Annotated in this window: 46 protein-coding genes and 2 pseudogenes; 25 read left to right on the forward strand and 23 right to left on the reverse strand. The window is 46.2% G+C overall.

What is annotated here, in order from left to right; all coding sequences use genetic code 11:
- The first annotated feature begins 287 nt into the window (after window positions 1-287).
- Window positions 288-1,394, forward strand: a complete 1,107-nt coding sequence (cobT, locus tag QUB39_RS22920) for a nicotinate mononucleotide-dependent phosphoribosyltransferase CobT (RefSeq protein ID WP_333057989.1) — start codon at window positions 288-290, stop codon at window positions 1,392-1,394.
- A gap of 311 nt (window positions 1,395-1,705) precedes the next feature.
- Here cobT and QUB39_RS22925 read toward each other — a convergent pair whose 3' ends face one another.
- Together QUB39_RS22925 and QUB39_RS22930 are read right to left on the reverse strand one after the other, a co-directional pair.
- Complete coding sequence (locus tag QUB39_RS22925; protein ID WP_242715966.1) at window positions 1,706-2,104, reverse strand: hypothetical protein; 399 nt, start codon at window positions 2,102-2,104, stop codon at window positions 1,706-1,708.
- Window positions 2,105-2,572: 468 nt separating this feature from the next.
- Window positions 2,573-2,731: a hypothetical protein gene (locus tag QUB39_RS22930; RefSeq protein ID WP_333057988.1), complete on the reverse strand. Its 159-nt coding sequence runs from the start codon at window positions 2,729-2,731 to the stop codon at window positions 2,573-2,575.
- Window positions 2,732-2,800: 69 nt separating this feature from the next.
- On the opposite strand from QUB39_RS22930, the gene QUB39_RS30675 reads away from it, so the two are divergent.
- The gene (locus QUB39_RS30675) at window positions 2,801-3,010 is read left to right on the forward strand and encodes a phycobiliprotein lyase (RefSeq protein WP_445243076.1); all 210 of its coding nucleotides are present in this window, start codon (window positions 2,801-2,803) and stop codon (window positions 3,008-3,010) included.
- Window positions 3,007-4,116 carry an extracellular solute-binding protein gene (locus QUB39_RS22940; protein WP_333212090.1) on the forward strand — a complete coding sequence of 370 codons (1,110 nt, stop codon included), beginning with the start codon at window positions 3,007-3,009 and terminating at the stop codon, window positions 4,114-4,116. Before QUB39_RS30675 ends, QUB39_RS22940 begins: the two co-directional genes overlap by 4 nt.
- Window positions 4,117-4,326: 210 nt before the next feature.
- On the opposite strand, the gene QUB39_RS22945 is transcribed toward QUB39_RS22940, so the two are convergent.
- From QUB39_RS22945 to QUB39_RS22960, 4 genes are all read right to left on the reverse strand, one after another.
- Window positions 4,327-4,833 carry a hypothetical protein gene (locus QUB39_RS22945; protein WP_333374417.1) on the reverse strand — a complete coding sequence of 169 codons (507 nt, stop codon included), beginning with the start codon at window positions 4,831-4,833 and terminating at the stop codon, window positions 4,327-4,329.
- Between the two features lie 45 nt (window positions 4,834-4,878).
- On the reverse strand, window positions 4,879-8,103 hold the full coding sequence (locus QUB39_RS22950) for a PAS domain-containing protein (RefSeq protein WP_333212094.1): 3,225 nt from the start codon (window positions 8,101-8,103) through the stop codon (window positions 4,879-4,881).
- Between the two features lie 666 nt (window positions 8,104-8,769).
- Complete coding sequence (locus QUB39_RS22955; protein ID WP_333212096.1) at window positions 8,770-9,900, reverse strand: aldo/keto reductase; 1,131 nt, start codon at window positions 9,898-9,900, stop codon at window positions 8,770-8,772.
- A 5-nt stretch (window positions 9,901-9,905) separates the two neighbouring features.
- Window positions 9,906-10,412 carry a bifunctional nuclease family protein gene (locus QUB39_RS22960; protein WP_333026715.1) on the reverse strand — a complete coding sequence of 169 codons (507 nt, stop codon included), beginning with the start codon at window positions 10,410-10,412 and terminating at the stop codon, window positions 9,906-9,908.
- 639 nt (window positions 10,413-11,051) lie between these two features.
- On the opposite strand from QUB39_RS22960, the gene ribE reads away from it, so the two are divergent.
- From ribE to QUB39_RS23000, 8 genes are all read left to right on the forward strand, one after another.
- Window positions 11,052-11,768: a riboflavin synthase gene (gene ribE / locus QUB39_RS22965; RefSeq protein WP_333057983.1), complete on the forward strand. Its 717-nt coding sequence runs from the start codon at window positions 11,052-11,054 to the stop codon at window positions 11,766-11,768.
- 291 nt (window positions 11,769-12,059) lie between these two features.
- Entirely contained in the window at window positions 12,060-13,205 is a 1,146-nt protein-coding gene (locus QUB39_RS22970) for a glycosyltransferase family 2 protein (protein WP_333057982.1), read from the forward strand.
- Between the two features lie 43 nt (window positions 13,206-13,248).
- Window positions 13,249-15,045 (forward strand): ABC transporter ATP-binding protein, encoded by a 1,797-nt coding sequence (locus tag QUB39_RS22975; protein WP_333212099.1) that lies wholly within the window; start codon window positions 13,249-13,251, stop codon window positions 15,043-15,045.
- 33 nt (window positions 15,046-15,078) lie between these two features.
- Window positions 15,079-16,302 carry a glycosyltransferase gene (locus tag QUB39_RS22980; protein ID WP_333212101.1) on the forward strand — a complete coding sequence of 408 codons (1,224 nt, stop codon included), beginning with the start codon at window positions 15,079-15,081 and terminating at the stop codon, window positions 16,300-16,302.
- Between the two features lie 60 nt (window positions 16,303-16,362).
- Window positions 16,363-17,346, forward strand: coding sequence for a glycosyltransferase (locus QUB39_RS22985; RefSeq protein ID WP_333057979.1), 984 nt, complete (start codon window positions 16,363-16,365; stop codon window positions 17,344-17,346).
- A 35-nt stretch (window positions 17,347-17,381) separates the two neighbouring features.
- Window positions 17,382-18,665: a glycosyltransferase gene (locus tag QUB39_RS22990; protein ID WP_333212103.1), complete on the forward strand. Its 1,284-nt coding sequence runs from the start codon at window positions 17,382-17,384 to the stop codon at window positions 18,663-18,665.
- Window positions 18,666-18,687: 22 nt separating this feature from the next.
- A complete protein-coding gene (locus QUB39_RS22995) occupies window positions 18,688-19,458 on the forward strand; it encodes a class I SAM-dependent methyltransferase (protein ID WP_333212105.1) in 771 nt (256 codons plus the stop codon).
- A gap of 5 nt (window positions 19,459-19,463) precedes the next feature.
- Window positions 19,464-20,795: a glycosyltransferase family 4 protein gene (locus QUB39_RS23000; protein ID WP_333212107.1), complete on the forward strand. Its 1,332-nt coding sequence runs from the start codon at window positions 19,464-19,466 to the stop codon at window positions 20,793-20,795.
- 491 nt (window positions 20,796-21,286) lie between these two features.
- On the opposite strand, the gene QUB39_RS23005 is transcribed toward QUB39_RS23000, so the two are convergent.
- From QUB39_RS23005 to QUB39_RS23020, 4 genes are all read right to left on the reverse strand, one after another.
- A complete protein-coding gene (locus QUB39_RS23005) occupies window positions 21,287-21,502 on the reverse strand; it encodes a hypothetical protein (protein ID WP_333057975.1) in 216 nt (71 codons plus the stop codon).
- Between the two features lie 66 nt (window positions 21,503-21,568).
- Window positions 21,569-23,848, reverse strand: a complete 2,280-nt coding sequence (locus QUB39_RS23010) for a hypothetical protein (RefSeq protein WP_333212109.1) — start codon at window positions 23,846-23,848, stop codon at window positions 21,569-21,571.
- Window positions 23,849-24,024: 176 nt separating this feature from the next.
- The gene (locus tag QUB39_RS23015) at window positions 24,025-25,839 is read right to left on the reverse strand and encodes a peptidoglycan DD-metalloendopeptidase family protein (protein WP_333212111.1); all 1,815 of its coding nucleotides are present in this window, start codon (window positions 25,837-25,839) and stop codon (window positions 24,025-24,027) included.
- Window positions 25,840-26,104: 265 nt separating this feature from the next.
- Window positions 26,105-27,292: an RNA-guided endonuclease TnpB family protein gene (locus tag QUB39_RS23020; protein WP_333057972.1), complete on the reverse strand. Its 1,188-nt coding sequence runs from the start codon at window positions 27,290-27,292 to the stop codon at window positions 26,105-26,107.
- 160 nt (window positions 27,293-27,452) lie between these two features.
- Here QUB39_RS23020 and pgeF point away from each other — a divergent pair, with 160 nt between their 5' ends.
- Together pgeF and QUB39_RS23030 are read left to right on the forward strand one after the other, a co-directional pair.
- Window positions 27,453-28,331, forward strand: a complete 879-nt coding sequence (pgeF, locus tag QUB39_RS23025) for a peptidoglycan editing factor PgeF (RefSeq protein WP_333212114.1) — start codon at window positions 27,453-27,455, stop codon at window positions 28,329-28,331.
- A gap of 243 nt (window positions 28,332-28,574) precedes the next feature.
- Window positions 28,575-29,186 (forward strand): CPP1-like family protein, encoded by a 612-nt coding sequence (locus tag QUB39_RS23030; RefSeq protein WP_333057970.1) that lies wholly within the window; start codon window positions 28,575-28,577, stop codon window positions 29,184-29,186.
- A gap of 139 nt (window positions 29,187-29,325) precedes the next feature.
- Here QUB39_RS23030 and QUB39_RS23035 read toward each other — a convergent pair whose 3' ends face one another.
- The gene (locus tag QUB39_RS23035) at window positions 29,326-30,012 is read right to left on the reverse strand and encodes an HAD family hydrolase (protein WP_333057969.1); all 687 of its coding nucleotides are present in this window, start codon (window positions 30,010-30,012) and stop codon (window positions 29,326-29,328) included.
- A gap of 537 nt (window positions 30,013-30,549) precedes the next feature.
- Here QUB39_RS23035 and QUB39_RS23040 point away from each other — a divergent pair.
- Together QUB39_RS23040 and QUB39_RS23045 are read left to right on the forward strand one after the other, a co-directional pair.
- Window positions 30,550-32,640, forward strand: coding sequence for a diguanylate cyclase domain-containing protein (locus QUB39_RS23040; RefSeq protein WP_333233305.1), 2,091 nt, complete (start codon window positions 30,550-30,552; stop codon window positions 32,638-32,640).
- Entirely contained in the window at window positions 32,621-33,154 is a 534-nt protein-coding gene (locus QUB39_RS23045) for a GNAT family N-acetyltransferase (protein ID WP_333212118.1), read from the forward strand. The genes QUB39_RS23040 and QUB39_RS23045 overlap by 20 nt, the downstream gene beginning before the upstream one ends.
- Window positions 33,155-33,174: 20 nt before the next feature.
- Here the strand turns inward: QUB39_RS23045 and hppD are convergent, their stop codons facing one another.
- The 4 genes from hppD to QUB39_RS23065 all read right to left on the reverse strand — a co-directional run bounded on the left by hppD (window position 33,175) and on the right by QUB39_RS23065 (window position 38,720).
- Window positions 33,175-34,236, reverse strand: a complete 1,062-nt coding sequence (hppD, locus tag QUB39_RS23050; protein WP_333212120.1) for a 4-hydroxyphenylpyruvate dioxygenase — start codon at window positions 34,234-34,236, stop codon at window positions 33,175-33,177.
- A gap of 868 nt (window positions 34,237-35,104) precedes the next feature.
- Window positions 35,105-35,812, reverse strand: coding sequence for an SDR family oxidoreductase (locus tag QUB39_RS23055; protein WP_333055228.1), 708 nt, complete (start codon window positions 35,810-35,812; stop codon window positions 35,105-35,107).
- A gap of 184 nt (window positions 35,813-35,996) precedes the next feature.
- Window positions 35,997-37,406, reverse strand: coding sequence for an NYN domain-containing protein (locus QUB39_RS23060; protein WP_333055226.1), 1,410 nt, complete (start codon window positions 37,404-37,406; stop codon window positions 35,997-35,999).
- Window positions 37,407-37,448: 42 nt separating this feature from the next.
- Entirely contained in the window at window positions 37,449-38,720 is a 1,272-nt protein-coding gene (locus tag QUB39_RS23065; protein ID WP_333212312.1) for an APC family permease, read from the reverse strand.
- Window positions 38,721-39,053: 333 nt separating this feature from the next.
- Between QUB39_RS23065 and QUB39_RS23070 the strand changes: the two genes are divergently transcribed.
- From QUB39_RS23070 to pstB (QUB39_RS23085), 4 genes are all read left to right on the forward strand, one after another.
- Window positions 39,054-40,079 carry a PstS family phosphate ABC transporter substrate-binding protein gene (locus QUB39_RS23070; protein WP_333212310.1) on the forward strand — a complete coding sequence of 342 codons (1,026 nt, stop codon included), beginning with the start codon at window positions 39,054-39,056 and terminating at the stop codon, window positions 40,077-40,079.
- Window positions 40,080-40,249: 170 nt separating this feature from the next.
- On the forward strand, window positions 40,250-41,179 hold the full coding sequence (pstC, locus tag QUB39_RS23075; RefSeq protein WP_333055221.1) for a phosphate ABC transporter permease subunit PstC: 930 nt from the start codon (window positions 40,250-40,252) through the stop codon (window positions 41,177-41,179).
- A gap of 223 nt (window positions 41,180-41,402) precedes the next feature.
- Entirely contained in the window at window positions 41,403-42,398 is a 996-nt protein-coding gene (gene pstA, locus QUB39_RS23080) for a phosphate ABC transporter permease PstA (protein ID WP_333055220.1), read from the forward strand.
- Window positions 42,392-43,195 carry a phosphate ABC transporter ATP-binding protein PstB gene (gene pstB, locus QUB39_RS23085; RefSeq protein WP_333055219.1) on the forward strand — a complete coding sequence of 268 codons (804 nt, stop codon included), beginning with the start codon at window positions 42,392-42,394 and terminating at the stop codon, window positions 43,193-43,195. The genes pstA (QUB39_RS23080) and pstB (QUB39_RS23085) overlap by 7 nt, the downstream gene beginning before the upstream one ends.
- Before the next feature lie 52 nt (window positions 43,196-43,247).
- Here pstB (QUB39_RS23085) and pstB (QUB39_RS23090) read toward each other — a convergent pair whose 3' ends face one another.
- The 3 genes from pstB (QUB39_RS23090) to QUB39_RS23100 form a co-directional block, all read right to left on the reverse strand.
- Window positions 43,248-44,063, reverse strand: a complete 816-nt coding sequence (gene pstB / locus QUB39_RS23090; RefSeq protein WP_333055218.1) for a phosphate ABC transporter ATP-binding protein PstB — start codon at window positions 44,061-44,063, stop codon at window positions 43,248-43,250.
- Window positions 44,064-44,225: 162 nt separating this feature from the next.
- Entirely contained in the window at window positions 44,226-46,148 is a 1,923-nt protein-coding gene (pstA, locus tag QUB39_RS23095) for a phosphate ABC transporter permease PstA (RefSeq protein ID WP_333055217.1), read from the reverse strand.
- A gap of 482 nt (window positions 46,149-46,630) precedes the next feature.
- Complete coding sequence (locus QUB39_RS23100; RefSeq protein WP_333212307.1) at window positions 46,631-48,064, reverse strand: IS1/IS1595 family N-terminal zinc-binding domain-containing protein; 1,434 nt, start codon at window positions 48,062-48,064, stop codon at window positions 46,631-46,633.
- A 184-nt stretch (window positions 48,065-48,248) separates the two neighbouring features.
- Here QUB39_RS23100 and QUB39_RS23105 point away from each other — a divergent pair, with 184 nt between their 5' ends.
- The 3 genes from QUB39_RS23105 (at window position 48,249) to QUB39_RS23110 (ending at window position 50,709) form a co-directional block, all read left to right on the forward strand.
- The gene (locus QUB39_RS23105) at window positions 48,249-49,757 is read left to right on the forward strand and encodes a UbiD family decarboxylase (RefSeq protein ID WP_333055214.1); all 1,509 of its coding nucleotides are present in this window, start codon (window positions 48,249-48,251) and stop codon (window positions 49,755-49,757) included.
- Window positions 49,758-50,051: 294 nt separating this feature from the next.
- Window positions 50,052-50,210 carry a DUF6888 family protein gene (locus tag QUB39_RS30680; RefSeq protein ID WP_445251910.1) on the forward strand — a complete coding sequence of 53 codons (159 nt, stop codon included), beginning with the start codon at window positions 50,052-50,054 and terminating at the stop codon, window positions 50,208-50,210.
- 16 nt (window positions 50,211-50,226) lie between these two features.
- Window positions 50,227-50,709, forward strand: a complete 483-nt coding sequence (locus QUB39_RS23110) for a DUF6887 family protein (protein WP_333055213.1) — start codon at window positions 50,227-50,229, stop codon at window positions 50,707-50,709.
- Window positions 50,710-50,978: 269 nt separating this feature from the next.
- Here the strand turns inward: QUB39_RS23110 and QUB39_RS23115 are convergent.
- Window positions 50,979-51,191, reverse strand: a pseudogene (locus tag QUB39_RS23115) (helix-turn-helix domain-containing protein).
- Between the two features lie 20 nt (window positions 51,192-51,211).
- Window positions 51,212-51,424: a helix-turn-helix domain-containing protein gene (locus tag QUB39_RS23120; protein ID WP_172192515.1), complete on the reverse strand. Its 213-nt coding sequence runs from the start codon at window positions 51,422-51,424 to the stop codon at window positions 51,212-51,214.
- 129 nt (window positions 51,425-51,553) lie between these two features.
- On the opposite strand from QUB39_RS23120, the gene QUB39_RS23125 reads away from it, so the two are divergent.
- Together QUB39_RS23125 and QUB39_RS23130 are read left to right on the forward strand one after the other, a co-directional pair.
- Window positions 51,554-51,796 carry a hypothetical protein gene (locus QUB39_RS23125; protein ID WP_333055211.1) on the forward strand — a complete coding sequence of 81 codons (243 nt, stop codon included), beginning with the start codon at window positions 51,554-51,556 and terminating at the stop codon, window positions 51,794-51,796.
- A 158-nt stretch (window positions 51,797-51,954) separates the two neighbouring features.
- Window positions 51,955-52,740: a DUF4058 family protein gene (locus tag QUB39_RS23130; protein WP_333485168.1), complete on the forward strand. Its 786-nt coding sequence runs from the start codon at window positions 51,955-51,957 to the stop codon at window positions 52,738-52,740.
- Between the two features lie 129 nt (window positions 52,741-52,869).
- Here QUB39_RS23130 and QUB39_RS23135 read toward each other — a convergent pair whose 3' ends face one another.
- From QUB39_RS23135 to QUB39_RS23145, 3 genes are all read right to left on the reverse strand, one after another.
- Window positions 52,870-53,568, reverse strand: coding sequence for an energy-coupling factor ABC transporter ATP-binding protein (locus QUB39_RS23135; protein WP_445251574.1), 699 nt, complete (start codon window positions 53,566-53,568; stop codon window positions 52,870-52,872).
- Entirely contained in the window at window positions 53,565-53,834 is a 270-nt protein-coding gene (locus QUB39_RS23140; protein ID WP_190663726.1) for a hypothetical protein, read from the reverse strand. The genes QUB39_RS23135 and QUB39_RS23140 overlap by 4 nt, the downstream gene beginning before the upstream one ends.
- 146 nt (window positions 53,835-53,980) lie before the next feature.
- Window positions 53,981-54,160 (reverse strand): hypothetical protein, encoded by a 180-nt coding sequence (locus tag QUB39_RS23145; protein ID WP_333055207.1) that lies wholly within the window; start codon window positions 54,158-54,160, stop codon window positions 53,981-53,983.
- Between the two features lie 89 nt (window positions 54,161-54,249).
- On the opposite strand from QUB39_RS23145, the pseudogene QUB39_RS23150 reads away from it, so the two are divergent.
- A pseudogene (locus QUB39_RS23150) lies at window positions 54,250-54,734 on the forward strand (photosystem II D2 protein (photosystem q(a) protein)); the annotation flags it as partial.

Genomic DNA, 54,734 nt, shown 5'->3' on the forward strand with positions numbered 1-54,734 from the left:
ATGTTGAAGTAATTCTGCATCGGCAAGTTGATTCTGCGAATCAAGAATCCCCTCGGCTTTAGCCAGGGGAGTGTCAAGAAGAGTAGTTATTGGGCCTGGGGCATGCGGCATGGGGCATCGGGCATTGCTAATTGCTAATGGCTACTAAATAACTAATGACTAATAACTAATAGACCTCTCCTGCAAAGCAAGTCTTGAACAGGCAAGATGCCTGTTCCACAATAATTATTGCAGAGGTCTAATGACTGCTGACTAATGACTACTGACTACTGACTAATGACTAATTTATGATTGGTATTTATACAGAAATTGAACAGGGGCAGCGATGGCTCGATCGCTATCGAGGACGAAAACCGATATTTGCCTGCGTGTTAGGATTTACCGCGACAGGCTTAATTCCGGGGATTTCAGCAGCAGGAGCAACCCCGCACGATCGACAATTTACTTGTTTAGCCGATGCAGAATTTTTGTATAACGGCCCCCAACCGTCGCCCCAATATCCTTTGCCGCCCCTAGAAGCGGGTGCCTCGCCGGTACTGATATCTCGCGCTGTAGTCGAAGCTTTGGAACTGCCGCTTTACCTATTTAATGCTGGTTTGCCCCTCCCACCTACCGTACCTGCAATTGATTTGGGCGGCACTCCGGCAAAGTGTCTGATTTCTGGCAATGCTTTAGAACTCGAAACAGTCAAACATTTGCTCGAACAAGGATTAATTTGGGGAGCTAAATTGGCTGCTCAAACTAATGGCAGCTATTTAATTTTAGGGGAGTGCGTAGTTGGGGGAACGACTACTGCTTTGGGCGTGTTAATGGGTTTGGGTATTGCAGCGGCAGGCAAAGTGAATAGTTCTCATCCTCGCTGCAATCACGCTCAAAAATTGGCTGCGGTGACAGCGGGACTCAATAATGCTGAGTGGGAAATTAACGGACAAAACAGCACTCCCCTAGAATTGGTAGCGGCGGTGGGCGATCCGATGCAAATAGCGGTGGCGGGAATGGCGATCGCCGCGAGTCGGACTTGCGGGGTGCTTCTGGCCGGGGGTACGCAAATGCTGGCAGTATACGCTTTGATGCAAGCCTTAGCCCGTGAATATGCTCTGCTATGGTGTCCCGAACAAGTTGCGGTGGGGACTACGCGCTGGGTAGCCGAAGACCCTACAGGAGACACTGTAGGACTGGCTAATGATATCGGCGGTGTGCCTCTGTTCGCCGCGCAGCTAAGTTTTGCGGGTTCTCGCTACGGGCAACTGCAAGCTTACGATCGCGGCTATGTTAAAGAAGGGGTCGGTGCGGGATCGTGTGCGATCGCCAGTGGCTTGACTGCAAATTGGACTCCAACTCAACTCCTCCACGCTGTTGAAGCTTTAGCCTCGCGGTGTGAAGTTAAAAATTAAGTACGTAGTTATAGCAATCGATCCCGGATTTGCGAACTTCTCTCTTTCTGCTCTTTGTGCTCTTTGTGCTCTTTGTGCTCTTTCTGCTCTCTCTCTGCGCCCTCTGTGCCCTCTGCGGTTCATCAAAAAAAATCTTGTTCACCAAACAAAGAGGATTGCTATTTCTATACCAAATCTCGCCTTAATATGCTATTTCCATCCTACTTGTGCGAGACCAAAAACTCCCTACAATCACTCTATAAGTAGACGAGCATAAATCGACGCAAATTGTATTTTTTCTGAAATTAATACCCGATACCCGGTAGCAATATTTAATTAGGCCCGCCTAGATGTTGCGAGTGCATTCTTTTGGAGAGCAACTGTTCTTCCAAGGCTGCAATTCGATTGTAAGCTGCTGTTAGCTGAGCTGTTAAGCGCTGGATTTGAATCTCAGCGCTCAGCTCTTTTTCCAGGCTTTGAGAATTTTTGTCGAAGTAGCTGTCATCTAACAGTATGTCTTTGTGTTCGAGGAGGCCGTCGAGACTGCTGTAGCTTTGATAGGGGGAGGTTTGATCATTTCCTAGCGTTCCAGAGCGATCGTTTCTCTGTTGCTGAGTCAGCTTCGTCTCCTTGGCCGACTCCAAGAGCTTTTCATTGAGGTTTTCTATGAGTTTGTAGAGGGCCTCGACTTGTTGGCTCAATACTGTAACTTGCTGGCGGAGCGCTTCCATACAATTATCCTTTGGCTCGTAACTTAATATCTTTACATTTTAGGTAAATCTTTACATAACTTGGATTTATCACTAAATTATTTAATTTTTGACGTAATTGTTGTGTTTCTAATTCTGACGGTAGATTTAGGGAGCCAGCCTGAAGATAATCGCTCGCCATTCGTGAGTCGATTGTAGATTTTAGATTTTAGGTTTTACATAGTCTTGGACACAGGAACCGGGTTGGTTAACCTCCATACTTCGTTCAAACCTTGAATCAGAGATAAAACGTCGGGTTTCTGAGAGTCGGATGGCAGAGCGTCCTATTAGATTGACTTCGCTCTCGCTAGTGCTTTCAGGATTTAGATAAATTGGTTTTTAGTTTTTTTAGTTATTAATCTGTCGCCGATATAAAAATAGTTTTTCACTTCGGTTGTGTAAAAAGCGTCATCTAACGGCAGATGGCAGCGCTCTCGTTGTTTCGTTATATTAAAAAATGTAACACAGATGCAGTCGATCGACCGGGCTGACGAGCAAAACTGGCTCAAAGTAACTTGCAGCACAGAAATTAGGCGTTAAGTTGACGGAGTTTTCGGCATCGGAAAGCTCGATCGACAATGTAGAAGGTAAAATCAGGGCAAGAGCCAATCGATTGCGCGATTTTAGATTTTAGATTTTAGATTTTAGATTTTAGATTTTAGATTTTAGATTTTAGAATTGATCCCATGGATAAATTCGGGGGATTGTATCCTGGATGCTTTCGGTCAAACAGACTCTCTTGGCAGCAGAACCGAGTACAATGGCTCTGTGTTTGAAAAAGAAATAAGACAAATCGGCGCCCACTACCGGACTCGACAAACAATTATTTCCCCGGCTGTAGAACACAAAACGATGGGTCAATATTTAGAAAAGCGGATTGACAGGTGAAACGAAGGTCTTTGCTATTGGGGGCCGCCACCCTAACTTTAAGTCAATTGGCGGCAGGGTGCGACTCGAAGCCGATTCTCAAAATTCGATCGCTCAAAAACGGTATTCCGGCCCAACTGGTAAGCAAATTTAGGCGCGATGTACAACCGTCTCCGCTTTTACAGGTAACGCAAGAAGCACAATTAAAAGAATTATTCGCCCTGTTGCAGGAGTGGAAACGGGTTCCCGAATCAAAAAATCAAGCTAACTTGGTGATGTTGGGAGATTACTGGCTGACTTTGGCAATTCGGCAAAAATTGATTAAGCCGATCGATCCTGGTAAGTTTGCTAATTGGTCACAATTGCCCGAAAGATGGCAAAAACTCGTCAGGCGCAACGATGAGGGTAAATTAGATCCTCAAGGTAAAGTGTGGGCTGCACCTTACCGCTGGGGAAGTACGGTAATTGCCTATCGAACCGACAAATTTAAGGCTTTGGGGTGGACTCCGACAGATTGGAAAGACTTGTGGCGAGTCGAATTACGCGATCGAATTTCTCTGCCAGACAGTGCCAGAGAAGTTATCGGTTTAACATTAAAAAAACTCGGAAAATCTTACAATACGCAGCAATTAGATCAAGTCCCAAATCTCAAAAAAGAACTCGCAAATCTGCACCAACAAGTTAAACTTTATAGTTCGGACGCTTACCTGCAACCATTAATTTTAGGCGATACTTGGTTGGCAGTAGGTTCCTCTGGGGACTTGCTGCCGCTGCTGCAAACTCAAAAGGATATTGCTTTAGTAATTCCAGTTTCGGGAACTGCACTGTGGACAGATTTGTGGGTACAACCAGCATCAGGGAATCCAGTTTCTTTAGTGGAGAAATGGATTGATTTTTGCTTGCAGCCTCGGGTTGCTCCTCAATTATCTTTGCTGGCTAAGGCTAGTTCGCCGATAATTGTCGGCATGAAACCCGAAGATTTACCGGAAGCTGTTCGCACTAATTCTGTGTTGTTGCCGGATGCTAAGATTCTTGCTGCTAGCGACTTTCTGCTGCCGTTTGGGGATGCGGGCATTTCGCTGTATCGATCGCTCTGGCAAGAAATTCGGCAAGTAGTGAGAAGTTAAATTACAGTCATCCCGCGAGCCCGCCAGGGGTTGAAACCCCTGTCTAATAGCTAAAGTCCTCTCAAAGAGGACTGAAGAACTCATTAGTCGTCTTCAGACGACTTTAGCTTTGAGGCAGGGGTTTCAACCCTTGCCGGACTATGGGTTTGACCTTAAGTTGACACTCCCAAAGGCACGGCGCCGTGTCCTAACTCTTGTAAGGACACTAATCTAAAAGCCTTTCACCCCTCCTCGAAGACCTGGATTTGAGAGAGATTCTAACTCAATCCGACAGTTAAGCCGATCGCCCTTGCACGAATAAACTGCCAAAGCAGTGCCTTGACGGTTGCAAACTCGCACATTGTAACCATAATCGTTGGCGACAGTGCCAAAGCGGTTAACAAACTGATAGCGTTCCATATAATCGAGCAAACTCCAAAGTTGGCGATTGACTATGATAATTACCCAAGTATTGCCGGGATCGACAAACCAGCGATCGAGCAATTTTCCGCCAAAGAGTTTTTGAGCTAACCACAGACTCGGCACGCTTTTTTCGGTTTGCGAAAGCGGGGGCGACGGGAAATTAGCAGCGCTGCCAGTCGGGCAGACAGGCTCCTGGGAAAAAGCCGCAGATTGCTCGCAGAGCAAGGCTCCGAGGCACGCATAACAGGCGATCGCGAACAAAAATAAACTTTTTGTCAAAATGCCATGCCTGCGGGTATCAACATCGTATTTCATAATTAGTATTTTCTTTTTTATATATTTCCCGTAGATACTGTCATGTTAAAATTCCGATCGCCTAAACAATGAAGCAGGCAGACAAGCAGTAAAAGTAGAACCGCAATCTAACTCGCTAGTAACTTCAATATCGCCGCCCATCATCTGACAAAAACGCTGACTGATAGTCAGTCCCAAACCAGTACCCCCGTACTTGCGAGTAGTTGAATTGTCCGCTTGAGTAAAAGGTTGGAACAGTCGCTCTTGCTGTTCTGGTGTCATGCCGATGCCCGTGTCCGTCACTCGGAAAATTAAAAAATCTGCATCCAAAATTAACATTTGAGCAACTTTCGGTTGATATTTATTTTTTAATTCTTCACTGGTAATTCTTTCGACAGTAAGTACGATCGCCCCATTAGCAGAAAATTTAGCAGCATTGCTGAGCAAATTCAGCATTACCTGTCGCACTTTCATCAAATCGCCGTGCATGGCGCCGATATTGTCAGAACTCAATACTTCCAAAGTATTGCCGTTTTTATCCATTAGCGGTTTGATAGTTGTTACCACCTCCTCGATTAAGCCTCCAACATCGAAGCTTTCGAGGTAAATCTCCATCTTGTCAGCTTCAATTTTGGAAATGTCTAGAATGTCGTCAATTAGGCGCAGCAAGTGTTTGCCAGCAGTGCGAATTTTGTCTAAATCCGAGACTACCTGTAAGTTGCCTAACTCTTCGGCATCTTCCGCTAGCATATCGCTGTAGCCGATAATCGCGTTGAGGGGAGTGCGTAACTCGTGGCTCATGTTTGCCAGAAAAGCACTCTTGGCGCGGTTGGCGAGTTCTGCGGCTTCTTTAGCCAACTGCCATGCTTCCTCAGCGTCTTTGCGTTCGGTGATATCCCGCAGTGTCGCCACCACCGCTTCGACGCTGCCGTCTGTCGCCGATACCGGGCTGAGAATGTACTCGTAGTCGCGGGTTCCCCAGTTTGCCGTGGGGACAATTACTTCGCCTTTGACGGGTTCGGCTGTGGCAAATATGCCCTGGCATTCTTGGTGAACCCGCTGCATAATTGTTGGTGGCCAGCCTAATTCCTGCCAGGTTTTGCCAATCATTTCTCTGGGGTTCATGCCGGCAGCTTGAGCCGCGGTGCGGCTGACATAGGTGTATTTCCCCGATCGATCTACTAGAAAAATTAGGTCAAGAGAAGCACCGAGAATGCCGTCAACTGTTCTGGCGTGTCGGGCTACTTGAGCCGTCATTTGTCTGACTGTGATGGCGCCGCGGACTCTGGCGGCGAGTTCAAACCGCAAGAGTTCGTTGGCTTGTTTGAGGAATAGGGTGCGCTGTTCGACTTCTATTTCTAGTTCTGCTTTGGCTTTTTCTAGGGTGCGTTCGGCAAGTTTGCGATCGCTCACATCTGTAGAAATTGTACCGACTGCATAAGCTTTACCTTCGGAGTTGCAGAGGGGAAATTTCAGAGAAATATAAGTGTGCGGGCCGTCGTCTTGAGGAATGATTTCTTCGAGGGTTAGGGGCGAGGAGGATTCGAGAACTTTCAGGTCATTTTCTCGCAGGGCTGCTGCTTTGTCTTGGGGAAAAATATCGCCGTCGGTTTTCCCTGTTATTTGCTCTTTTGCGATGTCGAACAAATTGTCAAAATGGCGGTTGGTGAGCAGGTATTTTCCGTCAAGGTCTTTGATGTAAATTACTGCTGTTGAGTTGTCTAAAATAGCTTGCAGTAGTGCTTCGCTCTTTCGCAGGGCTTTTTGAGTGTTTTGGCGATCGAGTATTTCTGGCTGCAATTCCCAGTTGAGGCGATTTAAGTCTTGCCAAGCTTCCTGGACTTGATTTAAGGCGATCGCGCTTTTTTCTAATTCTGTATTTTCTGTATTTACCTGCCGCGACTGGTTTGAGACGGAGTTTTCGGGCAATTCTAGGGGTTGGAAAGCGAGCGGTATGTGGGGATTTGCGATTTGGCGATCGTCAGCCAATTTTTTATATCGAAAATCGACCGCTAATTTACCATCTAAACTCGATTTTTTGGGAAATAAATCTGGAAATTCGCCGAAATTTAAATTGTCATAAATGAGATCAAACTTCCGGGATCGCTGCGGTTCGGCGCTGGAGTTAAATGCCCAATTCCCCTCTGCTGTTGATAAATCTGAGTTAGCGGGTTTGGCAATTCGGCGGGTGACGGCAACTCCCAAGGCGAACGGGATAACGGCAGCCGCAGACATTGCCAGCAGCCAGTTATTGCCCCCCCAAGTTTCTATTGATGTTTTGGGGATGAATCGCACTAAAATTGCGGCTGGTTTTCCGGCTAAATTGCCAAGGGATTTGGCAGCTACAGCATAAGTTTGACTGCCTGTTTGTACGTTTCCGGCGACTGGTTTGCCGCCTGCTGCGAGTGCAGATGTCAGCAGCGATTTCTCTGCCAGCAAGTCTGGTAACTGTTGGTTTTTGGTAACTGCTTGCGAACTTGCCAAAACAAATTTGCCGTCAGCCAGCGGTGCGTAGATAGCCTGATATCCCCCGCCCTGTAAATTGAGGGTTTCGGTGCTAGCAACTGCCGAAGTTGGGCTGATAATTTCTCCTAAAACTAAGGCAGCAATCACGGTCTGATTTTTGGGATCTTTTATGGGAATTGCTGCGTAGTGGAGGAGAACAGGGCGAGATCCCTTTCCGGGCGGCAAAGATCCCAATTGTTCCTGAACTTCCGATTTAGCAATGATTTCGGTGGCGGTAATTGGCTCTTTTGTAGCGAATACTCGATCGACTATTTTTTGCAGGTTAAAACTTTTTCCCTTCTGGTTAGAGTTGACGCTAACCACTATCTGCCTGTTTTTTCCAACTAATGCCGCGCTGTCTATTTCCCCTGTTGTGACTTGATTTTCTATAATTTGCTTGACAGATTTTTGCAAATCTGATACTTTTTTACCGCTGTTGTAAGCTAAGGCTATTTGGGCGATCGTTTTGCTGTCAGAGGAGTTTTGCAAACGGTCGGCGGCGCGATCGAGTTTGAGATTGTAGTTAATTTCACTAAGGCTCAGTTCTGATTTAGCTTGATTTTGCAGTTGATTGCTTCCAACTGCCGATGTTAGCCAAAGTGCTGCAGCCGTTAGTCCGACGGGCAAGATTGTTTGTAAAGTCAGCAGTCCGATTAGCTGTTTTCTGGTAACAGATAAGTTGTAGGTACACGGCTTGAAAGCTGCTTTCAATCTTCTTTCGGAAGTCGCAACTTTAGTTTGCTGCAGACAATTTTGCTGGCTGTCGTTTAACTGAGTATGAGCCATAGTAGTAGATGCGGGATCGGTTATAGATGACAGGCGATCAATTTTAGATTTTAGATTTTAGATTTTAGATTTTAGATTTTAGACTTCGGCGTGAGTGCTCAGTTGAACGATTTTAGATTTTATATCGAGTTCGGTTAATCACTCATCATAAAATTGTTGCCTCTCGCCGCCAACCCAGCAAGAAAATGACTGGGGTATTCTCAAATAAATCGGTTTCTAGCTGTTGAATCAGATGGTGTTATTTAGTTGTTTTTACATATAATAGTCGGCTCCTATTTAAAGTGTGTTGGGAGCATCCAAATGAGTGCTTTCACAGGAGTGTTCGCGGTTAGATGTAGGCTTTGCTGTGCAAGATACTCGCTCCTCAAAAACGCTTTTTGCAAAATCGGGATGCTCCTCCATACAGTCGTAAAACGAAGTAGTTGATCGATCGACTGTATCGTAAATTTAGTTAAACAGAGATGTTGCACCATTTTCAATAAGGTTTTTATGGGCGGGCTCTCCTGCCCAACCCCTACTCCCCACAAGAAATTAATTCTTTGTGGAACAGGGATCTTGCCTGTTCTGGAGAATGGTGCAAGATGTCAGTTTAAACCAAAGTTTAGCGTAATTATTGCAACACTTAGATACGCTCGATCGACCTTTTCCCTGCTTCACACCTTTTTTTCAATCCCACAACCGCCTGCCTGCTTTGCCACCGAGTCGCTGGTGAGTATCTTTGAGCAAGGTTGGGATGTCTAACTCTTCGGGACACCGGGGCAAACATTCGCCGCAATCGGTGCAGCGGTTGCCTTTGCTGCCGGGAAACCAGTGTCCGGCATTTTCAAACATGGCATAGCGGTATTTGCCAAAGTCAGTCATGTCGCACCCGACGGCGAGATTGCGGAGTCGCAATACTTCGGGAATGTTGATGTTTTCCGGGCAAGGCAAACAGGCATAGCACTGGCTGCATTTGTCGGTTTTCAAAGTGGCTGCAATAACCGATTCTAGCCGATCGAACGCAGCGATTTCGGCGTTGGTGAGGGGAAAGTCGCGATCGCAATATTTCAGGGGTTGCTCTAATTCTGTGGCATTTGCAGGGCCCACACTCAAAGTCCCAATCCTAGTATCGCTAAGTAAAAATCGATAGTTCAACTCTAAAGGCGAGAAAGGCGAGCACAATTGTGCGAGAGTTTCCGGGGGCGTGTAGAGTTGCCCTCCTTTATCGGCTGGGGAAATGATGAAAACGCCCATATCTTTGTCTTTGGCGAGTTCAATTGCCGGGGCGTTGCGCTGAAAAAAATAGTAATAATGCAGGTTGACAAATTCAAACAAATCTGTATTGATTGCAGCCAAAATCACATCCAGAGGCCCGTGAGTCGAAAAGCCGACGTGCCGAATGCGACCATCGGCGAGGGCTTTGCGTACCGCTTGCATACAGCCTGTGGCCGATCGCACAATCGCCAAATGTTCCCAAGTATTCAAACCGTGAATTGCCAGACAATCGATATAGTCTAAATTCAGGCGTTTGAGGGATGCGTCGATGCAGCGTTCCATTGCTGCTGCATCCTCGGTTGGGGAAATTTTTGTAGTGACGTGGAGGCGCGATCGATCGACAGACAAACCAGCCGAAAGGGCCGCGCCAAGATATTCCTCGCTGCAACCGTAACCCGCTGCCGTTTCCAGGTGATTGATTCCCTGAGACACAGCCTGTTGTACAGTCTGACAGGCAGTTTCCTCAGAAGCCAAATAGCGCATGGTTCCCAAGGAAAATACAGACAGGTGCAACTCCGTTTTGCCAAACCGTCGATAGCGCATAAAGTTTAGGAAGTTTCGCCTGGGCTGAAGCCGCTTCTCTTAATCAAATCCTCTGGACGGAGGTTTGAGATAAATTCCCGGAAGGCCCGGCGTTCGGCCTCATCAGCATCTCGATCGACAGGTATCGAAGCATCGGCGACGACTTCTTCCATCACCCAGATGGGGCTATTCGTTCGCAAGGCTAGGGCGATCGCGTCGCTAGGTCGGGCATCGATCTCTTTTTTAACTTCTCCCTGACGGACGATCAGCACGGCATAGAACGTGTTATCTTGCAGCGAGTGAATAACTATGCGCTCCAAGGTAAGACTCCATGCCTCTAAAAAATTGACCATCAGATCGTGAGTTAAGGGCCGAGGAGGTTTGTGGCCTTCGATCGCGCTAATAATAGCCTTTGCTTGCTCCTGACCGATATAAATAGGCAAAGCCCGTCGCTCAGTAGCGTCTCTCAATAGGACAATAGGACTGCGCGTGGCTGCATCTAAGGCAATTCCAGCGACTTTCATTTCAATCATAAAAATACTCGGTAAGTGGGAAACTCAGAGACTTTAGTCCTGAGAGGGAAACAACATGGGCGGTTTCAACACATTCGACTACGCGAGAGTGACCACCACCTTGAATCCCCTTTCCCCTTTCGGGGGTAGAGGGGTATGGTTGCCCCTCTTTGGAGATATGGTTGTCTCCGGCTCCCTTTCGGGGTAATGTTCGCTTGTCGGTCAATGTTATGAGAGCTTGTTAGACTTGCAACACTGTCTCTGTTACCTTAAGACTGTTTAATTGCAAATGACAGAGCGGAAAACTAGCGTCGCATTCAAGGAGTGTCGTGACTCAAATAACGTAGCCAGTTAAGGCTGAGGCCCGTCAGCACAGCTTGCTTCGATTGCTCTTACAAGCTCAGTCCCTGGTTTTAGGGCTGGGTTACTGACAGAATTAAGAAACTGCAAGGCGGTAGAAAACTCGGACATAAAGATGACCTAAATCCAGTATGACTCGATCTTCGCCTGAATCTGCAACTGATCTGGGACTATCGATTTTAGATTTTAGATTTTAGATTTTCGATTGACTCCGGGGGACAGGGGGACGGCAAAACCTCCTGCGTCTGGTTTGTGACTGTGGTTTGATGTAAATAGGCGATCGACTAAGGAAAAATACTTATGTTTACAGGACTGATTCAATCTCTCGGAAAGCTGAAGTCGTTAGGCAACGATTATTTCCAAATTTCCTGTACCTCAAACAACTCCTACCTAATTTTACAAGATTTGGCCATTGGGGACAGCGTAGCCGTGGATGGAGTCTGTTTGACGGTAGTGGAAGTTCTGCCTGCGACGGGTTTTGTCGCCGTCGCTTCCCCAGAAACCCTCCGGCGCACAACTCTGGGATCATTCCCCGATGCTTTGGTGAACCTAGAAACCTCCCTGCGCGCCGGTAGCAAATTGGGGGGACATTTTGTGACGGGGCACGTAGATGCGATCGGCACTTTAGCGACATCCACCCAAACCGCCAACGCTTGGGATATGCGCTTTACTGCCCCACCTGTAGCAAATTCGGGATGGCAACGTCAAATCGCACCTTACATCGTTTCCAAGGGCAGCATCGCCGTCAACGGCATCAGCTTAACCGTGGCAGATTGCGATGCTGACGGTAATTGGTTTGAAGTTGCTGTCATTCCCCACAGTTTTGGTGAGACAAACCTCAGCTATTTGCAACCAGGAAGTTTAGTAAACTTAGAAGCAGATATTCTGGGCAAATATGTCGCCAAATTTCTCCGCAGCGGCTCAAAATCCCATCCCGAACCTTGGGAAGAAGATTCCGCAATCAACAGTTTAGGAACAATTACACCCGAATTCTTAGCAGAACACGGATTTATGTAATCAATGAAACAATAAAAATCATTGCTGAACGAAGTAGCTGTGGGCAGACTAGCATCTTTTTATCATTTAGAATATAACTTTTAGTTGTAGTATATCACCATTCTCTTGCTTTGCACAACTCATTGATACGTGCTATATACCATTGACGTTGAACAGAGAAGGCGGTACAATTTTTATTAGGGGTTTCTCGGCTATCTCTTCCAGCGACTGTGTAAGTCCTGACTGCGACGAGTGTAAGGTAGATATGCCAATCTACAAAGAAAAAAAAATGAAAAATCTTGTTAAAAAGCAATGCAGCCAGATTCTCAAAAATCTCCCACTTTACCTCTCGTCTCAGTCATTATCCCTGCATACAACGCTGAGCCATTTATTGAAGAAACTCTGAAATCAGTTTTAGCTCAAACTTATCCAGCAATTGAAGTTTTAGTAGTCGATGACGGTTCCCAAGATCGAACTCCTGAAATTGTCGAAAAATTTGGCCAAAAAGATTCTCGCGTCCAGCTTCTGAAACAGCCAAATTCTGGAGTCGCTGTTGCTCGAAACTTAGGAATTCAGAAATCCAGAGGAGAATATATTGCCCCCATTGATGCCGATGATATTTGGTATCCTGAAAACATAGAAAAACAAGTTGAATCTATGTTGGAGGGAGGGGAAGAAGTAGGGGTAGTCTATTCGTGGACAGTGGACTTAGATGAAAAAGGATTGCTAACAGGAGGATTCCGGTCTTTTAGAATTGAAGGTGACGTGTACGCCACCCTAATCTGCCACAACTTTATAGGAAACGCGAGTGCTTCTATGATCCGTCGCAGTTGTTTGGAAAAGGTGGGGGTTTATGACAAGACATTGAAGGAAAGGAATGCTCAAGGCTGTGAAGACTGGGACTTATACCTGCGGATAGCAGAGCTTTATCAATTTCGAGCCGTGCCGGAATTTTCCATTGGCTATCGCAGAATGTATAACACTATGTCTACCAACTATACGGCAATGGCGAATTCTCAATCTTTGATGCTGCAAGCGGCCAAGCAACGGCATCCCGAAATTCCCGATTTCCTGCACCGATTATCTACCAGTAATTTTTTGCTGTACTTAGCGAACCAAAGCAGCCGCAACGGCCGCGATCGCACCGCGCTCTTTTGGTTATTCCAAGCTTTAAAAACTGAGTGCATCTCACCCTTATTACGTTCTGGCTTTTACATAGTATTGGGAAAGAGCCTTCTAAACCTATTATCCCAGTCTGGGAAACATCAGGATGCTCTAGATGCACCTGTGAGAGTAGAAGATACGCCATACTCTGAGAACCCACCGATGGGCCGGGAGGTGTTGGTAGAGCTCCGGCGCAAAAAGATCGAATTCATGGTAACGATAGGGAACATTTTTCACCAGTCAATTTCCCTCCTTGTCCAGCGAAATCAACCAAATATTGACACGCTCCCTTAAGTAAAAATTAGCGCCACGCCACCGACAAAGGCAGAGTTGTCTTATGAAAAAAGAAATTCAGGCTATTAGAACTCTGCTACCCCTCCTCAAGCTTTATCCTTGGGCTATCCCGGCAATGATTTCCTTGGGTATGCTTGCTTCCCTTTCCGACGGCTTTGGCATTAGCTTATTCATTCCCTTTTTGCAAACTTTACAGCAAGAACAAGCTCAGGCTATAACTGGCAATTCTTTCATTGATTCTCTGAACCAGATATTCGCTGGTGTCCCTGCTGGCTACCGCGCCTTAATCATTCCATCTTGTATTTTAGTCAGCATCCTCATCAAAAACCTGATTGTCTATAGTAATTCTCTGCTTTTTGCTTGGTTAAATTCGCGAATTAGCAACCGATTGCGCTGCCAAATTTTTAACCAAACTTTAACCGTTAGCTACTCTTTCTTAGAGCGCAGCGAATCGGGAAAGATTATGAATATTTTGGCAACAGAGAGTTGGCAGACTAGCAAAGCTTTGAGTTTGTTTGTTAACTTGATTACGTCTGCTTGTACGATTACTGTCCTAGCGACGCTGTTACTGCTCATCTCTTGGCAACTCACCTTAATTATCAGTATAGCGCTCTTCCTCATCTCACAGTTCATCCAGTTTGTGACGCGGCGAGTCAAACATCTGGCACAGCAAGCAGTAGACGCCAATTCTCAGCTCGCTGTCCGAATGTGGGAGGGATTAGGGGGGATGAAAACCATCCGCTCCTTTGGACGGGAATCTTACGAGCAAGAACGCTTCGATCGCGCTTCCCTGCAGGTGCGAAACACCTTTTTGCAACTCGATATGCTGGGAGGGCTCATCAATCCGCTCTATGAAGTTTTTTCCGCACTCCTCCTGCTAGCAATTTTGGCGATCGCCCTCCTGCAAAACCAGTCAGCTATGCCAACGCTGCTGACTTTTTTATTCATCCTCTACCGCTTGCAACCGCAGGTGCAACAACTAGATATCGCGAGGTTAGGTTTAGTCTCTACCGCCTGTTCTGCTGAAGTGGTAATGTCTTTTTTAGACACTTCGGATAAACCTTACATCCGCTCTGGTACAGTTCCCTTTGACAAGCTGAAGCAGGCGATCTATTTTGAGTCAGTTTCCTTAACTTACAATCCTGAAGATCGGCCGGCAATAGAGGCTGTCTCCGTCGAGTTTAAACGCGGCGAAACGACTGCTTTAGTGGGGCCATCGGGTGCGGGAAAATCTACGATCATCAGCCTCCTCTGCCGCTTTTACGAGCCAACATCAGGAGGAATTTATGTTGACGACTGCTCATTAAAAGAACTTAATTTAATGGACTGGCGGAAACGAATTGCGATTGTCAGCCAAGATGTCCATATCTTTAGCGGGACGGTGAGGGATAATATCGCCTATGGGCGTTTAGAAGCAACCGAGGCAGAAATTTTTGAGGCGGCAAAACTTGCCAATGCTCACGATTTTATCAGCCAACTGCCGGAAGGGTATGACACGAAAGTGGGCGATCGCGGCGTTCGCCTTTCTGGCGGGCAAAGGCAGCGCATTGCCCTCGCTCGGGCGATTGTCCGCAACCCAGATATTCTAATTCTGGATGAAGCAACGAATGCTCTGGATAGTATTGCCGAAAACTTGATTCAGGATGCCCTCAATACGCTCAGCCAGGATCGTACCGTCATTGTCATTGCTCACCGCTTATCGACGATAGAAAATGCGGATAAAATTATTGTGATGGAAAATGGCAGGGCGATCGAACAAGGCAACCTCCAGTATTTGCTGAAACTCGACGGCCTCTTCGCCAAGCTTTATCACTTGCAACACCGTAACGTACAAAACTAAGTAAAAAACTAAGAGTAAGTTGGTGAATTATTTATGCCTTATCCCATCCTTGACATTGAAGTGACACAGCCCCTCCCAAATCTGATAATTTCTGAGGAGGATACAGGAATTGCCTTAGTTGTGCGGCGCAAAGATAAAGCTGTTGGTTTGATCATGCAGCCTCTTCCTCCCAAGACCGTCCTTTCTCCTGAAGATTTAGCTAAAATCATTGAACGGGAGGTTGGCATTAAGTTACTTCAGGAATCGATTAGAGAAGAGCTAACTCCTGCCGAAAATGGCGATCCCTTTCCGCCGCTGACAGTAGCAATTTGTACGAAAGATCGGCCGGACAACTTGGCGCGGTGCCTGCAACATTTACTCAAGTTGCAAACACCTATTTTGGGTGAAAAGCTTTACTTTGAAGTGTTAGTAATTGATAATGCACCTTCAGATGAAAGAACGAAGGAATTGGTAGACTCTCTACCAGGAGTTCGCTATGGCCGGGAACCAAAACCCGGTTTAGACTTCGCTCGCAATCGCGCCTTGCAGGAAGCAACGGGCGAACTATTAGCCTTTCTTGACGATGATGTCACGCCCGATCGCCAATGGCTCAAAGGCTTGAGGGAAGCTTGGGCAGAAAATCCTGATGCTGGCGGTTTTACAGGGTTAGTGCTGCCTTATGAGTTAGTGACTGAAGCCCAAATTTTATTTGAAAGCAGAGGAGGCTTTCGACGCGGTTTTGAAAAAATTCGTTATGGTCAAATCTTGCCCTATAATCCCTTATACCCCTGTGGGGCTGGCATATTTGGAGCTGGTTGCAATATGGCATTTCGCCGAGATGTTCTACTGAAATTAGGGGGATTTGATGATGCACTCGATACAGGTGCGCCTCTCCCCGGCGGTGGCGATTTAGATATGTTTTATCGAGTTGTTCGCGCTGGCTATCCCCTCGTCTATGAGCCTCGCTATCTGGTGTTTCACCAACACCGTCGGGAATATGAAAAATTGCGCCGCCAGTATTGGACGTGGGGTTTAGGTTTTATGGCTTTTGTCGTAAAATCTTATCAGACCGATCCGAGCCAACGCTCGAAATTGCGCTGGCTTGTAGCCTGGTGGTTTGCCAATCAGTTAAATCAGTTGCAACAAAGTGTCAGAGGATGCCATGTATTGCCTCCGCCCATGATTCTAGCCGAGTTGTGGGGCGGTGTTGTAGGTCTGTTTGGGGAATATCCCCGCTCTTTAAAACTAATTGAAAAAATTAGGCAGCAATTTGCCTAAAATTAGGAGAGTTTTTTCAGAGATATGTTTCATATTGAATGCAGGGAAGAATAGTTAAATATGAGTAAGCTTCCGCCGATTGATATCGTAATTTGTACTTATAACAATGCTCCCCTTTTAGACAAAGCTCTCTCAGCTATTTCCCAACAAATAGTTTCACCCAACCTAGAGTGGAGGGTTTTAGTAGTTGACAATAATTGCACCGATAATACGCAGAAAATTGTCGAAAAATATCGAGTGATGGGGCAAATTCCCCAGCTTTCTACAGTATCAGAAACACAGCAAGGATTAACCTATGCCCGCCACTGTGGCGTTAAAAATACAACTGCTGATTGGATTGCTTTTGTAGATGACGATTGCTTCCTGGCAGAAAATTGGGTGGAACAAGCTGTTAGATTTGCAGCAGCTCATCCCGACTGCGGCGCTTTTGGCGGTCGAGTAATTTTAGATTGGGAAACTCTACCAGCCAAATATGTATTGAATTATGGGTACTCCTTCGCACAACAAGAACACGGTACAGAACCCCAAAAAAAATCTTGTTTAGTGGGAGCAGGATTAGTTCTGAATAGAGCAGCCCTCGCTCATACTGGCTGGATAGATAAACCGTTACTTCAAGATCGCATCGGAACTAAGCTCATATCAGGGGGAGATGTGGAAATCGCTTTGCGGATTTACGGAGCAGGATACGACCTGTGGTACACTCCCGACTGTCAGTTAAGACACTTTATTCCGGCTAGGCGTACTTCTCAAAAATACTTGATCGACATTAACTATGGTCTAGGAACCTCTCAAGTTTTGGGGGATTCTCTTCTCTGGTCTGGTTCTTATCGAGATTGGCTGTTGAAATTTATTATCGATGCGGTGAAAGCTTCCCAAAATGTCCTGATTCAATCTTTAAGAGCAGCTTTGGGGCGGATGAATCCAGCGGAAGTGGAGATAAATGGGAGTTTTGTCCGTGGTAAGTGGGCCGGAATTAGCCGTGTGGTTCGCATGAGCCCAGAAGAACGCAGCTTGATATTGGGGCGTGCAAAATTAGCTGGCTAAACAGCTCATAAATAATATTTCTTGAGGTAATTTCTGTGAGCAAGCCTTGGAAAGTTCTCAATGTCGAATTGAGCGAAAATATTCCTGAATTGCCCTTGATTTCCAACTACGCCGGAATATATGTAGTGTTTTGGTGGCATAATATCCCCCTTGGCGAACGGGAGATTTTAGAGGATCAGTTGCCAATCTCGGCTTCACAACTAGCGAATCTAGCGGCGCTGGCGATCGCGCCTGCAGTCGGTAGCCACCTGCTAGAGCAAGGTTTTAAAGCGCCTTTGCCTGAAGTTTACAAAAAAAATCGGGCGTGGCACCAGCCCCCTGAGTTTCATGCCCTGACTGCCTTAGAGCAACCCCTGGCCAAGCTGCAGGAACGCTTGAACCAGACTAGCAGCGCATCTGTTTCTGTCGTAATCGGCACTCGAAATCGGCCAGAACAGTTGGCGCGATGTTTGCAATCCCTGCAAAATTTATCCCAACCTGCTCATGAGCTTATCGTGATTGATAATGCTCCGAGTTCAGACGCCACCCGCCAACTGGTGGCTGAGATCCCTGGAGTCAAATATGTATTAGAACCTCGCCCTGGTTTAAGCATCGCCCGCAATACTGGCATCCGCCACTGTACAGGCGACATTATTGCGTTTACCGATGACGATGTGATCGTTCACCCTGACTGGGTGGCCAGGATTGCACAAAGCTTCCGCGAATCCAAGATCATCGCTGTAACCGGCCTCGTCCTGCCTGCTGAACTCGAAACAGAAGCCCAATTAATATTCCAAAAAGGTGATACGGGCTTTGGTTGGGGATACCGATCTCTGACTTTTGACGCTGAATTTTTTAAGGATACGAAACACCTAGGCGCTCCCGTTTGGCGCATTGGTGCAGGAGCAAATATGGCTTTTCGGCGTGAAGCTTTTGAGTTACTAGGAGACTTTGACGAACGCTTGGGTGCAGGGGCATCTGGGTGCAGTGAAGATTCAGAGCTATGGTATAGAGTGCTGGCGGAAGGGTGGATTTGCTACTACGATCCGACCCCTGTTGTTTATCACTATCACCGGGGCGATCTCGATAGCTTGAAACATCAGATGTACCAATATATGCGGGGTCACATCGCGGCCCTTTTGATTCAGTTTGGGCGCTACAAGCACTGGGGGAACTTGCTTCGCTTATTCATCATTTTACCTCTCTATTATGTGAAACGATTTTTAATCGGTCTTTTGACCGGATTTAAAGGGATTAATAGAACGCTATTGGCAGAGGTATTAGGTTGCTTTGCGGGAGTCAGCTTTTACCTCAAAAATCGTGTAAAGAAGGATCAATAGTTTTTCCAATTAGAGGAAGATTATGGCAACAGTTGTTGAGACCAAAAAATTTGAGACGCATAAAGAAAAGCTGGGCAATTTCTTAGCCCGCAACCCTTTCGGTCAGCCCTTGACCCTGGGATTCTTTTACCGAGAAAAGATGCGGGCAATTCACCGCATTTCCCCAGATATGCCCTTTAAAGAAATTTTAGAAGTAGGAGGAGGTCAAGGAGGCTTAACGTCTTTACTTTATCCGCAAGCGCAAATTACTAACATTGACCTCGATCCTAAATATGCAAATGTTCCTTGCAACCTGCAGGAAAAAGTACGCTTCATCTGTGGCGACGCGACCAATTTACCGTTTGAAAATGAGTCCTTTGATGCAGTGACGATGTTCGACGTTCTCGAACACATTCCCGACCACCAAAAAGCTGTATCTGAAGCGCTGCGAGTGCTTAAACCCAAGGGTTTTTTATTAGTGAGCAGTCCCAATGAGAACTGGCGCTTTCCCTACTACGGCGTGATGAAACCGCTCTGTCCGCCTGAAGCAGAGGTGATGGCAGAATGGGGTCACGTTCGGCGCGGCTATAGGATCGATGAACTGACAGGACTAATCGGTTTGCCTTACCAGAGTTCTGCTACTTTTATCAATCCCCTGACAGTAGTCTGCCATGATTTTGCTTTCTCTCGCTTGCCTCCCCTCATACGCCTATTATTCTGTACTGCTCTGAGTCCTGTAACCTGGGTAAGCTATTGGCTGCATAAACCTGAATCATTGGGGACGGAAACTGCATACGCTTGGCAAAAGCCATAAAATTTATGAATTTCCAACCAGAACCAACGATCGCCCTCCTGCACTGGGGCGATTTAATCGAAGATTTTTTAGATACCATCGGGGTTTCCTTTGAAGCTTTCTGCAACGAAATGACGGGGGGCTGGATGTTTGGCTACATTGAGGCGCTGCGGCGGGCAGGGGTGCGGACAGTGTTATTCTGCATCTCTGGTAGCGTGGCTGAACCCGTGCGCTACACCCACAAAGACACAGGTGCAACAATCTGCACCCTGCCGGCACCTCAACTCTACCAAGCTGTCCGCCGCCAGATGGTTAACCCTCAAGGGTGGACGGTTCAGGATATGTTTGGAGAGGTTCGAGGCCTGGGCCGTCTGATGTTGGCAGGGGTGAAAAGCGTTACTCCTTATCTGGCTACACCGCTGGGGTTGCTGGCGGCAGAACTGCGACGGGAAAACTGCCAAGCGATTCTCTGCCAAGAATACGAGTACCCGCGCTTCGACGCTTGCACTTGGTTGGGGTGGCGGATGGGGCTGCCTGTTTTTGCGACGTTTCAGGGGGGCGATTTTCAGGTTAGTCCTTGGGAAGGTTTGTCGCGCCCGATCGCCCTCAAAGCGAGCGCGGGTTTAATTATTGCTTCGCAAACCGAGGTACAGCGCGTGCAAAGTCGCTATGGCGTGCCGACAGCCAAGATTGCCCGCATTTTTAACCCGCTGGATTTGGAACTGTGGCAACCAATGGATCGCGCTGAAGCTAGGCAACTGCTGGGTTTTCCCGGTGACGCTGAAATTGTCGCCTGTCACGGGCGGATTGAGATTCGCCGCAAGGGGTTAGATATATTGCTGGAAGCTTGGGAACGGATCTGCCGCGATCGCCCAGGCCGAGATTTGCGGCTGTTGCTGGTGGGGACTGGTAGCGACGCGGAGGAATTGAGCCAGCGAATCGCTCAGATGCAGCTTTCTGGCATTGTTTGGGTGAATGAATATGTGCGCGATCGCGCTTTGATGCGACAGTACCTCTCGGCTGCTGACGTTTATACTTTGCCTTCTCGGCATGAGGGGTTTCCGGTTGCACCGCTGGAGGCGATGGCTTGCGGGTTGCCCGTTGTGGCTGCTGACGCCCCTGGAGTGCCTGATATTTTCGAGGGGGGCGAAGCTGACGGCGGGATCGTTGTGCCCCGTGAGGATGCAACCGCTTTGGCAGGGGGGATCGGTCGGGTTTTAGACGATCGGGCGTGGGGGCGGGAGTTGGGTAAGCGCGCTCGCATTCGGGTGGAAACTCATTTTTCTCTGGAGGCGATCGGTGTGCAACTGCGACAGTTTTTGTGCGATCGCTCTTTAGCGCACATTCGGCATATCTGACTCGCAGCACTGGGAATGCTTGAAAAATCCCAGCCCTAAAAATTTATCTCCGCCTAATTTTTCTGGTTTTATTATCATTTTTTTTGCCAATTATCGGAGACCTAATAAATTTAACTTTACGAATTTTTTTAATATATTCATTGTTTCAACTAAGGAATGAGAATTAAATAACTTCCACAATGAAAGTGGGATGGGCGTCCCGCCCGTCCACTCATGACGGGCGGGACGCCCATCCCACAATAACAATTAAAATTGTAAGTTATTTAATTCGCAATCCTTAGCAATTTATTCTGGGAGGGTGACAAAGATGTCTAGGAACTAGAACGACTCAGGGTTTCTCCCTGTATACGCTGTTGATAAAAGCTAATTTTATTACGAGCTAACTTCATTAATTCTTGCACAGGTTCAGAAGATTGTTCCAGATAATTTACCCGCTGCCCTCCATCTCAACCAACGCCAAATGTACTCCCTATAAGGTATTTTTGGCTCGGTTATTTACGGCGAGATACATATTTTTGCACCTGCATTTTCTGAATATTAGTGCCTTCAAATCCAGCATTTTGAGAACTGAAAAATTCCGCGCGATCGCTAATAGCATTATAGTAGCTGTAAAGGTAATCGCTCAGTTGCTGGCTGCCAGTCGAATAGAGGTTATTCGGCAGCGCGTTTACCGTTATACCTCCGATTAAGCAGTGTGGTGTTTCCACAAATCGATTTTCCCGATTCTGCAGCCCTGTAGCCACTAAACCGTATTGAATTATAACTGCTATATTTTAATTTTTCAAACGATACAACACCGACTCAGTATTAAAATTTTTTCCGAAAACTGGTTCCAGCGGGCCTTCGGCACTTGTCAGCCAAGATAGAGCTTTTCTGGTAGCTGCGTCTGTCCCAGTCAGGGGCCCGAATCCTACAGTCCTAATTTTATTTCGCCGTAGATTGTCAATCCATGCCGAAAGTCGATCGGCTCTAAACGGCACATATAAGACTTGTCTGTCCAAATTTCTCCCGTAAAACAGGTAGCTGCGCGAACTTAAAAAGAAGCCTATTCTTTCATTTGGTACTGTATTTTTATCAATATATTCGTAAATACCACGATACAGTTCGGTGCGTGCAAAATCTCGCTTTTCCCTCCAATTACCAATTACTATCAATCCGATAAAGACACCAATTATCACTATGTAAATCGATTTTTTTCGGGTGGGAAATAGATGATTTAGCCATCTATAGCCAGGATTGATTTTCCACAATATCGCAGCCAGCGTCACTGACACCAGATAAAATATTGGGTATCTTAATATATCTGGCAAACTGGGGCCTAATATTTTCCCGATAGTATTAATAGCTTCTATTGGGTTAGACTTAAAATTGTCAATCAACAAGCTCCCCCAAACAATACTATCTCCGGTGAAAGAAGCATTTTTAATATAATCAAAAATTGTGTTGCTAGTAATTCCTAACAAACCACTAACTAAAACCACTATCAGAACAACTAGATTGGGAGTTTTCAAGATAGTTGCTGTAGCTGCTGCTGCGACGGCGAGTACGCTTAAAAAGGGAAATCCGTATCTGAGGTTAAAACCGAGTAAAGGGCTGAGTTGACCGATCGAATCTCCCGCCGTACCGGACGTGTAAGGTGTAATTAGATACAGAATTTCTGTGCTGGCGAGAAGTATAATTAAAATAATATTATTTTGATTAATTATTCTAGTTTTACCCTGGAAAAAAGCCAGAGGTGCTGCCAATACCTGAAGCGCGATCGCCAGAAAGGGCAGTTGCAATCTAATGATAATTTGTACGCCGACAGTTTTCCAGTGGGAAATATTGCTGGGATTAAATTGAGCTGCTAAAGTGCTTTGCCAAATCTTTAGAAGTGGCGAAGCGGGCTGCTTCTGTACCGGAGGTATGGGTGCAGTTATGGGAGACGGGAAGGAAACAGGATCTAAGGGAATTTTAATATCGCCGACTTCGCCGACAGGATAATTGATTTGCAGCAAGTTTCTCGCATACCAAAAACATCCTAAAAGCAAGCAACAAGCTAGGCCGCCAAGTAACACTGGTTTGAGAAAGTGGCGAATTCTAAAATGAGCTGGTGTAGATTTTTTATTAACCGCGAATCTTTTAATTTCTAATATTGCTAATCCTCCTAAAAGTGAGGCGGCATAGATTATTCCCGTGATTTTTATTCCGGCTAGCATTCCTGCGTTTGCCAAAAATAGCGAGAGTTCGGATTGCGATCGGCTGCTATGATAGGATAAACCTAGATACAAGCCGACTGTAAATATTGCAGCTAGCGGTAAATCGGGCTGAATGGTGTTAACTTGGTTGAGCATCATCGGTACTGTCAATACTAAAGATGCTGCTGCCATACCGTGAATTCGGGTTGCTCCAAATTTTATGCTTAATAGATAGACGGCAATTCCCTCAAGTACCCACGCAATTACCAGGGGGAAAGCTGCTAGAAAATCTTCTCCGAAGGGAAGCACACACAAAGCAGATAAAACGTGCCAATTGTAGGGATATACTCGTGCTTGCTCTTGTTCAAAAATCCAATTTCCGGTGGCATCTAATAATGTAAATGAATGGGTTTGATACCATCGGGCGATCGCAGGCAGGTGAAACCACAATGAATCATAATTGGTTATGGGTTTGGTTGCGATAGTTTCCAACAGCACAAATCCAGCCAAAGCGGTGGCAACAATAATTAGTGATTCTGAGAGAGTCCGAGGTTGATTGAGTTGGGGAATCTGCCACTCGGAGAAGGTAAAAGTTTTGTGATTTTTGGTATAAATCAGGATGAAGCCGATCGCACAAATCAGAATTTCTGCTATAATCACCGCAGCAATATTTAGTCGATCGGCACTTCCTAAAATCAAGCCGATACAAACTTGGGCAATACTCCATCCCGTCAGGAGTACGAGGAGAAAATGGGGAAATGAATAGTTATTGTTTTCTTTCTGATTCTCAAAGGCAAGAGACAAGCTTAAGGGAATCGGCCCGACTACAATAATCAGAAATAAAATTAATTCCCACAAATGCTGCGCTATTAGCATAAGCTGCAAGTTACCATTTTTTATGAGTTTTTCCTCGTTACCCGACTCTTTCGGGTAACGAGGAAAAACAACGAGTTAGCGTGCTGGTTGCACAAAACATTAATTTTCTTGTGGGGAGTAGGGGTTTGGCTTTTCGACCGTTCCACAAGAAAATTAATCTAGCCAATCCCCAATTTTTACCTGTTAGCTTGCTTCTGAGTTTTGGGTTTGACGGCTTCGGTATCTTTGGGCTTAGAAATGTCAGCTTTTAACAGTTCCGGGAATGGCGGCTGGAGGTTGTGAACTTCGATGTCCATTCCCAGTGGCAGAGGTGGCAACTGGGGCAGATCGTTTTCCCAATCCTTGAGTGAGTTAGCGGTTTGTATTTCCACCATTTTCGGGATTTGCGGTACTTTGGCGGTTTCCAAACTGCCGATCATTTTTGCCAGAGCGAATTCTAGCTGAGATCCCGGGTCGATCGCCACCCAACCCCGATCGGTCATTTGCCGAACCTCGAAGTGAAGGTGAGGCCCTGTAGACATTCCCGTACTGCCGACGCGGCCGATCGTCTCTCCCTGTTTCACGAACTCTCCCGGTTTCACAAACAGTTCCGAAAGGTGGGCGTAGAGAGTTTCCTGAGACTTTTTGTTGTGGTTGAGAACCACCGTCAAACCGTAGCCACCCAACCAATCGGCGATCGCCACTTGACCCGCATAGGCCGCCAGTACGGGCGTTCCCATCGGGGCCCCCAAGTCTGTTCCGGTGTGAAACCTGCCGTAGCCCAGAACTGGATGAGTCCGCCACCCAAAGGGCGAAGTAATTGCCGAAGCAATAGATAGCGGGAACAGCAAGCTGGTGTTGCCATTGCCGGGGACGCCTGGGGGACGCGGCGTGAGATTGTAGTAAGCAAAACCGGTATTGCTGCCACTGCTGACACTAACGGCACCGACTTGAACCGGCCCAAGTCCCATGCTGGGCGCTGGAGCGCCGCCGCCGTAAGATGCAGATCCGGCATAATACCCAGTGTCTGCGGAGTATCCAGTGTCTGCGGAGTAGCCGATGTTAGCCGAGTATCCAGTGTTTGCCGAGTAGCCGGTGTCTGCGGAGTATCCTGCGTCTGCGGAGTATCCTGCGTTCGGCGAGTAGCGCGGGGGTGCGTAACCAGATGCCGGTGGGTTTGAATCCCTCCAAACCTGGCTGCCTATTTGTTGAACGGCTTGACCGAGTTTACTGACAGGATTTCCGCTACTATTTCCGGCAACAGTTCCCCGAACATCGCTCGGAAGGCTTTCTGGCAGATTTCGAGGAGGAGGGGCTGCAATATAGCCGTCGTCTGCGATCGGAGGTTCCTCTCTGTAGTTGGGTTCTCCGGCATCTGCCGTCACCGGCTCGGAAACAGGAGGAGGCGCGCACAAACCGCCTTCTCCTTCGCAGCCGGTCGATCGCTCTGCAAACTCTATTCTCGTTGGCGCTTCGTACTCTTGGTATTCTTCGTACTCGCTGGTAGCGCCAATGCTGTAGTCTGTTTGGTCGATTTCAGCGTGGGCTGGGTTAACTGGCGCTTCAAAAGGTGGCTCCTGGGCCGTCGCTTCTGGCAGGGGAATCAGGGCGGGCTCTGGCAGATAATATTGGGTAGGAGGTGGTTCGCTGGCGTACTCCGGCTCCCAGGCAGGTTCGGGATCGAAAGGCTCGGACGGTGGAACTTCTGCCTGCGGTTCAGGGTATGGTTCTGGTTCCACTTGGCTGTATGCGGGTTCCGGGGGCGGGAGAGGAGCTTCAAATAATGGCTGGAGGTCTGCTGCGCCGGGGACGGCTTGTTCTGCGGGCGGAGTTTCGGCTTGGGCCCAAACTAAGCCTTTGCTGAGCAGTCCCAGACTGGCAAGACAACCCAGTCCCACCAGCAGTGAGCGATCGGACAAAAGGCGCGATCGAGTCCGGGCGCCTGTAGGGTTCTTTTTTTGCTGTTTGGTTTTCAAATGGGCTGTTATTTGCTTGTCTGGAACTGGTTTCACGATTTTTTTTCCCAACTCAACAGGGGGCACAAGGATCTCGAAGTCAGGATCGAATGTATGGCAATCCTTGTCTTTATATACAGGCCTAACTGATTTTACCGGGCTTGAGGCAATTTTTTCTGCACATCGAACAAGCTCAAATGCTTTACGCATTCAGTCGCGATCGATATCCGGTTTTTTTGAACCGATGGCACTTGCCTAGAAGTCTGTGACGGCCACACTGTTGACATCCACCCAGGCGTAAACGCACGGGGATTCCCAAACCTCACGATTCAGGTTTCTGCTTCTGTCCCTTACGGGGTTTCGCACCAGCCTTAACAGATTTACTCTGTTCTGGTCTTACAGTCGCTCCACAGACTGACACGGCAAGCCCTGCCGCCAAAATATTTTTTGCCGCATTAATATCTCGGTCATGGCGCGTCCCGCAATTAGGACAATCCCATTCCCGGATATTCAACGGCATCTTGTTAACGATGTGTCCGCAATTACCACACCGTTTTGAACTCGGAAACCATCGGTCAATCTTAATTAAAGTACGATCGTACCAATCGCACTTGTAGTCAAGTTGTCTGACTACTTCCCCCCAACTTGCATCACTTATAGAAGCGGCAAGTTTGGGGTTTTTAACCATATTCTTCACAGCTAAGTTTTCTACGGCGATGGTTTGGTTTTCACGCACCAACCGCGTCGTTAACTTGTGAAGATTATCTTTCCTTGCATCAGTAATTTCTTGATGCACTTTCGCTACTTTAAGCCGTGCTTTGTGACGGTTTTTTGACCCTTTTTGTTTGCGACTTAAAGATTTTTGCGATCTTCTAAGTTTGCGATATTTTGCCTTGAATCCTTTGGGATTGGCAATCTTTTCGCCAGTGCTTAGAGTGAGCAAGCTTGTAACTCCCAGGTCGATACCGACTTGATTATCTGTTCTAGGTAATGCTTCAATTTCAACCTCTACCAGCAGAGAAACTGACCACCTACCTGATGGTGCAAGCTTTACTGTAATTGTTGATGGTCGGCAACCATCAGGTAGTGTCCGGCTCCAGCGAATGGGTAACGCTTCTGTGCTTTTTGCTAGGTAGACTTGTCCATCTTTGAACTTAAATGCTGACTTGGTAAATTCTGCACTACCACCGTTGCGTTTCTTTTTGAAGTTAGGATATTGTGCCCGCCCATCAAAAAAGTTGGTATAAGCCGTTTGTAAATGTCTCAAGCATTGCTGTAATGGCACACAGCTAACTTGGTTCAGAAAATCTAGTTCTTCGGTTTTCTTCCATTCGGTTAACATTGAAGAAGTCTCAGCATAGCCTACCCGTTTGTGTTCTGCGTACCAAGCTTCCGTTCTTGTGGCTAAAGCACGGTTGTAGACCAAACGAACACAACCCAAAGTACGTCGCAACAAACTTTCTTGTTCCGGCGTTGGGTAGAATCGATAGCTGAAGGCTTTTTGTGTCATGCTGACCTTAAGTACGCTATTTCACATAATAGCACGTCTTGTGTGAAATGGTAGAGCTTAACAAAAATTCATGTAAAGCCTTCCTAAAAGGACGGGGTTTGGGCCCTCCGCTTCGCTCCGCCCATTTTTTTGATGATTCGCTTGAGTAAGGATAGATTTCATGACTTTAGCTGGCGATCGCTTGACAAATTTTCCTGGCTCTGAGTGCGCCGGAGGACCTGACGGTATCAGTTGGGACTGGCAGAGTTTTGAAGGCTTGCCCTATCTGACTTGCAGCTTGCTTTCTCGCTGGTCTCACGGCTTTTTTACTCGCGATTTCTCGCCCCAGGGCCCGATCGATCTGACGGAAGTTCTCGAACCTGGAGCTAAGGTTTACCGACTCCAACAGGTACACGGCAATGCGGTACTCAAAACGAGTGAGTTGTCACCCGTTGTGGCTCCGGGCCCGGAAACCGCTGCCCCAAGCTATGCTGAGGCTGATGGCTTGGTTGCCCATCAAGAATTGGAGGCGCTGTGGGTTTGCTCGGCTGACTGTGTGCCGGTGCTGATTGCTGACGATCGCACGGGACTGGTTGCGGCAGTTCACGCGGGTTGGCGCGGGACTGCTGCTAAGATATTACCAGAGGCGATCGCTCAACTTGTGGCACAAGGCAGTCAACTAGAAAATCTGAAGATTGCTATGGGGCCGGCGATCGCTGGAGAGGTTTACCAGGTATCTGTGGAAGTAGCAGCGGAACTGGGAGCCACCATTGCTCCTAAGAGTGCCGTTAGTGCGACAGCAGACGGCATCTGCGAGTTTTTGCATCAACTGCCGCAAACGCCTGTCTTAGCCGATCCAGAACCGGGAAAAGTACGCTTGGATGTTCGCCTCTGCAATGCTCTGCAATTGCAGCAGTTGGGAATCGATCTTTCTCAAGTGGCGATCGCTCCTTTCTGTACTTATTCTGACTCGGCTCGCTTTTTTTCCTATCGCCGCGATCGACTTAAAAAAGTCCAGTGGTCGGGAATTGTGAGCGCCTGCAGGACAAGTCCCTTCTGAGGGCATTTGGCAGAAGGTAAAATTTTAGACGGCCAAGATAAAAATAACAATCTTTGGATTCATTATTTTTTATTTACGAATGCCAAATGCCTTCTAGTTTCAACCTTCGTAAGGTTTGCTGGTTCCTGTTTTAAAGCACTAAAAACTAGCAGCAAAACTTTTGGGAAAGCGGCAGAGCTCCCGCCCCGCTTTCCTCTCTTGTTAAGATTACTCTATAACGAGAGTCTTCAGCGGGTTATTACAATGAGTGAGCCAACTCCCTATCAACTTCTTGAAGTCGATGAAGATGCTTCCTTTGATGAAGTGCAAGAGGCCCGCACGCGCCTAGGCGAGCAGTACAGCGGTGACAAGAAACGTTTGGAATTGATCGAAGCCGCTTACGATGCGATCCTCATGGATCGCCTGCGGCAGCGACAGGAAGGGAAAATTAAAGTGCCCGAACGCATCCGCTTTCCCGAACGGCTGACTCCCCCACCCCCAAGCTTTACTCCGTCTCCTCCGAGTGGCAGCCCAGCTTGGTTGCAGCGGTTAATCGATACTCCTAGTCGATCGGACATTTTGTGGCCGGCTGGGGTGTATGTGGGGTTAGGCGGACTGAGTATTTATCCGGCGGCTAATGATGGTTTACTACAGTTGACTCTGGCTCTTGGGGTCGGCTCTTGTCTTTATTTTATTAATCGCAAGGAACAAAAATTTGGTCGCGCCGTGCTGCTGACTGTGGCTGGCTTGGTTATAGGCTTGTTGCTGGGAGGCTTTTTGGGTTCTTTGGTCAGTCCGGCATTTATAACAACAGAGAAATTTATCGCTGTGTTTACGTTTTTAATTCTGTGGCTGGTCAGCAGTTTTCTGCGATAGTCAGCAGTCATTAGTCAGCAGTCATTAGTCAGCAGTTATTAGTCAGCAACCAACAACTAATAACTGTGAAATCAAGACCTCTGAAAAATAACATCAGCTAACAATTAATAACTAATGACTAATGACTAATGACTAATGACTAATTTTTGCCACCTAAGATAATCTCAACTGCTTCGCTCAAATTGTTAGCAATTAAATCCGGTTGGTGCATTTCTAGTTGGGTGCGATCGCGAATTCCGCACAAAACACCAATTACCTTGACACCGTGCGTTTTGGCTGCTACAATATCTGCCTCCGTATCGCCAACCATCCAAGTGTCAGAAGCCGGCGGGAGTTCGGCGAGAGCTCTTGCCATCAACAGGGGCTTATCTTTGACATCCCCGGTTTTAACGTAATCGTTGGGGAGGCAATAGCGGCGGTTTTCGGGGAAAAATTGCCCTAAATTGCAGCGGTTGAAGGCTTCATCTAGTTCCCTAACGCGGCGCATGGTCATCACGGCTAAGTCTACTCGAGCGCGCTGCACCTTTTCGAGAGTTTCGACAGCGCCGGGAGCTGGTCGATCGTAAATCATGTAGGGTAGGGTGTGGACGGTTTGACGGCGTTTCTGGGCAAAATCGGGGGCTTGGGCAGCGTCTAATCCTGAGAGGATGGCGATTTCGGTTTCGGGAACCCGCGCGCGCTTCATGTCCCAAAACTCTGCCTTGGGGAGTTCGCGCACTGCTTGACCCTCACGTTGAGTCTCGGCGAGACACTTCTGGTAAACTCGGTAGTAGCGATCGGACACGTCCATAATCGGGCCGTCAAAGTCGGTAATAAGTCTCAGCATTTAGCAGAGTATTTTTAAGCTTTGTATACAAATCCTTCGATACTATATCATTTAAAGGTAACACTTTCTTTACAAAAATTGACACAAATACCTAGGGGAGGTAAAGTCTATAGGAATGGTGCTAATTAAAGCAAACATTTGAATTAAACTGTGCTGTTCATCAACTTGAGCGGTTGTCAGCCACATCGGGTAATTTAAAATTAAAGTGTGCCGGATAAATAGTGTAAACCGCTACATATTGTTCATAAATTTCTACCTCAATTGAGGCTGATTTTGACGACACTTTCTGAAAAAAAAGTGGATAAAATTAATATTTTGCCTCATTTTAAAAATAGGCAAAAAACTGCTTGGAGAATCTAAAGTGTACTGTTTGGATAAATTAGCCAGCGGTAACAGGTGATGACATCTGCCAGTATAAAAATTTCCCTGAGAAATCGCAGCCAAACAACAACTAACTTTACCGGCTAACCTTGGAGAGTGATGCTCTACAATAACGAAATACTTCCAACATTAAGTGTAGAGAGCAGCCTCAGAAGTATGAATATTCTTCTTTATAAGCTGTTATCCTTACGCAGGATGGAATACCTCGCAGTCGATCGGGAACTTAAGATTAAAGAAATATCTTTAAAAGTGCAAGATTTTGCCTACATTCATGAGGAAGCAGCCGAAGGAAAAGACGTGCGCGATAGTTTTCCTGAACTGATCGGAATTGAAGGAATCCTAGAAGGCATTATTGAAGAACGAGAGCAAGACTTTCAGTTAAAATCAATTAACAGAGTTCTCAAAGACGGATCTTATTTGTATCTAAATTTGTACATATTTGGTTATAAGGCACAAGCCAATGCTGACAGATTGATTATTTTATGCGAAGATGTGACAGATAGCATTGCAGCTCAGCAAAGCATGGTTCAGGCTGCCAACGAAAACAGTATGAAAGTCGATTACTTAGCTGCGACTGGCGATTATATTGACAAAATTATTAATTCCCTAGGCGATGTTTTGTTCGTAACCGGAACATCGGGAAAAATCAAAAAAGTGAATCAAGCTGCACAGAAATTATTTGGATATACCGAATCGGAATTAATCGGCCAATCCATATCCCTGATTACGGCAGAGGAGGAATTGTTACGCAAAGTCAGCCAGCTACCTCCTGCACTTAAAAGCCAATATTGGCCTCAAGTAAAAGTAGCTTGCCAAACGAAAATAGGTTTAAAGCTGATTGTTGCATTTTCATGCTCTACTTTCGAGACAAGCCCAGGAAGCAAGGATGGAGATAGCGGGCTTATACAAGATTTTGTTTATATCGGCAAAGACATTACCAAGCAACAACGCATAAAAAAGTGTCAAGAAGCACAGTATGCTGTGACTCATATCCTGTCAGAATCGAGTTCTCTAGATAGCGCTACTCCGAAAATTTTGCAAGCTATTTGCCAAAGTTTTGGGTGGGATTTTGGCGAACTTTGGACGCCGACAGAGGCGGAGAAAGAAACTAGATTGGGTGAGGAAATAAAATCTGAAACAGATCCGCTTTGGTGCCTGCCGCTTTGCTGTCCGATCGAGGAAACTCCTTGTTGGCGGCGGGTGGCAGTTTGGCAGGCAGCGGAGGAAGTTAGGGAGTTTGCCGAAAACGATCGGCAGATTACTTTGGCTGCGGGTGAGGGTTTGCCCGGAGCGGTTTCCAGAAGCGGTTCTACGCAGTGGATTACTGATCTTGTGGGCGATCCCACTTTCGTGCGATCGCGCTTGGCAGAGGAAGCGGGATTGCGATCGGGATTCGGTTTCCCCATTCACGCTAGGAGCCAAGTTGTAGGAGTAATGACTTTTTTTTGCCGGGAAGAACTGCCACCGGATCAAGATTTACTTCAGATCATAGCTGTAGTAAGTTCTCAATTAGGAGAATTTGTCAAGCGCAAATATGCAGAGCAAGAATTGCAAGAAGCTGAAGCTTCAATCCGATTTTTGTACGAACAAGAAAAACGCCAAAGTGAAGAATTAGCTCGGCAAAATGTAGCTTTAGAACAAGCAAAATTAGAATTACAAGCAGCTAACATGGAATTGCAGCGGCTCGCTTCGGTGGATGGATTGACTCAAATTCCCAACCGTCGCTGTTTTGATAAAAAATTGGAGTTAGAATGGCAGTTGATGAAGCGAGAAAAAGATTCGCTATCTTTAATTTTGTGCGATATCGATTTTTTCAAACTTTACAACGATCGTTACGGGCATCAAGGAGGCGACGAATGTTTAAAACAAGTAGCCGACATTTTAGCTAGCAACGCTCAGCGGGCTGGAGATTTAGCCGCCCGCTACGGTGGCGAAGAATTTGCGGTAATTTTGTCGCGAACTGATGTGCAAGGAGCAAAGCAGGTAGCTGAAGCAATTCGCAGGGATTTGAAAGCAGCGGCAATTGTTCATGCTGCTTCCAAGGTAAGTGAGTTTATAACTCTCAGTATGGGAATCGCTACTACTGTACCTGCTGCTGGTTCATCGATCGAGGAGTTGATTGGACAAGCCGATCGAGCGCTGTATCGAGCTAAACTAGAAGGGCGCGATCGTATAGTTGCCCTAGACTTGAAAATAGAATTTCAGGGCCCGAAAGGAGTATGTTCTGATGATTGTGAGAGAAGCTAACATCGCTGACGCACCTGCAATCGCACGGGTGAATCTAGATACTTGGCGCACAGCTTACCGGGAAATTGTACCAGCAGATTACCTCGCCCACTTATCCTATGAAAAGCGAGAAAGCAATTGGCAAGAAATCCTGGCAAACGTCAAAAATACTGGCGTTTTTGTCTGCGTTGCTGAGAATGAATCGGGAGAAATTGTGGGTTTTGCTGCGGGTGGTGGCGAGCGCACTGGCAAATATGTATATAAAGGAGAATTATTTGCCATCTATATTTTGGAGGAATATCAGCGTCAAGGAATCGGACGGCAACTCGTGAGAACAGTTGCCACAAAATTGGCAGAATTAAGTTTGAACTCGATGCTAGTTTGGGTACTAGGAGACAATTCAGCCTATAGGTTTTATGAATTATTAGGAGGTGAAAAAGTAGACGAAAAGCAAACAACTAGAGCAGGAGTTGCCCTCAAAGAAATTGCCTACGGTTGGAAAGATATCGCAGTGCTGATTAACACGCCTGTATGACCGAAAAAGTGGAATTTTTATCAATCATCTATCAAACTTCCTCTCTTCATTTGTTCGCGTTCAATTGCCTCAAACAAAGCTCGAAAATTCCCCGCCCCAAAACCTCCAGCTTGTACCTGTTTCCCGTTAACTAAACTAACTCGGCGCTCAATAATCTCGAAAAAGAAAGTCGGTTCTGCAAAAATTGGCTGGGTAAATATTTGCAGCAGCATTGCTGCGGGAGTATCTTCTTGCCAATCTGCCAAAACTTGACAAGCTGCAATTGCTGGCCAATCTGCGGGCAAATAGTTTTGCCGCTGCTGCAATTCCGAGTAGTATGTTGGAGGAACCGGCAGAAAAGGCAAACCGCACGATCGCAAATCGGCAACAACCCCCACAATATTATTAGTTTGCAAAGCCATGTGCTGAATACCCGGCCCCCGATTGGCGCTCAAAAACTCTTGAATTTGAGAATTAGCTGATGCCGGTTCATTAATCGGGAATTGCACCCCACCTTCAGCGTGCACCATAACTTGACTCCGCAAAGCCGATTTCTCAGTCTGAATGTCAAAATTTTGCTGCGGTTGAAAACCTAATATTTTTTGATACCAACTAACAGCACTTGATAAATCCCCAGATTCAACATTTAACACTACGTGGTCAATCCGGGTAAACAACGGCAGCTTATCCGAAGCCGATAGCAGTGAATGGCTGCCAATTCGCTCCACCAGCGTATGGCTTAAATCGCCCCAGCCTGCGATTTTTGCCCGCTTAAAATAGCCTCCTGCGTTTAGGTCTTCTTGAATCGGTTCCAGGATTTTAGCGCCTTTGGCACCAGCTCTAGCTACCGCTAATTCGATATTTTTTACCCGAAAACCCACATCGGCAATCCCTGGAGGATGAAACTTCAACCAACTAGCAGCGGGACTAGCGGGTGTCAGGGGCGAAGATAAAACAAAACATACATTGCCACTGCTGACAACTTCAGTGTGAGTGTGGCTGTTAGCATAACCTGCTATGGATTGAAAGCCTAACTGGCCGACAAACCAGTCGCAGGATACTTGAGCGTTTTCAACGTAAAATTGAATGCGATCGAACTCCATAATCAATAATTGAAAATGGAAACTGAAAAATGGAAAATCTGCTGATTTTCAAGGTCAAACTGCCAGGTAGGGACTGAGTAATGGAGATGTTTCATACTTTTTATTGCGCGCCCACTTAATAATAACCTAAAGATTGAATATCCTAGCTCCCTCTGAAGGCAGAAATAAGTCGGCACTTAAAACAAACCCGTTGTCTGCGATAACTTAGGTTTGACCGCTAGACCTTCGCCAATAGGACTAAGGCAAAAAATGGTTTGACGTGCTACTTATATGGGTAAGGTGCGCGGCAGAAGAGCACTCTACATAATTAGGTGCTGTGCAAGTTCTCAAACCTAAAGATATGATAATTTTTCGGGGCTTGAGGCGCCGCTGTCTTCTGCCTTCAAATGACAAGCGAATTTCTTCATGTGGTACCCGCCACGTGATTTATCTCGCGCAAATCAATCCCAAATCAAAAATCGAAAATCCTCAAGAAAGAGCATTGATCCGTGGGGTCGCCTCTCAAATCGAAAATCGAAAATCGAAGCTGTCTTCTGCCTTCAAATGACAAGCGAATTTCAAAGGTGATACCCGCCACGTGATTTATCCGTGGAATCAATCCCAAATCGAAAATCGAAAATCCTCAAGAAAGAGCATTGATCCGTGGGGTCGCCTCTCAAATCGAAAATCGAAAATCGAAGCTGTCTTCTGCCTTCAAATGACAAGCGAATTTCAAAGGTGATACCCGCCACGTGATTTATCCGTGGAATCAATCCCAAATCGAAAATCGAAAATCCTCAAGAAAGAGCATTGATCCGTGGGGTCGCCTCTCAAATCGAAAATCGAAAATCGAAAATCGAAAATCGAAAATCGATTGACTCCTCAATAGCTAAAAGAACAAATGACTTTCCGGCTGAATATTAATCTCCATCGGCACAGCTTGCGGGTCAGCCGAAAGAGCAAACATAATCGCATTTGCAGCAGTTTCGGTACTCAGCATTTTTGACCTGTCTACCTTCAAACTGACATTATCCCAAAAGGGAGAATCCACCCCGCCAAAATAGAATAGCGTAAACTTAATGCCGTAGCGCCGCAGCTCATCTGCCATGCACTTGCTGAAACCAACTACCCCAAACTTTGAAGCGCAATAAGCCGTTCCCATCGCCATCGAATGCTTGCCCAAAATCCCGATGACATTGCAAATGTGACCGGATTTGCGCTCTTTCATCACATTCGCCGCTGCTTGAGACGTGTAAAAACTGCCTTTTAAGTTTAAGTCAAGCATTGCATCTAAATCAGCGGGTTCTAACTTGTTCCACTGCTTGAGAATTCCGGCACCGGCGGCGTTTATGAGGGCATCAATTTGTCCAAAATGTTCCAGAGTTGTCTGCATCAACGTCTCGACTTGTGGCAAATCGGTGATATCTGTGGGCACGCACAGTACCTCTGTTGCCGAAAGTTCGCTAGCTAAAGTGTCTAATTTACTGCTGTCTCTGGCGGCGAGCACTAGCCTCGCACCCGCATCAGCGAGTTTGCGGGCCACTGCTGAACCGATGCCGCCAGTCGCACCCACCACAACCACAACTTTGTCCTGCATATCCCTTTACATTTCTTTACGTCCAGATTGTATGATAACTCAAGTTGCTAGTAATGGGGATGTTGATATAGCAATCCTTGCAGGAGTCGTAAATTTTTGACCCCACCCCAACCCTCCCCTTATCAAGGGGAGGGAGTAAGAAATTCACAAATTATTTAGGATGGCTATATATTTTAATTTTTAATTAATTGAGAGAAACTTGCCAGCCTTTTTCGGCTTTTTTTAGCTGGAGAGAAGCGCAGGATTGCAAAAATTTAGTGAATTTCTTACCCAAATTAAAATCTTTAATTATTTGGGTAATTTGTTTGCCGTATTGTCGGTGAAATTCACTACCAACATTGGAGAGAAATACAGAATTTTCAGGAGAGTTGTCGGTTAAGTCGCCAACGATTTTGACAAGAGCTCTTTCTAAGTCTTCGAGAGAATTAATATCGGTCAAAGTTGCAGGTGCTGGCTGGTGGTTATTCAGATTTTCTTGGTTAAGTATTGGCGGTGGGGGCGATAATCTTACTTCAAAAAGAGTGACATAAGTTTGAGAAGTTTCTGAGGGTTTGTGGAGGACAAAATCGGTGGGATATTTGACAAATATATCCCTGGTTTTAGTACCAAGCAAATGATGGGCAACAACTTGATTGAGGACTAAGCCGTAATTTTCCTTAAATAAAGCTGAAACTGTAGAAAGTTTTATCCACTGAGTTGAGGTACGCTTTTGCTCTTTTTTGATTAATTCTTTGAGCTGAATAACTAATTGTTCTAGGGGGGTTATTTCCGGTGTGGTTACTAGGGAATGGGTTTCCAATTGTCCGGTTTTGCTGTTTAAAACTAGGATTTTATCTATTTGTTTGCGGACTTGAAATACGGTTAGTCCGTGGGCTTGCAGTGTGTTGCTGAGGTGAGTGAGGGCGCGATCGGACGAACAGACAAAAATCTCCTTGGCTGTGGGATAATGTACGAAAATCGATGCCCCGACTGTAGCCATTTTTAAGTCGGCGCTGTCTTTGCCGGGGGGGACGTGAATTAGTTGATAGCCACGCTGGTGAAATTCGGCATCTTTTTTGCCCATGCTGCGCCAGTTGGCAAAGGCAACTTTGATTTGGATGGGATAGTGGCAAATTCCCTCTAAAAATTTTTCGGTTTCGATGGTGAGTTGCAAGTTTTCGACATCTAGCAGCAAGATAGCAATGCCGCTAGGAAGCGGGGCTGGTTGATTGGCTGTTGAAGTTGGAGGTTCTGACGAAACTGAGTTTTGTGATTTAGCTGGTGCTGTTTGAGATTGGGCTAGCTGCTGAATTTTGGCACATAATTTACTGAATTGAGGTGAATTAACGAATTCTGGAATCAGCAGAATTTGTAGGTATTTTTTCGCACTCAGCACCAGGGAATCTGTATCGCTGGCTACTGTGAAACTTTTTGTCAATTTTCCAATCAAAACTGACTGAAAATCAGGTTTGGCCCAGGGGGTTTTCCTGTATTTTTCAGTTATCCATTCGGGATGCTTTTCCTGAATGGTAATTAGGGTTTGAGCTATATAGCGACTGATGGCGCTGAATGCGAGAGATTCTTGAGTCGCAAGCTCGGAGGTTCGATCGGGCATGGCCCTCTACAATGCGGGATGCTGTTTCAATTTATCACAATTCTAGTTTTTCGCCGGGAGTCGGACGATCGCCCGCCAAATTAAACCGGCGACAATTAATGCCAATCCTGTCAGCCAAATTTGCCTCTCCACCCAAAAAGCCAGAAACAGACAATTCCCCAAACCCACCCAAGCCAACCACTGCGGATAAAGTCTTTCGGCGGGGGAAAGTTGCAGGGCGGCGAGGTTGGTGATAGCGTAATATATCAAAATGCTAAAAGCACTGAATGACCAAGTGGTTTTGACATCGCCGACGAGGATTAAAAGTGCGATCGTAACTTCCACAACCACCACAGCCACGTAGGGAGTTGTCCCCTCTGGATTCAGCCGCGCCAAGACTCTGGGCATATCCAAGCGCCGCCCCATCGCCAGCCAGATGCGCGACAGCCCTAAAATTAAGTTCAGCAAGACTCCCAACATAGCGGTAATTGCGCCGACGGCTAGCAGTTGAGAAACTCCCGGAATTCGGAAACTGCGGGCGATGACTTCCAAGGGTGCAGTCGTGCCGCCTGGTTGTAAAGACAATTTATCGGCTCCCCCCGCGCCCGCGACAACTACTGCTACCCCGACGTAAAGCAGCATTGTCAGCACCAAAGTGAAAATTATGGCTTTGGGAATGGTTTCCCTCGGTTCCCGCACTTCCTCGCTCATTGTGGCGATGCGGGCGTAACCGCTATAAGCGACAAACATCAGGGCGGTGGCCTGGAAGATGGAGCCGATCGAGCTATCATTCTGTACGGTGGCCATTTCCCACCTTACCTCTGGCAAACCGACAGCAACAAACACTGCTAAGGATAGAAGTGTAACTGAGACTATGGCAGTATTGGCAATATTCGATCGCCTAATTCCCGTCAATACAATTAAAGTGATGGCGGCGAGGGCGACTAAAGCTGTTAGGATCAGGTAAGTGCGATCGGCGACACCAACTGCATTTAAAAAATACCCCGCAAAACCCAAAGCAGCAGTAGCCGCAGAAGCCGTTTTCGCCAACAAAAACATCCAGCCGGCAGTGAAACCCAGCCAAGGATTGAGATATTTGTAGCCATATTCATAAGTACCGCCGCTAACAGGATGATTTGCCGCTAATTGAGCGCTGTTAAGGCCATTGCACACAGCAACAAAAGCTGCAATAGCTACAGCCAAAATCACTCCCGGCCCAGCAACTTCCGCAGCAATGCCGATACTCACAAATACTCCGGTACCGAGGATTGAGCCCAGGCCCATGAGAGTTGCGCCGAAAACACCTAACTCTCGCTTCAGAAGTGGTGAAGACATTTTTGCAAAAAACCTTACAAAGTTTTCAAGACGATCGCAAATCGCACATTAGACATCTCCAATAATTCTTGTGGAACAGGCATCCTGCCTGTTCAAAACTGGCTTTTCTGGAGATGCCTATTTAAAAAAACAATTGTCGCTGCCGTTTCTAGTTTAAGCTTTTTCCCGATCAATTTTATAGTCATCAAAAGATTGGTTCAACAGTCCATTATCTCAGTTCGTGGGAAAAATTTAAACTGTTCATAATCTAAATTAATTCAAAATTTAAAGATCGACTGTTATCCTCCTATAGGATTCGCTGCTCATCATACTTAACGCACAGGATCAAATTATATGGCGCTCAATTTGATGAAATTTAAGCTTAACGGCTGGACAATGGCCGGTGCATCGGCATTTGTAGCTGCGGCGATCGGTATGTCAGTCCCAGCGATTCAGGCTCAAGGACAAAGAATAATTAAAATCGACGGTTCCAGCACAGTCTACCCGATTACCGAAGCTGTCGCCGAAGAGTTCCAAAAAACCAACAGAGGCATACAAGTTACCGTGGGCGTCTCCGGTACGGGTGGGGGCTTCAAAAAATTCTGCCGCGGTGAAACTGACATTTCCAACGCTTCCCGACCGATTTTGAAAGCGGAGATACAAGCCTGCGCTCAAGCTGGGATTAGATATATAGAACTCCCCGTGGCTTATGACGCTCTGACAGTGGTGGTTAACAACCAAAATACCTGGGCGCAAAACTTGACAGTTGCCGAACTCAAGAAAATGTGGGAACCCGGAGCTCAGGGTAAAATCAATAACTGGAACCAAATTCGGGCAGGATTTCCCAACGCACCCCTGAAGCTTTTTGGTGCTGGTACGGCTTCTGGAACTTTTGACTATTTTACTGAAGCGATCGTCGGTAAATCTAAATCTAGCCGGGGCGACTACACTGCCAGCGAAGACGACAACGTGTTAGTCAACGGTGTTTCTCGCGACAAAAATGCCATAGGTTACTTTGGCTACGCTTATTACGAAGCAAATAAGGGCAAGCTCAAATCAGTGGCAATTAATGGTGGTAGAGGACCTGTATTGCCTTCTGCACAGACAGTGCAAAATGGCTCTTATCAACCGCTATCCCGTCCTCTGTTCATCTACGTTAATGCCAAGTCGGCAGATAAACCGGAAGTGAAGCAGTTTGTCGAATACTATATCAAGAACGGTGCTAAACTAGCGCGCGATGTCAAGTACGTAGCTCTACCTCCACAGGCTTATACAACTGCTATGGGTCATTTTACCAAGCGTCGTGTAGGTACTATTTTCGGTGGCGAAGAAGCTGTAGGTTTGACGATTGAGGAAATGTTGAAGCGCGAAGCCAGATAGCAAGTTTATCGGTATTTATTTAGTCAGCAGTCATTAGTTACTGGCGTAAATCCCGATCGTGGCGCTGCATTTACTTACAAAAATTATATCAATATTTCGGGGTGCCAATCCGAGAGTCACTACTAATGACCGATCGCTAATGACTAATAACCAATAACTCTTGATAACTAATGGCTCAAAAATCACTGAAATTATCCAAACAAGCCGCGTTTTCCCCAAAGCTAGTGAGGGATTTGCGCGAAGGTGCGATCGCTTTTTTGCTGTTCCTCGCAGCCTTTTCCTCAGTAGTAACTACTTTCGCTATTCTTTACATCCTAGTTTCGGAGTCCTTGGGTTTCTTCCAACAAGTTTCTTTGGTGGAATTTCTCACGAGTACAGAATGGACTCCCCTATTTTCCGAGCCTCGCTACGGGATTTTGCCCCTAGTTTCGGGTACTTTGGTAATTGCGGGAGTTTCAATGATGGTGGCAATTCCTATGGGTACAATCATTGCGATTTACCTGAGCGAATTTGCTGACAGTCGGGTGCGCGAGGTGATGAAGCCAGCGTTGGAATTGCTGGCGGGAGTTCCCACAGTAATCTACGGTTACTTTGCCTTCTTATTTGTAACCCCGATGTTGCAAATAGTGCTGCCGGATTTACCGGGATTCAATATGTTGAGCGCTGGATTGGTGGTGGGTATTATGATTGTACCCTTCATTAGTTCGATCGGCGAAGATGCAATGCGAGCTGTGCCAGTATATCTCAAGGAAGGCGCTTATGCAATGGGAGCAACACGATTTCAAACAGCAACGTCGGTAGTTTTTCCCGCTGCACTTTCGGGAATTTCTGCTTCTTACATTTTGGCAATTTCTCGCGCTGTGGGCCTTACAATGGTCCCCGCGATCGCCTCTGGTTTGCAGCCGAGTTATACCTGGAATCCAATGGAACCCGGTGCTACAATTGCTTCTTATATCGTGCAAGTTAGTCTCGGCGACTTGCCGCACGCCAGCTTAGAGTATCAAACAATTTTTGTGGCGGGGCTTACCCTAGTGTTGATGACTTTGATATTTAACATAATTGGGCATTTTCTGAGCAAGCGTTACAGGGAAATCTACTAATACTAAGTAAGGGTAATACCCATTTTTGGTGAGTTTCCATACAATCAGATCCCCCCTAACCCCCCTTAGTAAGGGGGGGACAAGATTCTTCTCTCCGCCCTTAATAAGGGGGGATTCTTCTCAAAGTCAACCCCTACTCCCCTTATTAAGGGGGATTTAGGGGGATCTAGCTATGTGAAACTACCCATTAAATTGGTATAAAAAGAAAGTTTTAAGGCTTGAGTTGACTAAACACAAGAATCAAAACTCCTCACCAATTACTAATCATCAATTGCCAATTACTAACTCCCAAAATATGGCCGTAAAAAATATACAGGAAATCCGAAAAATAATTGCAAAAGCTAAGCTGTGGGACAGCATTTTCGCTGCGATCGGCTTATTGTTGATGCTAGTAGGCGTGGTTGTCCTGTTAGCATTAATCATTGATTTGGCGATCGATGGTTTACCGCGTCTTTCCTGGCAATTCTTGACATCGTTCCCATCCCGTCGCGCGGAAGATGCAGGCGTACTGTCTGCTTGGGTAGGCTCGGCTTTAGTAATGTTAGTAACAGCTTTAGCCGCGGTTCCCTTGGGTATTGCGTCGGGTATTTACTTGGAAGAGTACGCCCGGAAAAATTGGGTTGCTGATTTTATCGAAATTAATGTCACTAATTTAGCAGGCGTTCCTTCAATTGTTTATGGACTTTTAGCTTTAGGTTTCTTTGTATATCAATTAAACTTGGGTCAGAGCATTCTCACTGCTGGTTTGACTTTAGCACTGCTGATTTTACCAGTAGTAATTGTTACTACTCGCGAGGCACTGAGGGCTATTCCTAATGAGATCAGGGAAGCTTCCTACGCCACAGGCGCTACCAAGTGGCAAACGATTTCGGATCACGTTTTGCCATACTCCGCTGGCAGTATTATGACAGGAGTAATTGTGGGGTTGTCAAGGGCGATCGGAGAAACAGCACCTCTAATTACAATTGGGGCTCTCACATTTATTGCCTTTTTGCCCGACTCTCCCCTGCAATCCGAATTTCCTTATGTTTCGTTTAAATGGCTGATGTCACCCTTCACAGTCATGCCCATGCAAATGTTCAACTGGGTATCCCGCCCGCAACCGGAATTTCAAAACAACGCTGCCGCAGCAGGCCTGATAATACTGGCGATGACTTTGGCAATGAATGGCTTGGCAATTTATCTCCGCTATATTTTCCGCAAAAACATCAAATGGTAAAAAAAATCACAACCAACTCTTCGTCTTCAACTACCGTTAAGGCAAAAGCTGAAGTCAGAAACCTGAATTTTTTCTACGGTTCAACTCAGGCACTGAAAAATATCAACCTAGTTGTTGATGATAAAAAAGTGACCGCGCTAATTGGCCCGTCTGGCTGTGGCAAAACTACGCTGCTGCGGTGTTTTAATAGGATGCACGACCTCTATCCCGGCAATCGTTACGAAGGGGAAATCTTGCTGGACTCCGATGAGATTAATATCCTCAGCCGCAAGGTAGATCCCATCGAAGTTCGGATGCGGATTAGCATGGTATTTCAAAAGCCAAATCCTTTCCCGAAGTCAGTCTATGAAAATGTAGTCTACGGGTTGCGGGTGCGGGGTCAAACGAAGCGCAGCGTCATGGATGAAAAAGTCGAAAAAGCTCTGCGGGGCGCGGCTTTGTGGAATGAAGTAAAAGACAGATTAAATGATTTGGCGTTTAATCTTTCGGGAGGCCAACAGCAGCGGTTGTGCATTGCTAGAGCTCTCGCAACGGAACCTGAGATAATTTTATTTGACGAACCAACTTCTGCCCTAGACCCGATCGCAACTTCCAGCATTGAAGCTTTAATTGCCGAGTTGAAAGAACAAGTAACAATTCTAATTGTTACTCACAATATGCAGCAAGCCGCACGGGTTTCTGACTATACAGCTTTCATGTATTTAGGTGAAATGGTCGAGTTTAATCAAACTAAGACTATTTTTAACAATCCTGCCAAGCAGCAAACTCAAGAATATGTAGAAGGTCGATTTGGATAATCTATAACTCAAGTAAGGTGCGTTACAACTAGATATAACGCACCCTAACTTTTTAACTAATTACACTCTCTATGCGGCTGTAAGTGCTCACATAATCACAAGTCGCTTTATGTTGAGGATTCAGGAAAATAGAAGGAGCTGAAGCATACTCTACAAGCTCGCCGACTCGCCTTCCTTCTTGAATCTTGATATTAAAAAAAGCAACAAGGTCAGCCACTCTTGAAGCCTGCTGTAAATTGTGCGTGACTATAACAATTGTGTAATGCTTCTTCAGCCTGTTAATTAATTCTTCTATGCGTAAAGTTGAAATTGGATCAAGCGCTGAACAAGGTTCATCCATCAAAATTACCTCTGGTTGCAGTGCTAAGGCTCTAGCAATGCAAAGTCGCTGCTGCTGGCCGCCTGATAAAGTCATAGCATTTTTATTAAGCAGATCTTTTACTTCGTCCCACAGCGCTGCTTGACGGAGAGCATCTTCGACAAGCTCGTCAATATTTCCCCGATAGCCATTGACGCGAAGTCCCAAAGCAATGTTCTCGTAAATAGATTTGGGGAATGGATTAGGTTTTTGAAAGACCATACCGATCCTGCGGCAAACTTCTATTAGATTGAACTCTGTGATGTCTCGATCGTAAAAAGTAATTTTTCCGGTTATTTTAGCGCATTTAACTAAGTCGTTAATGCGGTTAAAACAGCGCAGCAGAGTCGTTTTTCCGCAGCTAGAAGGGCCGATAAATCCTGTAACTTGATTTTTGTAAATTTCCATATTGATTCCTTCTAGGGCTAAAATGTCATTGTAGGATACCGATAGTTGCTGGACTCGCAAAATAGCTTCTAGGGGTGTTGGCAATTCAAAATCTGTTTGCATAGGTACAAAGAAACTGGGTATTGGCGATTGGGAATTGCAGATAGGGGGTGTAAGGAAGAAGCAATAATTTATCCCTTACACTCCTAATCCTTGATTTTTAGGTTTACAGGTGCGGAATTTTAGTGGTACTTTGGCGGGAATTGCTAATTGCTTTTTGATATTTTATGCTTGTTTTTTGCTACAGCTATCTCGCAATATTATAGCTAAAATATTCATCACGAATAGAATGCCAATTAGCAAGATAATTGCTGCTGCCGCATTTTGTTGGAAATCGGCTTGAGGTCGAGAAACCCAGTTAAATATTTGAACTGGTAGAGCGGTAAAAGGACTGCGTAACCCCTCCAGAGATAAAGCGGGCGTAAAGGTAATAAAAGCAGATGCACCTACCGCAATTAGCGGGGCTGTTTCACCAATTGCACGGGAAAGGGATAAAAAAATTCCCGTTAAAATACCGGGCATTGCAGATGGCAGGACTAGATGCCACAAAACCTGCCACCGAGTCATTCCTGTAGCGGTGCCTCCTTCCCGCAAGCTATGGGAAACGGCGCGCAGTGCTGAACGAGTCGCTATAATTATGGTGGGTAAAGCGATTACGGATAGGGTGAGGGACGCAGAAAGTAAACTGTACTTGCCAGTTAAAAATCCTAATCCGTGAACAAATATTCCCAGCCCTAGCAAGCCATAAATAATAGAGGGCATTGCTGCTAAATTTGCAATATTAATTTCAAGGAATTGGCTAAATAGATTATTGGGGACATATTCTTCGAGATAAATGGCTGCTCCTACTCCAATGGGAGTAGCGAAAATTGCAGTTAATCCCAGCAACCAAAAAGTTCCCGCTAAGGCTACGTAAATTCCTGCTTCTTCGGGGTTTCTGGAAGCAAATGACGTGATAAATTGCCAGTTAAGGCGCGAGAGACCATCTTGAGACACATCAAATAATAAAAGCCCTAGAACGGTTATTAAAACCAAAGGTGGAATAACTGTGAGAATTATGAAAATTCGATCTAGGAAGTGACGTTTGGTGAAATCAGGCTGAAAAATGTGAGTAAATTTCGGTATTTTTTGAGGGGAGTATTGAGCGATATCTGACCGAGAATTAATAGCTAAATGTTCTTGATTTACCTCCGGGCTGCCAATTGGGACTTCTAACATTAAATCGCGGTGACGCCGGACAAGCAAGTGACTCAGTGTGTTGAGGATCGAGGTCATCAAAAATATGACCGTCCCTACTGTGAAAATAGTGTGAAATTCTAGAGAATTTATAGGTATATCGCCCAAACTTACTTGAATTATAAAAGCAGTCATTGTCGATACTGCTTCTAGCGGATTCAGAGCAAATTGGGGATTTTGTCCTGCTGCAATGGAGGCGATCAGGGTTTCTCCCAAACAGCGAGAAGCTGCTAATGTAAAGGAGGCAATGATGCCTGGAAATGCGACTGGTAAAATTATTTTAGTGATAATTTCTGGTTTTGTAAAACCTAAAGCATAAGCTGCTTCCTGTAATCGTTTTGGGACATTTTGAATAGCGTCTTCACTCATAGAAGATACAATAGGTGCAATCATTATGCCAGTGACTAAACCTGCGCTTAAAGGGCTAAACCCGGCTAGATTGGGGATAAGTTTTTGCAGCAGCGGGGTAACAAATAACAGAGCAAAATAGCCATAGACTACAGTGGGGATGCCCGATAGAGTTTCTATAAAGGGTTTGAGCAGATAACGCACTCTATGGGGAGCGTATTCGCTGAGGTAGATGGCAGTGAGGAAGCCAACAGGCACGGCAACAGTCATGGCGATCGCCGTTGTCAACAATGTGCCGCTGGCAAGTACCATAATACCAAAGGTTTTATTGGGAAAAAGCGGCGTCCACTGCGTATCTGTCAAAAATCTCCACAAAGGTACTTCTTGGAAGAAAATTGCTGTTTCATAAATCAGGACAGTAATAATCCCTAGGGTGATGAATGCGGGAATACATCCGAGTATTCCCAATAGAGCGTGTAAAGCATATTCTTTCCACATAGCTGAGGTTAAATTGCGCTGCCAAAGCTTAGACTCAGGTGGCAGATGCGAAGGGGCAGTTTTCATTTAAACCTGGGCTTTTGATTGTTGGCGATCGAGAGTGTATTGATAGTTTAAAAATAATTAATTTTTCGTGCTAGTTAGTGAGGGATTAATTATTATTCAGTAATTGAGTCGCTGCAAACTGACTCAAAAAATTAGCTTTAAAAACTAATAACTAATGATTGCTAGTAGATGGTTATTTAAAATAACTGATGTCCTCTGATAATTTATCACAATAGCTAATCAAAAATGGTTAAAAATAGGTAAGCAATTCGATAACAGAGGGTTAAAGCCTCGGACTGGTTGCAAGAAAAGTGGGCCGCCCGATTAAAACCTGAGAGGCGAAAAGTTGTCTGTTTGACCTTAATCTTGAATACGATCGCCAGGGAGTACATGAGCGTAGTCCAAGAGCAAGCGTTACCGAAGCACCTTGGCGACTGCTATAGCTTGTAAGGTACGTCCAAGGGCACCTTACCCTCACAATTTATGACTTTTGAGTCATATATTTAATCCGTAACTTTGGCGATCGCCACTTGATGCTCCTTACCCTTTTTCTGAACTTTGAATTTTTGGCATGACTGCAAAAAATCGTGAAAATTGCTACCCAAATGCAGCGATTGCAGCTTTTTAGTAATTGGTTGACCGTATTGCTTGTGAAATTCGGTGGCTACCTGGTTAATGCCAATGTAATTGCCTGGAGATTTAGCAGTTAATGCCAATACAATATTTGCTATAGATGCTTCCAGGGCGGCTGAGGACTGTGTTTTTGAAGATGCTGCTGCTTTTGGAGCGATCGCCACTTGATGTTCGTTACCGAGCAATTCCATTTTGAAAACAGACGGACGCGATTTAAAAAAATTAATTAGACTAGAATCCGGCAAAAAATTTTTCACAATTAAATCGGCATGACACTGATATTTAGTATAAAATTGTTTCTTGATTGTTGTGACGGGAATAGCATTTTGTTTTAAATCAACTATCGCTTTCGCAATCATTGCTACAAGTATCTTTTCTAAAGCATCCAGCGAATGAATCCCAATTGAATTGACTGACTTGGTTTCGGGAACTTTTTGGGATTCAATATCTAGATCCACGACAAGAGGAGTTATACACTCTTTAGTCCCAGAAGAAATTTTGTCTTCTGCTGACTCCGACAGTGCAGCAGGGGAAGTTGTAGAAGGGAAAACAATAGTGTGGCGCTCTTGAAAAAGCTCAGCCACACTAGAAAAACGAGCGATCCGCTCATCAATAGATTTGTGTTCAGCCTTCAACAACTCTGCAACTTGATTAGCCAATTCTGCAAAACTAGGGATTTCCTCTTCCCTTTCGCAAGAATAGTGCTTGCTCTCACCATTCTGACAGTTTTCTACAGATAAAACTGAATTTTGCCGACGCACCCGAAACACAGTCACTCCCTGATTTTGCAACTGATTGCAAAGATGATTTAACAAACCGTCCGAAGAACAGACAAAAACTTGTTTTACATCCCGATATCGATATAAAATAGCCGCGCCAAAAGCAATCATTTTACCGTCAGCACTATTAGCACCGCCCGGAACGTGAATCAGTTCGTAACCGCGATCGTAAAGTTCAGCATCCAACTTGCCGATACTCGGATTTTTCCAGTTAGCAAAAGCAATTTTAACTTGCAGGGGATAGTCGCACAAATCGGCTAAGAATTGTTCTGTATTAACCTTAAGTTTCAGATTTTCGGCATCTAACAGCAAAATCGCAATCCCGCCGGACTCTGTGGTGGTTGCAGACTCGATTCCTTGCGGGATAACTTCGCTTAACCGTGTTTCCGTGCATTTGCGACTGAAAGACGGCGGACTGGGCGGGTCAAAAAAATGTTTGCGGCAAGCTTTGCAAAGATACCGCTGGTGCCCGTTGGGACGGCCGTTTTTACGAACTTCGTCAGATTCGCATCTTGGACATTTCATGTAACCCATTATGCAGCCTACTCCCCAACCCAACAAGGCATTACCTATCTTCTTCTTCCTCTTCCTTCGCGCCCTTGGCGTCTTCGCGGTTCGTTAAATACGTATCTTTTGAGCGGTTCAGGAGTAACTTGTGGCAGTCGATCGGCTCATAATAACAAAAGAACGTTAACAATTCTTAAAAAAAATGGCTAGAGACTTGCGGGGATTCCTAAAACTACTCGAAGAACGGGGACAACTGCGCCGGATTAGCGCCTTAGTCGATTCCGACCTCGAAATTGCCGAAATTTCCAACCAAATGCTGCAAAAAGGCGGCCCTGGACTGCTGTTTGAAAACGTCAAAGGGGCCGAATTCCCCGTCGCAATCAACCTGTTGGGTACGGAAGAGCGCGTTTGCTGGGCGATGAACATGGAAAAGCCGATCGAACTAGAAGAGCTCGGCAAAAAACTGGGAATGCTGCAACAGCCAAAACCGCCGAAAAAGATTTCCCAAGCGATAGAATTCGGCAAAGTCCTGTTTGACGTAGTGAAAGCCAAACCGGGGCGCGACTTTTTCCCAGCTTGTCAGCAAGTGGTAATTGAGGGAGAAGGGCTGGATTTGAACAAAATCCCGATGATTCGCCCTTATCCGGGAGATGCGGGCAAAATTATCACCCTGGGTTTGGTAATTACCAAAGATTGCGAAACGGGCACGCCGAATGTGGGGGTTTATAGGTTGCAGTTGCAGTCAAAAAACACGATGACTGTACACTGGTTATCGGTGCGGGGCGGCGCGCGGCACTTGCGGAAAGCGGCGCAGGCTGGTAAAAAGTTGGAAGTTGCGATCGCCCTGGGAGTCGATCCTTTAATCATTCTCGCCGCAGCAACCCCAATTCCTGTAGATTTATCGGAATGGTTATTTGCCGGACTTTACGGCGGTTCCGGCGTGCAATTGGCGAAGTGCAAAACCGTAGATTTGGAAGTACCGGCGGACTCGGAAATTGTGTTAGAAGGAACGATTACGCCGGGGGAAGTTCTGCCCGACGGGCCCTTCGGCGATCACATGGGTTATTACGGCGGTGTCGAAGATTCGCCGTTGGTGCGGTTCCACTGCATGACGCACCGCAAAGACCCGATTTATCTGACCACATTTAGCGGGCGGCCGCCGAAAGAAGAAGCAATGATGGCGATCGCGCTTAACCGTATTTATACCCCTATTTTGCGGCAGCAAGTATCGGAAATTGTCGATTTCTTCTTACCGATGGAAGCGCTGAGTTATAAGGCGGCAATTATCTCGATCGATAAAGCATATCCCGGTCAAGCGCGCAGGGCTGCTTTAGCATTTTGGAGTGCTTTACCGCAGTTTACTTACACTAAGTTTGTGATTGTTGTCGATAAAAGTATCAACATTCGCGACCCGCGTCAAGTAGTTTGGGCAATTAGTTCTAAAGTCGATCCGGTGCGGGATGTATTTATTCTGCCGAATACGCCTTTTGATACGTTAGATTTTGCCAGTGAAAAGATTGGTTTGGGAGGCAGAATGGGGATTGATGCTACTACGAAGATGCCGCCGGAAACGGATCACGAATGGGGGGAAGTTTTGGAGTCAGATCCTGATGTGGCGGCGATGGTAGAAAGGCGTTGGGCTGAGTATGGTTTGGCTGATTTGAATTTGGGAGAAGTCGATCCGAATTTGTTTGGTTATGAGATGAAGTAGGGGAATTAACCGTAAAATCTGACATATCGCACATCCTCGATCGACCTGTGGTGGCGGGTTTTTCCAACCCTTTATGACACAGATAGACAATCTAAAAAACCCGCCCCCACCAACTAAAAATCGCAAGCTACCTCTTTTTAATGCGATCGGGATTTACGCACTCCGACAAAGAAACCGGGTTTTTACCGAGTCTTTGCACTGTCAAGAAGTCTTCTCGAAAAAACCCGGTTTCTGGGTTCCTATGCGTAAGTTATATTATATTCAAAAGTTTGTGCCACAATTGAGGAACTTCAGATTAATCCCACTGACGAACAAGCCCAAGCCTGTCTGCGCGTCTGCCAGATGTTCTCTAGCTACTACCGAGATATTCAACTATTCCGTTTTAATGCTCAAACCACAGAAGTGTATATTTTCGTAAGTGATGATCTGCAAGTAATCGTATCTAGTAATTGACTTTGGAGGTTTTTGGATGAAACCGAACTTTGATGAAATGAGCAGATCCGAATTAAAAGCTTACGTGCTATCGCATCGGCATGATGATGAAGCGATTCAGATATTTTTTGGTCGCCGTAATCCCCCAGATTCACAAGCGACATGGTACGGGCAGATGTGTACTCCTGAAGGTGTACCCATTGAAGAAAATATTCGCATCGCTGAGGAAGCAATTAAGAAAAGAGCTGAAATCGATCGCGAAAAACAACAACAACGGGAAAAAGCACAGGAGGATCGATTACGCCAAACATTAGAACGGGAAATTGAGGCAAAACTTCGATCGCAAATTGAATTAGAAGTCGAACAGAAGTTGCAGGAAAACTTAGAAAAAGAAATTGAGGCTCTGATAAGTGCGATCGCCCAATTTTTAGCGTCAACCACCAGCTTACCATCAAGACTGGCAGGGTCGATCGCACTTTTGGCAATTCGTGCCGGAATTGAAGATTTTTGCGATTTTTAGAATGGGCGATCGAATTGAGTGCGATCGGGACTTATGCGCTTCGTCAGAGAAACCGGGTTTTTTGCAAAATCTGCGGGCTGTAACGAAGTATTCCCGCAAAAACCCGGTTTCTGACCACCCGTGCGTAAATCCTAAAAATTTCAAAAAAAGGATTGAAGGGGATCTCGATCGCCTTTTCAGTCGTCTTTAGACGACTTGAGCTTTGAGGCGGGGGTTTCAACCCCCGACGGACTGTTGCAAGAAGTGCAAAAACTAAATCAAAAATCAGTTTACCCTTCCAAAACCTCAACCAAATCTTCGATCATCAAATCGAAGACAGCAGCAAGTTTCTGCAAAGCCGTGTAGTCCACCGTTGCCATTTTGGGAGCTTGGGCGTATTTTTTAACCGTGCTGTAGGGAATTCCCGTTCTGTCAGAGACTTCTTTCAGCGTCCAACCCTTTTCCTGGGCTAGTTATCGAACTCGCAACCGTATTAGCCCCATCTTCCCGCTGATAAATCAGTTTATTGTTCCAAAATCTCAACTAAATCTTCGATCGCAATATCGAACGCACGGGCCATCTTGTCCAAAGCTGTGTAGTCTACAGTTGCCATACCTGGAGAACTGGCATAGGTGGCGATCGTAGTGTATGGAATACCCGTTCTGTTGGAGACTTCCCTAAGAGTCCAACCCTTCTCTTGAGCAAGTTCTCGAACTCGCAGTCTAATTCGTCCCATTCCGCCCTTGACAATTACGACTACTCGTAATTTAATGAATATACAATTAACAGCGATCGCCCTCCGACCTGAGAAATCTAGAGCGATCGCCTTTCATTCACCACCCACAAAAGTGGGAAGGATTTTCCTATGATACCAAAACAATCGACATATCGCGATCGACTTGTGCCTTGGTGCATAATTCGCCACCTCCCCAACTGTCAGCGGTTAACAGTCGCCCGTTTCAGCCGCCGCCCCGATGCCGAATCTTACCTAAATGCACTGCGCCGCTTAATGCCCGCAGTCCCGCATACAATTGTTTTCGTGAATGCGCTGTCTGTCTTAGATGAAAACAGCGTTCCAATTCCGATGCAATTGTCGATCGAAGTTTAAGCGTTGAAAAGTGTGAACAACAGGTAAGATGCCGGTTCCACAAACATTAAAATATGTTGTGGGGTGGGCCGGAGAGCCCGCCCAAGAAACAGGCAAGATGCCTGTTCCAGAAATATTCAACTAAACTAGAAATAGATTTGAGTCAAGGAGTCACATCAATGCCATCTCCCTTTACCGGTATGGATCCGTATTTAGAGCATCCCGAACTCTGGCCTGCCCTACACCACTGGCTAATTATTGAAATTGCCAGATTATTATCTCCGCAATTACGTCCTAAGTATTTAGTGTCTGTAGAAGTGAGAATGTATGAAACCGCTGACGACAATTTATCAATTGGCATTCCTGATGTAAACGTAATTCAGCCAAGAACCACAACCGAATTAATAACATCAAACGTAGCCGTGGCAGCGCCACCAACCCAACCCTTGACAGTAAATATTCCCATGCCCTACCAGGTTCGGGAAGGCTATTTAGAAATTAGAGAAAGAGAAAACCAAGAACTAATCACCCTGATTGAAATCCTCTCGCCTAGCAATAAGCGCACAGGAAAAGGGCGGCAAATGTACGAAGAAAAGCGAGAAGAAATTTTATCCAGTCGCACTCATTTAATTGAAATAGATTTATTGCGGCGCGGTCAAAGAATGCCAGTTATTGGCAATGACATTGAAAGCCACTATAGCGTTTTGGTGTGTCGGGGAAATCGCCGTCCTAGAGCAGATTTGTACGCTTTTAACGTGCAGAACCCACTGCCTGCCTTTCCTTTGCCGCTGCGATCAGGCGATAGTGAACCTGTCATAAACTTGCAGGAATTATTTACTCAAATTTACGACATAGCAAGTTACGACCTGAAGATAGATTATCGCAACTGGGAAGTCATACCACCGCTGTCAGAGGCCGATACAATTTGGGCAGATGCTTGGTTGCGCGATCGAGGATTGCGGTGAATTTAGTTAGATTATATCGGGTTAATTATCACAAATACCGTAGGGGCGGGTTCACCCTAATCTACAACACAAGTGAGAAATTCAGATAAACCCGCCCCGGCCGCGACTATGACTCAAATTGCTTAACAGCTAAACATCTTGGCTTTGCATCAACCGCTGCTTCAAACGCGCCGGATCTCCCCGATCGACAACTTGGCCCTTTTCCAACAAAAAAGCCCCATCGCAGAAATTCAACTCATCCAAACGGTGAGTCACCCACAAAGCCGTAATCCCGCGATTTTTCACCAACCGCTGCACCGCCGCCACCAAATCCAACTGAGAATCAGGATCTAACAAAGCCGTCGGTTCATCTAACAGCAAAATTTCGCAGTGACGGGCGATCGCCCCAGCAAGAGCAATTCGCTGCTTCTGGCCCCCACTCAAAGCATAAATCGGCCGCCGCTGCAAATCCAGCAAATTCACAGCCTCCAAAGCCTCCGCCACCCTCTCCCGCACCTGAACGTTAGAAAGCTTTTCCTCCACCAAACCAAAAGCCACATCCGCACCCACCGTCGGCATCACCAATTGGTGATCCGGATTTTGGAACACAAAACCCACTCGCCCACTCAGGTCAATTTCCCCCGACTGGGGGTGCAGCAGCCCAGCCATCAGCCTCAACAGCGTAGACTTGCCGCTGCCGTTAGTGCCCAAAAGCATCCAAAACTCGCCCTTGGGTACATCCAGAGAGCAACCTTGCAACACTCGATCGCCCGACGGCCAGCAAAAACCCAAATCCCGCACAGCAACGGCTGACGGGCTCATATCGGCACCAACACCCCCAGCCCTCATTCTGCTGTCATCGAGACAAAGCCAGGGGATCTGCCTGTAGATGACGCCCCCGATTTCTGAGAAACCACCACCCCAGAAATCTCGCTGCTGAGTACAGCCACCTTTTTCTCAGGATTTTTCTCGCAGGTGAGTTCCAAAATTTGCGGTTGGGAGTTGCGAATCGCCGCCAGTACCTGCTGGTAAACAGTCTCAGCGTCCTCCTCCAACTTCCGCTGCACCGACAGCGAGACGGGCGTATTTTTCACAATGATGTCAATGCTGAACATATAGTCTTAAAAACCTAAGTTTGGAGCTCTCTCCTCAGTATATATATAGGACTTACCCACGGAAACCCAGTTTCTTAGAAAAATCAGAGGTTGAGGGCGATACATCTACCAAGCCACGGGGCTTCTGACGCAAAGCGCAGAGACTCCTATATAGTAGAAGTTCCCAAATGCAGGGCAAAGACTTCGGGGACTTCGAGGGCTTCGGGGACTTCGCACAAGTCAAAAGTCAACAGCCAAAAGTTTTTTAAGAAAAACTTGCTCTTGTAAAGAATTACCTCTATAATCGTCAATACGGTAAAGAAAAGTAAAGTCTGTTCATAATCCAACTTGTTTTCTGCTAAGCAGAGGCAACGGTGGAAAACTCATGACTAGAGACAGATCCGTTGTAATTATATCCATTTGGAGATTTGCGTAAATGACAATCGCAGTCGGACGCGCCCAGACCGAAAGAGGCATATTTGATGTACTCGACGACTGGCTCAAACGCGATCGCTTCGTCTTCGTAGGCTGGTCTGGCATCCTGCTATTCCCCTGCGCCTACCTAGCCATCGGTGGCTGGTTAACAGGCACCACCTTCGTCACATCCTGGTACACCCACGGTTTGGCAAGTTCCTACCTCGAAGGAGCCAACTTCCTCACGGTAGCCGTCTCCACCCCAGCCAACAGCCTCGGACACTCCCTGCTGTTCCTGTGGGGCCCCGAAGCACAGTGGGACTTTACCCGCTGGTTCCAACTCGGTGGGCTGTGGACATTCGTAGCCCTCCACGGCGCCTTCGCACTGATCGGCTTTTGCCTGCGTCAGATTGAAATCGCCCGTTTGGTAGGCATCCGTCCCTACAACGCCCTAGCATTCACCGGCCCCATCGCCGTGTTTGTTTCGGTGTTCCTGCTTTACCCCTT

Origin of the sequence: Microcoleus sp. AT8-B5 (assembly GCF_036705565.1) — a bacterium.
Lineage (GTDB): Bacteria > Cyanobacteriota > Cyanobacteriia > Cyanobacteriales > Microcoleaceae > Microcoleus.

Excerpts from the sequence above, each read along its gene's own strand:
- QUB39_RS23100 (WP_333212307.1), bottom strand. The coding sequence starts at position 48,064 with ATGAAATGTCCAAGATGCGAATCTGACGAAGTTCGTAAAAACGGCCGT.
- hppD (WP_333212120.1), bottom strand. The coding sequence starts at position 34,236 with ATGGAGTTCGATCGCATTCAATTTTACGTTGAAAACGCTCAAGTATCC.
- ribE (WP_333057983.1), top strand. The coding sequence starts at position 11,052 with ATGTTTACAGGACTGATTCAATCTCTCGGAAAGCTGAAGTCGTTAGGC.
- QUB39_RS22975 (WP_333212099.1), top strand. The coding sequence starts at position 13,249 with ATGAAAAAAGAAATTCAGGCTATTAGAACTCTGCTACCCCTCCTCAAG.
- QUB39_RS23040 (WP_333233305.1), top strand. The coding sequence starts at position 30,550 with ATGAATATTCTTCTTTATAAGCTGTTATCCTTACGCAGGATGGAATAC.
- QUB39_RS23035 (WP_333057969.1), bottom strand. The coding sequence starts at position 30,012 with ATGCTGAGACTTATTACCGACTTTGACGGCCCGATTATGGACGTGTCC.
- pgeF (WP_333212114.1), top strand. The coding sequence starts at position 27,453 with ATGACTTTAGCTGGCGATCGCTTGACAAATTTTCCTGGCTCTGAGTGC.
- pstC (WP_333055221.1), top strand. The coding sequence starts at position 40,250 with ATGGCTCAAAAATCACTGAAATTATCCAAACAAGCCGCGTTTTCCCCA.
- pstB (WP_333055218.1), bottom strand. The coding sequence starts at position 44,063 with ATGCAAACAGATTTTGAATTGCCAACACCCCTAGAAGCTATTTTGCGA.
- QUB39_RS23030 (WP_333057970.1), top strand. The coding sequence starts at position 28,575 with ATGAGTGAGCCAACTCCCTATCAACTTCTTGAAGTCGATGAAGATGCT.
- QUB39_RS23125 (WP_333055211.1), top strand. The coding sequence starts at position 51,554 with ATGATACCAAAACAATCGACATATCGCGATCGACTTGTGCCTTGGTGC.
- QUB39_RS22985 (WP_333057979.1), top strand. The coding sequence starts at position 16,363 with ATGAGTAAGCTTCCGCCGATTGATATCGTAATTTGTACTTATAACAAT.
- QUB39_RS23130 (WP_333485168.1), top strand. The coding sequence starts at position 51,955 with ATGCCATCTCCCTTTACCGGTATGGATCCGTATTTAGAGCATCCCGAA.
- QUB39_RS22945 (WP_333374417.1), bottom strand. The coding sequence starts at position 4,833 with ATGAAATACGATGTTGATACCCGCAGGCATGGCATTTTGACAAAAAGT.
- cobT (WP_333057989.1), top strand. The coding sequence starts at position 288 with ATGATTGGTATTTATACAGAAATTGAACAGGGGCAGCGATGGCTCGAT.
- QUB39_RS23020 (WP_333057972.1), bottom strand. The coding sequence starts at position 27,292 with ATGACACAAAAAGCCTTCAGCTATCGATTCTACCCAACGCCGGAACAA.
- QUB39_RS23070 (WP_333212310.1), top strand. The coding sequence starts at position 39,054 with ATGGCGCTCAATTTGATGAAATTTAAGCTTAACGGCTGGACAATGGCC.
- QUB39_RS23105 (WP_333055214.1), top strand. The coding sequence starts at position 48,249 with ATGGCTAGAGACTTGCGGGGATTCCTAAAACTACTCGAAGAACGGGGA.
- QUB39_RS23110 (WP_333055213.1), top strand. The coding sequence starts at position 50,227 with ATGAAACCGAACTTTGATGAAATGAGCAGATCCGAATTAAAAGCTTAC.
- QUB39_RS22995 (WP_333212105.1), top strand. The coding sequence starts at position 18,688 with ATGGCAACAGTTGTTGAGACCAAAAAATTTGAGACGCATAAAGAAAAG.
- pstB (WP_333055219.1), top strand. The coding sequence starts at position 42,392 with ATGGTAAAAAAAATCACAACCAACTCTTCGTCTTCAACTACCGTTAAG.
- QUB39_RS23065 (WP_333212312.1), bottom strand. The coding sequence starts at position 38,720 with ATGTCTTCACCACTTCTGAAGCGAGAGTTAGGTGTTTTCGGCGCAACT.
- QUB39_RS23135 (WP_445251574.1), bottom strand. The coding sequence starts at position 53,568 with ATGAGGGCTGGGGGTGTTGGTGCCGATATGAGCCCGTCAGCCGTTGCT.
- QUB39_RS22950 (WP_333212094.1), bottom strand. The coding sequence starts at position 8,103 with ATGGCTCATACTCAGTTAAACGACAGCCAGCAAAATTGTCTGCAGCAA.
- QUB39_RS23140 (WP_190663726.1), bottom strand. The coding sequence starts at position 53,834 with ATGTTCAGCATTGACATCATTGTGAAAAATACGCCCGTCTCGCTGTCG.
- QUB39_RS22970 (WP_333057982.1), top strand. The coding sequence starts at position 12,060 with ATGCAGCCAGATTCTCAAAAATCTCCCACTTTACCTCTCGTCTCAGTC.
- pstA (WP_333055217.1), bottom strand. The coding sequence starts at position 46,148 with ATGAAAACTGCCCCTTCGCATCTGCCACCTGAGTCTAAGCTTTGGCAG.
- QUB39_RS23000 (WP_333212107.1), top strand. The coding sequence starts at position 19,464 with ATGAATTTCCAACCAGAACCAACGATCGCCCTCCTGCACTGGGGCGAT.
- QUB39_RS23120 (WP_172192515.1), bottom strand. The coding sequence starts at position 51,424 with ATGGGACGAATTAGACTGCGAGTTCGAGAACTTGCTCAAGAGAAGGGT.
- QUB39_RS23055 (WP_333055228.1), bottom strand. The coding sequence starts at position 35,812 with ATGCAGGACAAAGTTGTGGTTGTGGTGGGTGCGACTGGCGGCATCGGT.
- QUB39_RS23060 (WP_333055226.1), bottom strand. The coding sequence starts at position 37,406 with ATGCCCGATCGAACCTCCGAGCTTGCGACTCAAGAATCTCTCGCATTC.
- QUB39_RS22980 (WP_333212101.1), top strand. The coding sequence starts at position 15,079 with ATGCCTTATCCCATCCTTGACATTGAAGTGACACAGCCCCTCCCAAAT.
- QUB39_RS23010 (WP_333212109.1), bottom strand. The coding sequence starts at position 23,848 with ATGCTAATAGCGCAGCATTTGTGGGAATTAATTTTATTTCTGATTATT.
- QUB39_RS22925 (WP_242715966.1), bottom strand. The coding sequence starts at position 2,104 with ATGGAAGCGCTCCGCCAGCAAGTTACAGTATTGAGCCAACAAGTCGAG.
- QUB39_RS23045 (WP_333212118.1), top strand. The coding sequence starts at position 32,621 with ATGATTGTGAGAGAAGCTAACATCGCTGACGCACCTGCAATCGCACGG.
- QUB39_RS22955 (WP_333212096.1), bottom strand. The coding sequence starts at position 9,900 with ATGCGCTATCGACGGTTTGGCAAAACGGAGTTGCACCTGTCTGTATTT.
- QUB39_RS22960 (WP_333026715.1), bottom strand. The coding sequence starts at position 10,412 with ATGATTGAAATGAAAGTCGCTGGAATTGCCTTAGATGCAGCCACGCGC.